This window comes from Yersinia artesiana (assembly GCF_902726545.1).
Taxonomy (GTDB): Bacteria; Pseudomonadota; Gammaproteobacteria; order Enterobacterales; family Enterobacteriaceae; genus Yersinia; species Yersinia artesiana.
In genome coordinates, this window is the sequence record NZ_CACVAD010000012.1 from 1 (window position 1) to 57,671 (window position 57,671).

A 57,671-nucleotide genomic window follows, 5' to 3' on the forward strand; every position below is an offset into this window, starting at 1 on the left:
GGTATATATAAGGTGGTGGTATTAATCTGCCCACACCTACTTATTAATAAAATAACTCAACCAGTTATAAAAACATTTACATACAAAAACCAGGCCTGATTTTTTATTAAACATCATATTTTGATGCCAACCAGGATTTTATTGAGAATACAATATGAATAAAGTCTTCAAGATTATTTGGAATGCTGCATTGAATCGTTTCGATGTCGTATCCGAGTTTGCTAAAGCTGGGAAGAAATGTAAAGCATCCAGCTCGTTAACGATAAATACAGTCACCGGATTTTCTCTTGTTTTAGGGTTTGGTTCATTGAATGCAGGTTCGGCTTTGGCCCAACCACTACCGGCCATTGTGATTAGCAGCACTGAGAGTGAAAGTGATGTGCAGCGAGATTCGGCTACCGGCCCGGCTGTGGTCGTGACCAATGGTGGTGAGTATACCGGTACCAAGGTCACGCTGACCTCGCAGGCCCCGGCATCAGGTGGAAATACCGCTGCTCTTTATGTCAATACTGGTGGCAAAGCCTATCTTGATGCTGACAGCAATATCACCATGAATACTTCCAGTTCGCAGGCCACCGTTTGCTGCACCTACGGCATCGTAGTAGATGGTAATGGCAGTGTGGTTGACAGTGCAGCGACCATCGTTGGCAGCACTGGCGGAGCGGGGGTCTATAATGGCGGCGTGCTCAATCTTCAGGGCGGTGCGCTGTCCGGCTTATTTGGTATTGTGTCGAGCGGTGCAGGCAGTTTGATCACCGGAAATGCAGATATATCGGGTTCTGGTGTGGGAACCGGTGTTCGGGCCGAGCTAGGTGGTGCAGTTGTTCTGAGTGGTGGCAAGGTATTATCGAATGGGATGGTCGCAACCGGTGCTGGCAGCTCAATTTCAACCTCAGACACTGAGATAGTTGGCACAGCCCACGCCACTAATGGTGCTTCTCTTAATCTTGTTGGCGGTTCGGTTAGCGCCAGTGGCTATGGGGTGAGTGCTGTTTATGCCGCTGGCCCGGTAGCCAGTCATGTAACGACATCCGCTGATATTAGTGTGAGTGGTAGCAACGCATCTGCGGTAACTGCCCGTAATGGTAGCACCATCAATATTACCGGCGGCACCCTCTCCGGCGCGAGTTCTGTTTTAGCGGCTATCGGTAAAAACTCAACAATCACATTTTCTCATGCAAATTTGATTCAAGGCGGTATGCAGGGATCAACCGCCGTCTATGCCGCTGAGGGGGCAATCGTTCAGCTCAACAGTGGCACTATATCTGCCCCTGGCTGGAACAACACCACCATCCGGGCTGATGGCGTTGATTCTGTTGTTTACAATCAGGGAGCTAATGTTACCGGTGTTGCAGGTAGCAGCATCGGTGCTCAAGCCATCAACGGCGGCAGCTATATTTTTGGCTCTGGCACGATGAGTGCAAGTAATACTGGCGTACAGGCCAGTGGAACGGGCAGTTCGGTGCTGAGTTCTGGCAATATCAGTGCGGTTCAGCGTGCAGTGCATGCCACTAATGGCGGCTCGGTCACGGTGGATGCAGGTTCTCTGGCAACCACGACGGCGATTGCCGGTATGGCGGGTATCGTTGCGGATAGCGGTGGGCAGGTTGAGTTGATTAAACCGGCACTGCTGGGCAGCAACGCTACCTTTGCTGGCAATGGTATTCAGGTCAGTAGTGGCGGTGTCGTCAATCTGGCCGGTGGCATATTGTATATAAATGGTAAGAATAGCTCGGGGCTGATAATTGATGGTGCAGGTTCCGCCATCAACAGTTCTGCCACTCTGAGTGTTTATGTTTACGCCGCCTCAGGTAAAGCGCTAGAGGTTGCCAATGGCGCTGCACAAGTATTTCAGAATCTGGTCGGCAGGGTAACGGGCAGTAATGGCAATGTGATCCAATCAAGCAGTGGTGCTAATCAGCTTACCTTTACCAGCAGTGTGCTCAGCAGTACCCAGGGGCCAGCTATCCTCGGTCAGAGTGGCTCACTTGACCTTGTGCTGTCTGATAGTGGTATCAGCGGGCCTGTACTGATGCAAGACAATGGCAGCATTATAAGTATTACAGCTAATGATGCTTCCACTATCACGGGGCGCACTGAAGCCGGTAACTCGTCAATAACGTTAAACACCCGATCTGCGTGGAATGTTGGCGCAGGTAGTTCATCTCTGGGTTCGCTTTCACTGAATAATGCCACCATGAGAAACAGTGGGGTTGGCAGTCTGCATATCGGTGGCGATGTCAGTTTAGGTAACCTTGGCGCTAAATTTGATACTCAGGATTATGACGCGTTGCTGGCGGCAAATGCGATCACCGGTACAGGAAATTTGACGAAGGATGGTACAGGTAAACTGACGCTGGAAAGTGCAATAACTTATACCGGTAACACCATAATTTCGTACGGCACATTGCAGATAGGCAATGGCGCGGCCTCTGGCAATGCCTATCTCCATCAGGTGGATAATAGCGGTATTTTGGCTCTTGCTAGCGCTGATCGGGTAACCATCGATAGGATTGAGGGAAAAGGGGCGCTGCAACAAAAGGGCAGCGGTACAACGATCCTGCTCAATGATAATACCTATACCGGCGGAACGACGATCACTGCGGGTACTTTGCAATTGGGTGATGGTGGCAGTACGGGAAGTGTTATCGGGAATGTTGATCTTCAAGCGAACGGCACGCTGGTTATCTGGCGCAATGCTGCGGTGCTATTGGGCAATAGACTCACAGGTTCAGGGCTAATCACCACCGACACCGCCGGTCAGGCCTTCGATCTTGCTGCGGGGGTCGGCAATGCATTTTCTGGCATGCTCGCGGTGGGTAATGGCACGTTCCGGTTAGATGGCGTTAATACTACCGAGTTGAGCAATGCAACGCTGCGAGCAGGGTCGGGTAGCACTGTTACCGTCGGCACAGGCGTGCAGACTTTTGGTGGTCTGGCTTTCGACGGCGGTACGCTGAAGTTTGATACCGGAACCCCCGGTGATACCGTCGCGAAAAGCACCATCCATACCACCAATGAGATGAACCTGCTGGGTAGCGGTACGGTTGAGGTGAATATCGGCAGTATCGATAACAGCCCGGCGCCAGCCAATCAGGTGCTGCCAATCATGGAGCAGGATGATATCAACACCTTGCTACAACTGGCAGCCAGTGATGTAGCGGTGCAAGGCAATGGCGGCAATCTGGTATTGAAAGATCAGCATGGCAATATCATTACCGATGAAACCTCCGCGGATATTACTCAAAACGGGATGACCGTGGCGAAAGGGACTTACGACTATCGCCTGACCAGTGGTGCCAATAACGACGGTTTGTATGTGGGCTACGGCCTGACGCAGGTTGAGTTGTTGGGCAGCGGCGCTGATGCGCTGTCACTCTATGCCACCAACAAAACCGGACCGGCGGCGGATTTGAGCGCCAACATCACGGGCAGTGGCGATTTGGCGATTGATACCGGTGCAGGAAACACCGTGACATTATCTAATCTGGACAACGATTACACCGGTTCTACCGACCTACGCAGCGGCACCTTGCAGATGCTCAATGATAATGTGCTGGGGCAGACCTCGCTGTTATCACTGGCGGCGGATACTTCCTTTGATATGAATGGTCACAATCAGACGATAGGCGAATTGAAGGGGCTTGCCGGGTCACTATTGCATCTCAATGGTGGCAATCTGACATTGAGACAGGGCGGTGTGGTGGAGGGTGAGCTGACCGGCAGCGGTGCACTGACGATTGCGGCTGATGTGTTGACCGTTAATGGTGCCAACAGTGGCCTGAGTGCGGTGACCACTATTGCCAACGGCGCACAAGTATTACTGAACAATGCTGCGGGTCTGGGGAATGGCGATATCGTCAACGCCGGGCTGCTGACACTGAAAGGTGCGGCGGGTCAGTTGGCGAATGCCATCAGTGATGCGGGTAGCGTGGTGTTACAGGATAACAGTGACATTATTGCCAGTGGTGATAACAGCATGTTCAGCGGCCAGTTTGATATCAACACCGGTAGTCAGTTAACGGTTTCTCAGGCAGAGCATCTGGGTAGCGCATCGGTGACCAACAACGGTGCGTTGGTGTTGAATGCTGCCAGCGACTGGGTGCTAGAAAATGGAATTACTGGCACGGGCAGTCTGAGCAAGAATGGTGCTGGCACTCTATCGTTAACACAATCTACGGCTTATAGCGGTCAAACAGATATCAATACTGGCGGACTTATTTTGGGCAGCAGTGCGGACCCAATAACATTGGCCAGCCAGCAAGTGAACATTGCCAACGGTGCTTTTATGGGCGGTTTTGGTGGCGTAGCAGGGGCGGTGGATAACAACGGCACGCTGTTTGTTGGCAATCCAGTTGCACCGGCGACATCACTACTGAGCAGGCTGGCGCCTGCCAGCAATCTCTTGACGATTGGGACAAATTTAACCAACAGCGGCACTGTTTTTATTGGTAACAAAACCAGTGATGGCAGCGGTATCAGCGGTAATCAATTAGTGGTTAATGGTAACTATATTGGTAACAACGGGTTGCTGCATTTCAACTCGGCGCTGGGGGATGACAGCTCGGCAACAGACAGCATGATAGTCAACGGCAACAGCAGCGGAACGACCCATGTGAGTGTGGATAATGCAGGTGGGCAGGGTGCGCAGACGTTAAATGGCATTGAGCTGATTCAGGTGAATGGTCAGTCAGACGGTGACTTTGTGCAAAGCGGGCGTATTGTCGCCGGTGCGTATGATTATTCTCTGGCGCGCGGCGTAGGGGCTAATACTCGTCACTGGTATCTGACCAGCACAACCGCCAGCGGTGATCTTGGTGGCACTCATCCAGCAGCTATGATTGAGCGTCCGGAAGCCAGTGGGTATGCCACAAACCTGGCAGCGGCCAACAATATGTTTGTCACAAGCCTGCATGACCGTTTAGGCGAAACGCAATATATTGACGCACTGACTGGTGAACGGAAAGTGACCAGTATGTGGTTGCGCAACGCTGGTGGGCATAACCGTTCTCGTGATACTTATGACCAATTAAATACGCAGGCTAACCGGTATGTCGTGCAATTGGGGGGCGATATCGCACAGTGGAGTCATGATGGACAAGAGCGCTTCCACCTCGGCGTGATGGCCGGTTATGCAAACAGTAAAAGTCGTACCGAGTCTCGTTTGTCCGGTTACAGCGCCCGTGCCTCGGTTGATGGTTACAGTACCGGGATATATGGCACCTGGTATGCTAACGCAGCAGATAAGTCGGGTTGGTATGTGGACAGTTGGGCGCAATATAGCTGGTTCAACAACCGTGTAGACGGCCAGGATTTGCGCACTGAAGAGTACAAATCCAACGGGATGACAGCATCTATAGAAAGCGGTTATACCTTTAAAATGGGTGAGAATGTAGCCAAGAATGCGACTTACTTTATCCAACCGAAAGCACAGGTAACCTGGATGGGGGTTAAAGCTGATGACCACAAAGAAGCTAATGGCACAGAAGTGTCCGGCGAAGGTGATGGCAATATCCAAACCCGCTTGGGTGTGAAAGCTTTCATGAACGGTTACAGCCGTCAGGATAAGGGAAAAGATCGCGTCTTCCAGCCGTATATTGAAGCGAATTGGATCCATAACAGCAAAGATTTCGCTACCAATATGGATGGTCATTTAGTGAAACAAAGTGGCGCAGCCAATATTGGTGAGCTGAAAGTGGGTGTAGAAGGGCAAATAAATAAACAAGTGAATCTGTGGGGTAATGTTGCTCAGCAAGTGGGCAACAAAGGCTACAGCGATACCGCTGTGATGCTAGGGGTTAAATACAACTTCTAATATTCTGGACAATAGGATTTCGGGATATCAGTGCATTATGATGATGCACTGATATTTTGTTTGATAAAACGCCTACGCGAAATGGCATTGTTTCTGATAGTTAACTATCCAACCAAAGTCACTAATAGGTAAGCGAAACACCGATCCAGCTTCTCTATGAAGCAGTCTTGCAGAATTCACCCGCTAACGTGTTATAGTGCAATTTTTACGGAAAATTATGCTGACCAACTCATCCATTCGTCTTAACAAATATATTAGCGAAAGCGGCATCTGTTCGCGTCGCGATGCTGACCGTTATGTAGAGCAAGGAAATGTTTTTATTAACGGCAAGCGGGCCGCAGTAGGCGATCAGGTATATGTTGGTGATGTGGTGAAAGTAAATGGTCAACTTATCGAACCACGCGATGAAAATGATCTGGTGCTAATTGCGCTAAATAAACCGATTGGCATTATCTGCACCACGGAAGAGGGTGAAGGCGATAATATCGTTGATTTTGTTAACCACAGCAAACGCGTTTTTCCCATTGGCCGCCTGGATAAAGATTCCCAAGGTCTTATTTTCCTGACCAATCACGGCGATTTAGTGAATAAGATCCTACGCGCGGGTAATGATCACGAAAAAGAATATGTGGTAACGGTTAATAAGCCGGTGACCGATGAGTTTATTGTCGGTTTGAGTGCCGGTGTACCTATGCTGGGTACTGTGACCAAAAAATGCAAAGTAAAGAAAGAAGCTCCGTTTGTATTTAGTATCACTTTGGTTCAGGGGCTTAATCGGCAAATTCGCCGCATGTGTAAGCACTTTGGTTATGAAGTGACTAAGCTTGAACGCACTCGTATCATGAACGTCAATCTGAAAGGTCTGCCCATTGGCGAGTGGCGGGATTTGCGCGATGATGAGCTAATAGAGTTATTTAAGCTGATTGAAAATTCATCGTCTGATGAGAAACCGGCAAAAAAACCAAAAGCTAAATCTGTTGTAGCTAAAAAACCGCCCATTAACCGATCAAAACCTGCTGAAAAGTCAGAGGGTAACTCTGCGGGTCGTAAGCGTTTTACTCAGCCTGGACGCAAGAAGAAAGGGCGGTAATGCCGCTGGCAGGGATAGATTCCAGATGGTTTTTTACGATTTATCACTATCAGAATTGCGATAAACTTCACCACAGATCAAAACTACATCAGGCCTTCTTTGGTGAATTCGGGCAGCGACAGCCATGCATTCATGGCGTGTTGCATAAACATCGTCAGTCACAGGCAGAGCCTCGCAGGCATCCATTCCGCAGGTGCTAACCAGTAAAACAAATCCTATGAGCATATATTCTCCTTTTTTATAGGATTTCTATGAGTATAGCCGGTTTACGGGAGAGATAGTGCACGGGTTTTTTATTGAAGCAATAGATGTTTCCTTGGGTGCTGAAAGATTAACCAAATTTGGTAATGGCAACGCCAGCCATAATAATGGCACTTGCGATAAGGCGTAATACTGAGGGCTTTTCTTTTAACATCCAGATAGAAATAACCATGGCGAAGAGTACGCTGGTCTCACGTAGTGCTGCTACCAAGGCGATTGGTGTACTCTTCATGGCCCAAATGACGATGCCATAAGCCAATAATTGCATAGCGCCACCAATGATACCGTGACGCCAGTGTTGCCTGATTTCACGAAAAATCCTATTCCTGTGCATTACCCAAAGCAGCGCAAACATAGCTATACCATTGGACATAAATAGCCAAAAAATATAACTGAGAGGTTCTATGCTGGCTCGACTGCCTGCGCCATCGGATAAGGTATAGCAGGCGGTAAATGTCGCCGTAATTAATGCATAGATGATGGCTTGGAGGTTGAGTTTATTTGGGCCATGACGGCCATCAAATGTCATCATAATAACCCCAGAAACCAGAATGATGGCCCCGAATAACGCTATTGTGCGTGGAATTTCCGACAAAATTAACCACGAAAGCAGGGCACTTAATAAGGGCGCTACGCCGCGAGCGATAGGATAAATTTGCCCGAACTCGGCTTGTTCGTAGGCTTTACTGAGAAAGAGACAATATCCCGTGTGAAACGCGACCGACAGGAGCAACCAAGGAAGCGCGTCGAGAGAGGGCAAACCCACAAAAAAAATGCCAAAGAATGAGATGACGCCGGAAAAAATTGCCATCAATGAAATAGCAACTAATCGGTCAGTGCCAAATTTCACTAAAGCATTCCAGCTAGCATGCAACAGTGCCGCGCCCAATACTGCAATGAATATTTCAGTGCTCATCCCTGCTCCTTATTTAGGCGCATTAGTTTACCTTGGATTAGCTTGTTTGGCATGAGAATTAAATAAGATTATTAACCATGAGAATGTCGGAAACTTTACATTAATCGGTTATATATACCGAATGGCCTCAATATAATGTTCAGAGGTGCTATCTAATAGCGTAACGGCTAAGGCTTTCTTAAATAGCGCTAATTTGGCATCATATGGCTATGCATATTTTTCCAGGATGAATGATGAAACAGTTTCCTTTTGATAAACGTTACGAGATTGAAGATGCCAGCGGTGTTGTTGAGTATTACATTGACGGTGATGAATATATTCGTGGTCAGGACGGTATTCCAGGGTATCGAATTGCGGGTTATGAAGTGTACGAACATAATGCAGAAGCCAAACTTGCTGGCTTTCTTGAGGGGAAACATATCACCACCCCAGATGCAGATATTCTGCTGACAATTTTAGATGATAAACCCACTGAAGATTGACCGTCATAAGTTTGATTTTTGGGCCAGGGTGGCCTGGCCCCAAAAATTAATCCCCCTTATCTTGCCGGGCGCTATAAGTAAAAGCGTCAACATCCTAGGTCCTCATACTTAATTGCGATAGAATTGGCAGAGTAACGAATGTGATGAGATATGTTTGAGGACATAAAGCATATGGTTGCTCAGTTTACTATGGATAATATTGTCGGGCTGGTTTTGGTCATCAGCTGTGTCATTGCCTTATTAATTGTCTCTATGTGGGGAATGCGGCGACACCATTCTCGTTACAGTTTCATATTGCAGTTTGTCAGTTTCCTCCTGTGGTCTGTCATGGTGATGGTAGTGGGGAACATCATCAATAATGCACTCGCTGATATAAAAATAAGCTTTATCACACCTAAGACGGTTAATTTCGTCTGCATGTCAGTCATCTTATTGATGCTAATACGTAAGATGTTTGTATTATTTGATGTGCTGGAAAAACGGCAGGTAGCAAAAGGTAGTGATATCACCAGCGCTAAAATCATCGCGCGGATGTTAAAAATTACGCTCGTAGTGGTCGTTATTCTGCTCTATGGCGAGCATTTGGGCATGAGTTTTTCCGGGCTGGTTACCTTTGGTGGTATTGGTGGCCTTGCTGTAGGTATGGCTGGAAAAGATATTCTGAGTAATTTTTTCTCTGGAGTGATGCTTTATTTTGATCGCCCTTTTAATATCGGAGACTGGATACGTTTGCCGGATCGTCATATTGAAGGTGTTGTTGTTGAAATAGGTTGGCGGCTGACAAAAATAATGACATTTGAAAATCGCCCACTGTACGTTCCTAATTCTGCATTCACAGATACTAGTGTTGAAAACCCAGGTCGCATGACTAACCGCAGAATAAAAACCACTCTGGCGCTGCGCTATGAGGATGCGGATAAAATTGGCGCAATTGTGGCTGAGATGCACAAATTTTTAGCCAATAATGATGATATCGATCACCAACAAACCTTATTGGTCTATTTCAATGGATTTGGCGACTCCTCTCTTAATATTATGGTTTATTGCTTTACCAAGACAAGGGTGTGGGCTGAGTGGCTAGCCGTCCAGCAGACCTGCTATTTGAAGTTTATCGATATCGTCCATACACACGGTGCAGACTTTGCTTTCCCCAGCCGTACGCTTTATGTCGAAGATAGCACTGAGCCACCGGCCACCTCGACGGAGCAGTAATTCTGTCTTTATATCTGACAACCGCCTACGGGGAGCATCTTTATTTGGATCGGAGATGCCCAATAGGAGAGTGGCGATTCAACGCAGCGTTATTCCGGATAATAACTTTTTACAGCAGACTCTTTTCACGCCACTTAAAACCGACTAACGTAATCATTTGGTGATAATTAGCCGGAGTCTCAATGAGTCAGCAAACTATTGTGTTATATACCGACGCGAATTTTTTCAGCCCTTATGTCATGTCGGTCTTTGTAGCACTGACAGAAAAAGCGCTTCCTTTTACATTGAGCGCGATTGATCTCTCTGCTGGCGAGAACCTACGTGGGGAGTTTGGCAAACTATCAGCGACTCGTCGTGTGCCCACACTGATTATCGATGATTTTCGATTATCTGAATCCTCAGCGATTTCTGAATACTTAGAAGAGCGATTTCCTTCACCGGAATACGCGCGAATTTACCCGCAAGATAGACAAGAACGCGCCAAAGCACGTGAAATTCAAGCCTGGTTGCGCAGTGATTTTATGCCAATTAGGGCTGAACGGCCTACCGAAGTCGTCTTTGCTGGAATGAACATGCCACCATTATCCGACCAGGGGCAGCAAGCGGCTCATAAGCTGATTTCAGGGTTGGAGCGCTTGCTTTCGGATGGACGAAAGAATTTATTCAGTGAATGGTGTATTGCTGATACTGACTTGGCGTTGATGCTTAACCGGTTAGCGCTCAATGGGGATGCGCTGCCGGGATATCTGCGCAAATATGCAAGTTATCAATGGCAGCGGCCTTCAGTACAGCAATGGCGTGTATTGTCGCAGAAGTAGAGCCAGTCATTCCTCATTGCACACAGGATGCAGGCGTGCGTAAAAAGAGTGGAGCAGAATGAAGAACTTGATTGAAGTTGAAACTGAACGGCTTCGGCTGCGGCAATGGATACCTTCTGACAAAGCCCCTTTTGCCGCATTTAATGCCGATAAGCGAGTCATGGCGTATTTCCCAGCCCCCTTGACTCGTGAGGAAAGTGATGCGATGGCTGATCGTTGTCAGCTATTGATTGAACAGCAGGGGTGGGGATTGTGGGCCGTTGAGTTTAAAGCCACTGGGCAATTTATCGGGGCTTTGGGGCTGCATATTCCCGCAGCCAAACTCCCTTTTTCACCTTGTGTCGAAATAGCCTGGCGTTTTGCTTATCCATTCTGGGGACAGGGGTTAGCGACAGAAGCCGCTTTGGCTGCTTTGCAGGTAGGTTTTGAGAGATTAAAGTTGACTAAGATCGTGTCATTTACTGCGTTAATTAATCTGCGCTCACAAGCATTGATGGAACGAATAGGAATGGTGCGAGCACCGGAGAGTTTTCCTCATCCTAATGTCAGCCCCGACAGCCCGTTGAGTCAGCATTGTTGGTATTACATCACATCTCATCAGTTGCAGAGTCGATGATAGTACGTTTTGAGGAGATATTGATATTAAGGCGCGGAATTTTCGATTCAGTTAAGTGGTGCGGCTACGGCTATAACGACATTAGATCCAATAGCGGCAGTGAGCCATCAACAACCGCAGCAGTGATGTAAATAATGAAAAGTGAATAGAGAAAAAAGTTGCTGATCATTTCACACCTCGGATTACCTGCACGGGTTAAACTTTTGGTCATGTCTGAGCAATTACAATATAGCACGCAGATTGAATAAAAAGCATACAGCAAATGAATAATTAATGAATATATTGTTGCTGATTTGTGACGTGGGTGGTTTTTTTAGACCATGTTGCGGTGATGAAGCGGTTTTTAAGTGTCAAAAAAAGAATAAACGCTGCAAAATGCAGAGAGATAAGATGGGGAATGGAGTTGATTGAATTCAGTATGTTATCAATCGGTTAGCTTCAATTGAAAACAATTTAAGCAGCATACGAGCAGAGAAGGTGCAATTGTGCTACACTATGCGACCGATAATCAAGGATAAAACATGAAAAAAGTCTCAATCATCGCTCAGTGCTTAATCAACGCCAAGAGTTTCAGTGAGATGTCCGAAGCTGAATCCTCGATAAAAAAGGTTTTCAACGACAGTTATGCCGATCATTCATTTGATGAATGGAATACTGATGTGTCTACGTTGAGTGCGAACCGTATTATCAGCCTGGTGGCGGGTGCTTCCAAGGTTCGGGTCAGAGGGTTGATCCAAGAATTATGGAATCACTGATCTCAGACCAAGGGGTTCCCACAACCTGCCTACCATTTCACTGCGCCAAGCATGCCAGCCATGCTGCGTGGTGAATGTTCCTCCCCGTACCTTTCCATTTTCTGCTTGTTTCTTTCCATTGTCTCCTGCAAATCCGGTTCTTTCCATTGAGTGAAAGCTGATCCGGTACAGATAATCTGAGTAACGCTGACTACGCCACGGTTTAGTGTCGTCGGTTAACGTAATCTAATAAGGTTGTACAACTGAGGGGCGAGCATATGTCATTTCTGGATAGTGTTAGAAGGCTGGTTAGCAGTGCCAAAGTGAAAATTAAATGTCCGGATTGTGGTGCAGCGTCAGAGCAAAGCACAGATAAAGTGCATAAAAATACGGCGCTAGTATGCCCTAAGTGCGGCTGCTTATTTTTACCTAAAGACAAACACTTGTGATCAACCAAAGATCATCGATGCCCACCGCAGCAGCATTAATGCGCCGCAGATACAAAGTAATACCACAAACATCTTCCAATGTTTTGTACGCAAGCGTTTGGTCACCATAGGCCTTTATTTTACCTCGCTAGATTTGTTTGACTTAGAAGTTGCTCTGCGGGATTTATTTGTTCACCGCAACTTAGATATAGTAGCGAAAATTTATGTTGATGCGAGAGTGAGTTCATAGCGTTAAGGTATAATATGCGCTGCATCAATAATATTACAATTAGGAATAATGAAACTATGGCTGCAATTCCACAAAAATATGAAAACGCCGAGCGTTGGGCTTTTGGTGATACTGAACAAGTTGCAGATGAGTTATTGGCGCTGGTTCTCAATGGCACTAAAACAGCAACCTGCTCGGCATTAGATGAAGAGGGGGTTCCGCAGGCGGGTGATGTATTTGTTGTGGTCAATGGTCGCAATGAACCGGTATGTGCAGTCGAGCTGACAGATGTTGAGCTGAAAACCTTTGATCAGGTTGATGAGGCGCATGCTTTCGCTGAAGGTGAGGGCGATCGTTCACTGGCCTATTGGCGTAAAGAACATCAGCGTTTTTTTGAAGAGTACGACCTATTTTCCCCGAATATGATGCTGATTTGTATGCAATTCAAACTGCTGGAAATATTCTAATCGCCGATTTACCCAGCAAGAAACGGATTCGTTTCTGGTCAGCGTTTTTTATCGAATATGCAAGAAGAAACCGCCACTCATAAATTTTAGCTATGGGTGACGGATCTTTGAACCATCAAGTCACCCTCATTACCCAGGCATCTTGATGTCGGTCATAGTGCTTTTTGTAGAGCAGTTTATCTTGGCCATCTAGCGTTGCGGGAATACTGGTACTTTCGTCCCACCCATCGAGCTGCATACACAATTCAGGATCTGATTTACAGGGGATACTGACCGTGTTTTCACCTTTATCTGCTGGTGTGGACAGTACTGCATCGTCAACTTCAAAATCTCTGATTTTTACTACAGTATTTCCCATAAAGACTCCTTCCTAACCTGGTGGTATGAGGTGTGACCAGATTGGTCGCCTTATTGAGAATAGCCGAGCTTAAAAAAAGTGCCAGAAGTTGTCGCGAAAAATGCAGCGTTTCTAGCAGGGAAGTTCGGCTAAATTAAACTGATTACGACCATTTTTTTTAGAATAATAAAGCGCCTGGTCAGCAGCCAGCATTAAATCGGACTGATCAGTAATGCTGCTGTGCTGATGGGATTGATAGACAGTGACACCCAGACTGATGGTGACTTTGCGAAACTTACTTTCACTATGTTTGATACCCATCGCGCGGATAGATTGTAAAATGTGCTCAGCAACCAGACTGGCCCCTTTTTGGTCTGTATCCGGCAAAATAGCTGCAAATTCCTCTCCGCCATAACGAGCCACAATATCGGTGCTGCGTTTCAATGACTTACGCAATGCTCTGGCGACCAGTCGCAGGCAGGCATCACCAGAGATATGGCCGTAACAATCATTGAAATTCTTAAAGTAATCGATATCAATCATTAAAACTGCCAATGGAGAAGCTGAACGCCTTGCCCGCATAAATTCATGGGCTAGCACTTTCTTGAACTCTCGACGATTGGGTAATTTAGTCAATGAGTCGGTTCTGGCTTGAATTTCGAGACGCCGGTTAGCCTTAATCAGTTTAAGTTCCAACAGCTTACGTTCGTGGATATCTTCTGCTGTGCCGTACCAACATTCCACATTGCCGTGATCATCTACACTGGGAACAGCGCGAATACGCATCCAGTTCCAGCCTTTTTCCACATGACAAAAACGTATTTCGACATCCAGAGGTTCGTGTGTTTGGAGAGAATGCTCCCAACTTATTAATGTGGGATGGCGGTCATCAACATGAATGGTTCGCAGCCATCTGTCTGCCAGTGCCTCTTCACGGGTTAACCCGGTGATTTTTTCAAAGCGAGAGCTGACATTGGTGATCATGCCGTCTGGGGAGGCCGTCCAGGGGATCTGTGGATTCAGTTCTACCATATTGCGGTAATGTTGCTTGCTGCTGCGCAACTTCTCTTCCATCTTTTTCAGCGCAGAAATATCAATCATGGCGACGGACAGGCCACTCACCTGACCAGTTGGGTACCGGGCAGCGTTGATTCGCATGAAAAATACCCGTTGCTTATCTGGCATCTGAAACTCAGCATCTGGGATGCTATCGTTACAATAGGCTTTTAGCAGGGCGCTTTGCAGTATAGGGATGATACCCGGCAAGAAATCCGCCACTTTATGACCATTCACTTCAACGGTTTTTTTACCTAGTAATTCTGCCAGATAGTCATTTACCGTCAGGTAGTGCAAGGCGGTATCAATAAAGCACAGGCCAGCAGGGGCACTGGAATAAATGGATTCCAACTCGAAGAGGCGTTGACTGGCGTTGTAAGGTAAGTTGCTAAGATTACGGTCTATTCCCCGATAACCTTTGAATTCGCCATGGTCGTCAAACAGCGGAATACCACTGCTTTCTATCAAGACTTCACTGCCATCTGCGCGGATATTACGGTTTTGTAATCCCGCAAAAGGAATGCGCTCAGCGGCAATTTCGGCGAATAATTTTCCTACCCGATGGGCTTCATCTTTGGGCATAAAATCAAATGGGGTTTTGCCGATCACCTCATGAGGAAGGCGGCCTAACAGTTCGATAGATTTTGCCGATGAAAAGGTATAACGGCCGGCAACATCAACTTCCCAGATCCAGTCTGAATTATTTTCGATGATATCCCGTAAGCTGTTCATTTCTTTTAACAGAGCAATGTCAGCTGATTTTTCCCGATTATCATAATCAGTCATGATGCCCACTCCTGTTTAATCGCGGCTTTCCTTAGGAAGAAGTCTGTCGGCTACTATTTAAGCCCGCAGATTGTATAACAGGGGCAGATTTAGTACAGCTCATTCGGAATTTTCTTATCCACAAATTATTTTATTATGATTATCTCGCTGAGAAATAAAGGAAAGTATCAATATTAAATGCAAGTATTGATAGGTTTCTTATCTTCCCCAAATTAACAATTAATAGACAAGTACCAGGCTAACATTATCCTGATAATCACCCGGTGTTCTTTGATTCTGATTAGGGTTAATCACAGCGTGAAAAGGAACGAGTTGCGCAGCGCCAGTACCGGAGCCGGGTTGCATTGAACTCGCATCCCACAGTGTGGTGCCGGAGGAACCCTGATACAGTTGATATTGCAGATAGTCAGTGGTGTTTGCGGCGTTCAGTTTCATTTGTCGCCAATTTGTTACGGGGTTATCCCCTGGCGTGACATAAGTATTAAAGGTGGAGCCTTTGGTGCAGGTGAGGGTAATATTTTGGCTGATGGGATTAAATTGCCCGACTAATGCAAAACTACCAAAATTGACATTTGGGGCGCTATTAATGGCGCAATCTTTGCTGACCACCAAAGTGACGGTTACTGAGGATATATCGGTACCCGTTCCATTACCAACCCAGGAGCCTATGCACCCTCCCAGCACGTTCAGAACTTTGCAAATGTTGTAATTCCAGGCCAGATTTATCACATCTGTATAGGTTCCAGCACTGATATTGGTGCTTATGACGCCATTATTTCCAGTACGAATGTAGATGGGTAAATTTGCGTTCAGAGAACCTAAGCTAATTGATAGCAAACTTGAACTTGCGTAATCCAATTTACCACCGATAGGCAACGCAGGGCTGAAGGTACCGGTACGATAAATCGAGTAAGGGATCAGGTCACCAGCTTCATTTTTGAGGTTCAGATTATTGGTTGTGCCGGATATTGTTGCGGACAAAGTAAATGACCCTAATAACGTAATTGAGATTAATGCCCCCGAGCAGGTCATTGCCGTTGCGCCCTGAGCATTAACGGCGGTGCTACCCGCGGTTACCGATGAGCTGGGCGGCAGGGTGACCGTGCCGGGTGAGAAAGTGCAGGAGTCAGCTTGAGCGGGGGGAGCAATAAGCCCTATTAGTAATATCAGCAAAACGATAATACCTGAGTGGCTAGCTATAAAGCTGATTCTAACGCTATTTTGGGTCATATCCTCTCCATTATTGCCGCCATTATTGGCTTATTTGCAGGTTACTGTGCCAATATCCTGAATGCCGGTGCTGGTCTTAAGAGCAAATTGCAAATAGCAACGAGCACCATTGTCAGCCCGGATTATTTTCAGCTTATTTTGTGGCTTAGCTTGTTCAATATAAGTAATACCGTCCCAGCCAACATAACTGACGGGTTTTGTCTCAGAGGTAAATACCGGACTGCCCTTAGGCAAATCTTTACCTGACTCATCGGTAATACGCAGTGTTGCGGAGGTGATTTGTTCTAATGGGAAGTCAATTAAATAACCACTGCGTTCGCTAATAGCCAAACGACGTTCAACTTCAGGCATGTTTACATCTGCCGGTAAACTCATTGGGTCAATCTGGAATTTTGCCTGATAATAAGAAGTGACATTCGGAATTAATAAATAGCCGTCATCGTTAGTTGTGCCGATCAGCTGATTTTCATAACTGACAGGAATCTGACCAAAACCATGGGTTGATACCAGCGCGAAAGCATCATTAATGGTGTTACTGGCGTAAACACCGTTATTCATTACCACCAGTGATCCGCTGACTTCGCCCCAGCTTTGATAATCACCCTGACTGCCATACACGCCAACCCGACTCTCCAGTGCGCGTGTGCGCCAGATAAGGTCAGCTTGCTGGTAGTTGCTATTTTCACCCGTACCATTGGCATAAGCCAGATTCCAGCCAAACCCGCCGTTAGTCGGGGTCGCTCGGCTATAGTTTACGCGTTGGCTCCAGTTATTATTGGTATCGCGCACACTGCTGATACTGCCCGCCCCCCAGTCGCCAAGAGGGATACTTAACACCATCTGTGCGTTATAGCCCTTGCTGCCCAATTCGCGGTTGAGTGAGAAGTAAACACTGGTATCGCGCCATAGGGTGGTGTTGTAGCTAATATTTACCAGGCGAGTTCGTTCCCCTAATGCATCACGGACGTCAAAGTAACCTGCGCCGATTGAGCCATAAGCACCTAGCCCCAGGCTGCCGGTAATTTGGTCAGTACGGCGACTGGGCCGGTACTCACTCTTATAATTTGCCAGGTCGCCATAGTGTGGGCTGCGGTTAATCCGTTGCGCGTTCAAGCTGAAAAAAGCATTGCTGTAGCTGTAGCCTAGCGAGTATTGATTGCCGTGCCCGCCATAGCGCAGAGATGATGAGGGTGGTGGGGTGCTGGTATCTGTGTCGGTGGGGGCGATACCACTGCCTAAAACGTCATCAGCGGCGTTACTGATAGTGTAAGAGCTATTCAGAACACCATAATTTCCAACCCGCAAACTAACCCCGCTGCCCACCACATTCAACTGTTTGGCAATATCGGCTCGCCCTTCCAGGGTTAGCCAAGGGGTGGTGCCATAACGGAGCACTCCGCTGGCAACCGGCTCACCATAGTCAGCGGATCGAATGCCATAGTTTTGGCGCAACATGCCACTTGAAACACTAAAATCCCATAAGCCGGGTTTGAGCAAATCACTGGCCACATAGAAGGGGATTGAGGTGCTGACCTGGCGGCCTAATGCATCGGTGGTGACCACAGTTGCTTGCCCTGCGCCATTGATTCTTGGCCCATTATCAATCACAAAAGGGCCGGGGTTAACGGATGCCGATTGGGTTCTAAAGTTATCAATATAGAGATCAACTGTGCTGGGAATGGCCGCCTGACCGGCAAACTGTGGCAGTGGGTAAGTCACTAAATCTGGGCGAATAGCAAAGTTGCGTGACACTTGAAGTCCACCCAAACGCACTGAGCTACTCCACGCTAGCGAGCCGGTTATCAGGTCGCCCGCACTGTAGCTCAGCAAATGATTTTCATCATTTAATCGCCACTGAGTATCGTAACGCACATACCCCTTTTCAACCGTAATATTATCGGTGTCTGTCAGGTTTGTGCGATAAATTCCGGTGTTACTGATTAATCCGAAGTGGTCAAACAGGCGTTGTTCTGTCCAGGCCGACGCATTGCTGGGTTGGCCGCTGCTATTTCCCTGGCTGGCATAGATATCGTAGTTAAACAGTAGGCCGAGACTGCTTTGCGCCAGATTGTAATCCTCAGTTGCCGCCGCATCCACTCGTTGCTGAGGCAGCCATTCGCTCGGAACATCAATGAGTAATCGCTGGCTGTCACCTTGATAGGTGACATGGGCTTTATCCATGGCATCAATGGCTACTTCTGATGTGTTTGGTGCTGGCGCGGGGAAACCAACCGCTTTTAACTGTTCGGATGTCAAATAATAGTGGCCATCGCGATAAATCACGGGCACGGCTTCGCCAAAGTTACGGCCGTTAACCACCAGTTCAAGATATAAGGTGGTGTCAGGCATCACCGCAGCAGATGGCGGAGGCGGCAAGTCATCCCCCCTCACCGTTAGTGGCATAAATACAGGGGATATCATTGAGGCATACATCAATGTCAAAAATGGCGACAGCCTGAATTTGATAATCATCCCAAACCCTAACGTATTAGCAGTTATTCCCGTTTATCAACGCCATAGCGGCGTATCAATCAATAGAAACTCTTCATATAAATCGTCTATTGATGGGGGATGACGATAGGTTTTGGACGACTATTGACCAAAGCGGTTAATTGCCCGGTGTTGGCAGACGCCGGAACTTGAAAGCGCATTTCATTGCCCGGCAGAACATAACCCATTAACCCACTATTGAGGCTGGTATTCTGTAAGTTGACGCGAGATATTCGGGCATGGGTTTGCCCTTGATTCCGAATAGCCAACCAAGTTTTACCGTTATCCTGCACCAGTTTGTAGCTGAGGCTCAGAGGGAAAAAGGTTGCCGGGTTATTGGCATCTTCAGATTTCAGGCCATCACCATAGATGAATAATGGGACGGAATAACGCATCTGAAACTTCAGCCCCATATTTAAAGAGGGAGTGGCGGCATCTTCGTTGGGATCTTTACGCGGGATCTCATCAATCAACACTCTGAATGCTTGTTCCTGACCCGCGGGCACTTGCGTATTTTTAATCAGCCGGATCAACTGACGTTTGCCCGGTAAGATAGTGGCAACTGGCGGGCTGGCGATGATCGCAGATTGATTGCTGTAATCTTCCTGTCCGGATTGTTGCTGCCACCCTAAAACCCGAATTTGCATATAAACGGGCTGGCTGTCTTTATTTTCCAGCCACAGTGCAGTGGCTTTCTCATGACTGTTTATCACCGGGTCGATGGGCCAAATAAGCACCGAGGAGGCGGCATAAAGTGGGCTGCTGGCAAATGCGGTTGCAAATAAAACCAACGATGTAAGCGATGTTAATTTAATCATGGTGAACTCCTTGTCGGTAAAATACCCACACTAAATAAAAAGTAATTTAATAAGTGACGGTCACGAGTAGCGTGTCGCTGTAATTTCCCGCAGTGGGAAATGTGCTACTGGCAAACAATTGCGCATATAAAACGATCTGTTGTAGCGTGCTATTTGCCGTAATGACCTGTACTGTGCCGCCGTTACTGCCATTGCCCCAAATAACACTGCGAGCGCTATCTTGAAATATTTGATAAAACAGATATTCGCCGGTCGCGCTGTTGAGTAATCGCCTGCCAGTGGCAATATTCCCAGCGGTATTTGCACCACTACTCAACGCCAGAGTGATGCTTGGCGTACCACTGCATTGAATAATGATTGAACCGGCATTTTGACTGGAGACGATATTGATGGCCGTTGACAGCGAAGAGACATTGCCAAAATTCAGCGCGCCAAAGCTGCTGCTATCGCTATTGCCACTACCTAAAATACAGCCAGGTAATATGGTTGCGTTAACGGTAAAGGCGCGATTTAGCGTTTCCCCATAACTGTTTGTCGTGGGCAAAGCCAACAGACTAAAGACCAGCAATGCAATGACGGTGGGATAGAAACTGTGATGCGCCATTTTGCTTCCCCTACCAATTAACCGTGACTTGAATCGTGTCGGTATAAATACCAGCCGCCGGTGTGCTTTGTATTGGGATCAAACCATAAACGGGGAGGATAACGGGCTGCCCACTGGCAACTTGAGAAATGCCGACGATATTGTCCCAAATATGGCTATGCGCGGAGTCGGTATACAGGTTGTAATTGACATGCTGATTTGTCGGCCCTCCGACTAAATAGCGGCTGCTGACACTTCCGCTTTGCCCGGCACTGAGCAACACGGTAAAGCTGGTGTTTTTGCTGCATTGCACGGAAATTGCCCCAGCGTTCGCCTGACCGGTCACTGCGATTGGGGTACTCAGCACAGTCGCGGTGCCAAAATTCAAGGTGCCAAAGCTGGTGGTACCACTGACAGTCGTACCCGCAATGCAGGTGGATAATAATGTGGCGTTGACCGTAATATTCGCGGTTTTAGATACGGCATAAACTGGATAAGTTTGCAGTAACAGCAGACCGACGATTACCCATAACAGTAGGGTTTTCTCGTCGTTTATCGGCGAATTATCCGCTTCTCTCTCCAATATCATGCCCACTACCAATTGACGGTCACGTTTACCGTGTCGGTATAGGTATTGACTCCTGGGGTTGCCTGTGCAGGAACTTCGCTATAAATCGTGAGAGGAATAGCAGTGCCGATCGCCGCTGCCGTGCCTGTAAGCAGATCCGATCCCGTTGTTCCCCACGCCTGACTATAGTTGCTGTCTTTAAACAAGTTATAGTTCACAAACTCAGACCCGCCGGATAAACGGCGCTGGGTCGTTGAAGCATGTGCGCCATTGTCTATTCCGATATTGTAGGCAGTGCCCGCACTACAGTATAAATTCAGTGCGCCATTGGCTGTGCTGCTGTACGCCTGTCTGATTCGGGTATTTAAGGTAGAGACGGTACCGAAGCTTATGGTGCCTAAATTGGTTATCCCACCGGGGGTAGTCCCGTCGTTGATATAACATCCCGTAATAATGGTTAATGTCGCGCCTAGTGTCCCGGTTACTGCACCTGCACTTTCTACTGGCGAAGCTGATTGTAATAAAACCATTGCACCTAGAATAAGTAAGGGTTTCTTCATTATTGCTTCCTTAATCATAAAATTTGCAGCCAGGTAATCTAGAGTTGAGTTGCGCCAATAACGTAGCGCAACTGATGTTTTTGACACTAATCATTAAATAATCTAGATAATTAATTAATAGCAGCAAGATGCAGAAAGTGTTCGATTTTGATCGAAAAATTACTCATCCATCTCATATTTATCATTTATTGTATTTTTTGGTTGAAAAATGGCAGGGATCGTTTAATCCCTACATTCAAGATAAATTTATGTTTTGTGGTTTTAATTCTTAATTTGAATCCTTTCAGCAACATCACAAACTCGCCATGCTCATCGAGTGGGAAATATTTATTAATTAGATTTATTTCTTAAATGGATTACAGAGATTCCCAACGCGATCGTGGCTAATAGAGCGGCGACGCCGTAAGTCAATTGCATTCCCTGGCTAATATCCATCGCTGCTGCCAGTTGAATATCTTGAGAGGCTGACGCGAAGGCAAAAATAGCCCCCATAACCGAGGCACCGGTGATCAGCCCAAGGTTACGTGACAGGTTGAGCATGCCGGAAACGACACCCCGTTGATCGGCGCGAACAGATTTAATCATTTGGGTATTGTTGGCGGTCTGAAAAATGGCATAACCTGCCGTAATCAGGCAAACCGGGACGACATAGCCAGCTACACCCCAAGCTGTGGGGATTATCGCCAATATCGTGGCTCCAAAAGTGACGCCGACCAATCCGCTGGTCACCATTATTTGAGCGCCTAATTTATCCACCCCATAGCCCGCCGGAATACCGCTCAGCGCCGCGACTATCGGGCCAGCAGACATTGCTAAGCCAACCCATTGCGCTGGCAGGCCCAGCACCCGTGAAAGATAAAACGGCCCGACAATCAATGTGGTCATCATGATGGTAGTGACCAACGTGCTCATGATTAAACTGCTGCGCAACACTGAATGGCGCATCATGGCAGTTTGAATTAAGGGGAATTTCGCCCTTTTTTCTACCTTGCTAAATAGCCCGACACCGATGGCTGCTGCTGCTAATAACGCTAAATTACGCGTATCAAATCTGCCATGACCCCATGTCATCGACAGCGCATACAGCGCCAGAGTCAGGCCCAACAGCAGCATCCCAATGGGGTCAAAACCAGATTGCAGCTGAGAGAATGTAGTCCGATTACAGGGCAAGTAACGCGATATCAGGAGCAGGGCCAGTAGCCCAAAAGGGATATTAATTAAGAACATGGCAGGCCAACCGAACCCGGCAATGAGTATGCCACCGAGAGAGGGGCCAAGTGCGGTACCGATGGCTGAGACAGTGCCGAGCATCCCCATGACTCGCCCGGTTTTTTCTGGGCTAACCGTTTCACCTACCAATGCCAATGTCAGTGTCATCATGGCGGCGGCACCTAATCCTTGCAGGATGCGTGCGGCTATTAATACCTCCATGTTGGGGGCGAGTGCGCAACCCACAGAGGCGACGCTGAATAATCCAACCCCAGCTTTTAGCAACAGGCGCTTGTCAATGATATCGCCCATGCGCCCAATACTGATGGCGGATGTGGTGATCGCCAGTAAATAGGCCAGCACCACCCATTGCGCTTGTTGGAATGAGGCATTTAAAGCCTGCGTCAATGTGGGTAATCCTACATTGGCAATGCTGGTGGCTAATGATGAAAGCAGCATCGGCAGGGAGAGGCTGAGTATTGTTTTTCTCAGATTGGTGTTTTCGACATTGAATGAGTTGATGTGGTGGGTATTGGCTTTCATGTGTGGGGCGCTCCAAATAAGACGTATTGAGGAGGCTATTCCATTACATGACAGGGCGGAAGACGCACGAAATGCAGTTTATTACTGCATTCAACGCCATGTCATCACCGGTTGTGCTAGAGTCACTGCATGACAAAACCTGATCTCAATTTACTCATCACGCTCAATGTTCTGCTGGCGGAAGGCAGTGTGGTGCGTGCCGCCCAGCGATTAGGGCTAAGTCCATCGGCAATGAGTCGTGCACTGGCAAGATTACGCCAAACCACCGGTGATCCTTTATTGGTTAGGGCCGGGCGCGCATTGGTTCCGACGCCAAGGGCGCTTGAACTGCGTGAGCAGGTCAGCCAGTTAGTCGAGGGTGCAACATCGGTGCTGCGCCCGGCGGAGAAACTAAATCTTGCGCAGTTGGCGCGTATTTTCACATTGCGTACCAGTGACGGTTTTGTCGAAAATTTTGGTGCGGCGCTGTTAGCGCGAGTTAACCAAGATGCTGCGGGGGTGCGGCTGCGTTTTATGCAAAAAATGAACAAAGACAGTACATTACTGCGTGATGGCATTGTCGATCTGGAAACCGGTGTGGTGGGGTCTGCGGCCAGCCCTGAATTGCGCACGCGCGGGTTATTTCGCGATCGCTTTATTGGTGTTGTCAGGGCGGGGCATTCATTGTGCCAAGGGGAGATATCACCCGAACGCTATGCCAGCCAGGGGCATATTATGATTTCACGGCGTCAGGGCCATAAAGGGCCAGTTGATGATGCTGTGCAATTAGTTGGTTTGGAGCGAAACGCAGTGACTTATGTTGATGGCATCTCGACCGCGTTGGCATTAGCGAAAGGATCGGACTTGGTTGCCACCGTTCCCGAACGTCATACCCAGAATCTACGCAGCGGGATGTTCAGCTTTTCTCTGCCGATAACCTCACCGGTTATCATGGTTTCGATGCTCTGGCACCCGCGCATGGAGGCTGATCCGGCGCATCGTTGGTTGCGCCAATGTGTGTTGGATGTGTGTGGTGATGACCATCAGGGCGGCATAACCTTACCGCCCTGATAGGCCGCCGCACTAGAAGTGCGGTATCGCCGTTCCCCAGTTGCGCCACTCTTTAGGCTCTTGCGGGTTAAGTAGGAAGTGTTGATTCACACTGGCTTTCGGTGCCAATGGTGTCGTTGGTGGTGTGGCGAAAGCAATGCCACCGCGAATAAACTGCTGGAAGGTGCCACTTTTCACCACTCCACCGGTCAGGCCAAATTCAAGGTTATAGCCTGATGCCAGCCAGAAGACGCTGTTTTGTCGTACTAATTGCTGATATTTCTGACTGATGCGCAGGGAAACCTGTACCCGATCAGACATCGCCCCCAGATTAAATCCGGTCACCGTGCCCACTTCCAGCCCACGGAACAGAACCGGTGTACCCACCTGTAATGACCCAGCCTCAGCGGTATCGAGGATAATGCTCAGGCCATCAAGATAGCGCGAATCCGTAATGGTGGCGGTTTGCAGCTCAAAAGTGCGCAAGGTACCACCTTTACCTGGCTCGACATTAATGTAGGGCTGGAACAGGGTATCCAGGTTATTCACCCCGGCGGCAGAGATTTCCGGTGAAACAATCGAGAAACGGGTGCCGGCGCGAGCAAAACTCTGCACATATTCGGGGTAAAGCACGGCTTTGGCGAGCACTTCATTGCGCTCTGGGGCGAGTTTCAGCGATTCAACCTGACCGATATTGATACCCAGATAACGAATGGGCATGCCGGCGGCAAGTTTACTGGCATCAAAGGTGCGCAAGATAATCTGGCTCCCCACCGCGCGCGCCGCAGTTTCGTTGGCATAGAGGGTGCGTTTTGCGCCTTTATCCAGCGTCACGCCCTCAAGATTATCAAAGCTGATTGCGCCTTTTAATGCGCGATTCAGCGGGGAGGCTTGCACAGTCAAACCGCTACCGTTCAATTGCACTTTCGCTCCGCCTTCGGCCCAGAAGATACTCTTATCAGTGAGCAGCTTACGGTATTCCGGTTGAATATAAACATCCACTTCGAATTCATTGGCTTTCGGCCTGATCTGAGTAATTTCACCCACCTGGAATTTGCGATACAACACCACTGAACCGGTCTGCACATCAGGCAGGCTGGTGGCGGTTAAGGTGAGGGTGGTTGCCGGGCTATTGCCTAAAATGCCGTCGGTTGCTTTATCTATGCTGCTGTACAGCGGATACTTACCGAGTGGTTCACCTTTGCTGCCCGGCAGAATCACAATACCGCCATCAATCCACTCCTGTGCACTGGCACCTTGTATATCAATGCCATCGATGCCAAGTTTCACATCAAGGCGGCTGTTGACCACGAATTTGCTGTCTTTATGCACTAAATGACGGTATTTCGCTTCAATTGCTGCGGTAAAACTGACGCCATTGGCTGACAGTTCGCGCGTTAATACCTGACCAATTTTAATGCCATGTAGGGAGATAGGCTGGCCCACATCAATGCCGTAGCTTTCCGGTGCGGTGAGTTGCAATTCAAGCACATTGGGTTGCTGTAACAAGCTCTTACTGCTGGGCAACACGGTAAAGCGCTGTTGCGGCTCACCCTCGCCGGGAATGAGTTCCAGTGTATTACCGGTTAGCAGCTCACTCAGTTTGGTATCACTCAGGCTGATACGTGGGCTGTTCATTTCAATGCGTGTACCGGTACGCATTAAATTGACTACGGACGGGTCAATGGTCAGCTCGCCGGTGACTTTACCCTCTGGCTGGAGTGTCATTTTTGTCAGCGTACCAACTTGTAACCCCTGATAGATCAGCGGGGTACGCCCTTCACTCAAGCTGCTGCCGCTGGGTAAATCCAGTGTAATGGCGACACCGCGCTGACTGTGTGCCAAATCAGAATAGAGCTGGAAAGGCTGATCAGGCTTGGCGGGCTGGCTATTGGGCGGGGAGTCAAAAGCAATGGCACCATTGACCAACGCGGCCAGACTCTCCATCTGCACGGACGCGCCATTGAGACTGAAATCGCCTTTAAAACCAGATACATTCCAGAAGCGAGTGTCATTTTTGACCAGTTTGGCAAAGCGCCGGTCAATCAGCACATCAATGACGACACCGTTATTATCAGGCGCAATATTGTAATCGTAAACTTTCCCCACCGGAATTTTACGGTAATACACCAGTGAGCCATTATTCAGCGAACCCAGATCTGGCGCATGGAGATGCACCATTAACTCACCGGTATTGAGGCGGAATTTAGGTTGGGTATCCAGCGCGGTGAAGTGACTTTGCGGTTTGCCTTCACCGGGCATCATGCCGATATAGTTACCACCGACCAAGGCATCCAGCCCCGAAACCCCGGCCAATGATGCTTTTGGCGTCACCAGCCAGAATTGAGTGCCTTCACGCAGCGAGTCTTCCATGTCACTTTTGATACTGGCAGTAACTTTAATATTACGCAGGTCATCATCCAGACTGATGGATTGCACCATTCCGACTTCGACACCTTGGTAGCGGATCGGGGTACGCCCCGCCACAATCCCGGCCGCAGACTGGAAATCGATAGTGACTTCGGTGCCACGTTCTTGCCAGTTGTTATAAACCAGCCACCCCGCAATCAGCAGGGCAATAAAAGGCAGTAACCAGAAAGGTGATATCCGGCGTTTATGTTTAATCTGTGCCTCAGTCGGTGTACTCGGCGTTTCCTGTTGCATGTGCATCCCAAATCAATCGGCTATCGAGCCACTCAACAGCAAGGATAGTCAAAATGACCGCAGACCCAAAATAGAAGGCTGCTGGCCCCATAGTAAAGGAAAGGAGCTGATCGCGATTAATCAGCGACATCATTAGTGCAATAACAAAGAGATCCAGCATTGACCAGCGGCCAATCCAGGTAATCAGGCGCAGCAACCGCATCCGGGTTTTCAAGCTGTGCTGTGTCTTTAGATGAATACTCATCAGTAATGTTATTAAGACAATGATTTTGGTAAAGGGCACCAGCACACTGGCGATAAACACCACGGCGGCTATCGGCAGATTACCAGATGAAGCGAGCGAAACCACACCGGAGAAAATAGTATCCTCCATGCGCGTGCCGTTGGCATAAACAATTGATATCGGTAATAAATTGGCGGGCAGCAGCAACACGATAGAAGCAATTAACGCCGCCCAGGTTTTTTGGATGCTGTGACGGCGGCGATGGCGTAATGGGATGTGACAACGCGGGCAGCGGCCAAGGGCATCTGGGTGCCCGGTATAATGACAGGATAAACAGACGCGCAGCGTTTCTCTGGGGCCGGGGGGCTGCTCTTGCGGGTAAAAACGCTCCCACAATTGTTCCAGATTCAGATGTACCAGCGCCAGAATACTCAGTAATGTTAAGGTTAGATAAGCTATTAATCCGGGGCCGGCCATGACATCGGCGTATTCTTTGACTTTAATACAGGCCACCGCCATGCCGATAAGATAGATATCCAGCATCACCCACTCTTTCAATCGCTCCAGCATCAATAAGATTGGCCGCAGGTTCATGCCAATTCGACTGCCAATTCGTAGATAGAGTATTGAAACGGTCAGGGTAATCGGCGCACCCAGAATGCAAAACGCCACCATACTGGCGGTGATAGGGTGGCCCTGACGACTCATTTGCCAGATCCCTTCCAGCAAACTGGCATCAATTCGGGTGCCGAGCAGGCGGATAGTAATCAGCGGTTCGGTAAACGCAAAGGGCATCAGCATCAGCATGGCGACAGCAATGGCGGTCAGACGAGTCAGTGACCAATCTCGCCCACTGGCAATTTTTGCGCTGCAACGCGGGCAATAGGCGGTTTGCCTGCCATTGAGTGGCGGCAAGGTAAACAGCGCATCACATTGACAGCACCGCTGAAATCGGGCCGTGGACAATGGGCGCTGAATGGCATGTATTTTCATCTATTAAGCACCCTGACACCGACATCGGTCTGTAAATAGTAAACAGTAAACAGTAAATAATAGTGCGGATGGTAGCAGAGCAATCACTCAAAACAAGGGGCAAAAAGGGTCAAACCTACGATGTCGGCAACTCTTTTGCAGGGTAAGCGCCGAATAACCTTGTCGCAACACGCAATTAATGATTATTTTATATAAGCTACGCGCAACAATAGCCTCTGGCTATCCTTAGGTTTCTAACGGTCATTACATGAAAAAAGCAGAATTCTACGCGGAATTAAAACGTGACTTGAGTGCCCTGATTGCCGGTGAAACCAATTTCATCGCCACATTAGCCAATGCCAGCGCTTTAATTTATGAGCGCCTTGATGGTTTGAATTGGGCGGGTTTTTATTTGCTCGATGGCAATCAATTGGTGTTAGGTCCTTTCCAGGGAAAAATCGCCTGTGTGCGCATTCCTGTCGGGAAGGGGGTGTGTGGAACTGCGGTGGCAGAAAATCGCGTTCAGCGGGTCGGTGATGTGCATGCATTCCCCGGTCATATCGCTTGTGATGCCGCCAGCAATGCAGAAATTGTGCTACCAATCACAATTCAGGGAAAAGTTATCGGCGTTTTGGATATCGACAGCATTGTTTATGATCGCTTCGATAAAGACGATGAATTAGGCTTAATCTCAGTTGTGGCGGGGCTTTGCGAGCATCTGGAGCTTTGTGACAGTGCAAAATATGTCACACAGGCTGCAAGTTGATATACGGATAACGTGGCAATTGCTGATGGCGTCATTATAATGACGCCTGTTCATGCCTGCGCTGGTTGGCAAACCCGTTGTAATCAGGAAATTTCATGGAAAATCAACCTAAGTTGAACAGTAGTAAAGAAGTCATAGCCTTTTTGGCTGAGCGGTTCCCGCTTTGTTTCACCGCCGAGGGCGAAGCACGTCCACTGAAGATCGGTATTTTTCAAGATCTGGTCGAACGTGTTCAGGGGGAAGAGAATTTAAGCAAAACGCAATTGCGTTCTGCGCTGCGTCTCTACACCTCAAGCTGGCGTTATCTTTATGGGGTCAAAGTCGGTGCTGAACGTGTTGATTTGGACGGCAACCCTTGTGGTGTGCTGGAAGAGCAACATGTCGAACATGCCCGCAAACAGCTGGAAGAGGCGAAAGCCCGTGTTCAAGCACAACGTGCTGAACAACAAGCTAAAAAGCGCGAAGCTGCCATTGCTGCGGGTGAAACCCCAGAGCCACGTCGCCCACGTCCGGCAGGTAAAAAACCTGCGCCGCGTCGTGAAGCGGGTGCTCCGGTGGAAAACCGCAAGCCTCGTCAGTCACCTCGCCCGCAACAGGCTAATCAAAAACAAGCTCGGCCACCTCGTCCACAGGCCGAGGAAAACCAGCCACGCCCTGTGCCGGTCACAGATATCTCTAAACTGCAAATTGGTCAAGAAATCAAAGTCAGAGCAGGCAAGAGCGCGATGGACGCAACCGTATTAGAAATCGCTAAAGATGGCGTACGGGTGCAGCTATCTTCCGGTCTGGCGATGATTGTGCGCGCAGAACACTTGCAGTTCTGATACGGAGGCCAACCTAGGCATGAACAAATTTGTCAGACTAACAGCAATCGCAGGCTTGTTACTGGCGGGGGCAAGTTACGCTGCTGATACCACAACGTATCGCATCGACCAACTTCCTCAATTACACCAGGAACCAGAGCATGCAACCGTGAGTGAGCGCGTAACATCGCGCTTCACTCGCTCTCACTATCGCCAATTTGCATTGGACGATCAGTTTTCCGCCAAAATATTTGATCGCTACCTCAACATGTTGGATTACAACCACAATGTGTTGTTGGCATCAGATGTGGCCAAGTTCGCGGATAAAAAACATTCGCTGGACGATGAGTTAAAGTCAGGTCAATTAGATACGCCGTATGCGTTATTCAATTTGGCGCAAAAACGCCGTTTTGAGCGCTATCAATATGCACTGTCCGTGTTGAACCGTCCCATGGATTTTACCGGTAATGACACCATTGATATTGATCGCAGCAAAGCGCCTTGGCCGACTAGCGAAGCCGAGCTGAACAAGCTTTGGGACGCAAAAGTTAAATACGATCAGCTCAATTTGAAACTAACCGGTAAAACGGACAAAGAGATCAAAGAGACGCTGACGAAGCGCTATCAGGCAGCCATCAAACGTTTGACGCAAAGTAATAGCGAAGACGTCTTCCAACTGATTATGAATGCGTTTGCCCACGAAATTGACCCTCATACCAATTACCTGTCCCCACGTAATACCGAACAGTTCAATACCGAAATGAGCTTGTCTCTGGAAGGTATCGGTGCCGTTCTGCAAATGGATGATGATTACACATTAATCAACTCCATGGTTCCAGGTGGCCCGGCCGCGAAAAGTAAAACTATCGCGGTGGGTGATCGGGTGATCGGTGTTGGTCAAACGGGCAAACCGATGGTGGATGTTATCGGCTGGCGTCTTGACGATGTGGTCGCGCTGATTAAAGGGCCAAAGGGCAGTAAAGTGCGCTTGGAAATTTTACCAGCCGGTAAAGGGACGAAACCTCGCACCGTGACCTTGACGCGGGAGCGTATTCGTCTGGAAGACCGCGCGGTGAAAATGTCGGTGAAAACCATCGGCAAAGAACGTGTTGGCGTACTGGATATTCCGGGGTTCTATGTTGGCCTGACCGAAGATGTTAAGGCGCAATTACAGAAACTGGAAAAACAGAATGTTAGCAGCATTATCATTGATTTACGTAGCAATGGTGGTGGGGCGCTGACCGAAGCCGTCTCCTTGTCTGGTTTGTTTATCCCAAGTGGCCCAGTGGTTCAGGTGCGAGATAACAACGGTAAAGTGCGCGAAGACAGTGATACTGACGGTGTGGTGTATTACAAAGGCCCGCTGGTGGTCTTAGTTGACCGCTACAGCGCCTCTGCATCCGAGATTTTCGCTGCGGCAATGCAAGATTATGGCCGGGCTTTAATTGTCGGTGAGCCAACCTTCGGTAAAGGTACGGTGCAGCAGTACCGTTCACTGAATCGTATCTACGATCAGATGTTGCGTCCTGAATGGCCGGCATTGGGTTCATTGCAATACACTATCCAGAAATTCTATCGGGTAGATGGTGGCAGTACTCAGCGTAAAGGGGTTACCCCAGATATTGTGATGCCGACCGGTGTTGATCCGGCAGAAACCGGTGAAAGTTTCGAAGATAATGCCTTACCTTGGGACAGTATCAATGCTGCCAGTTATACCAAAGTGGGCGATTTGAAACCGCTGGAGCCTGAGTTACTCAAAACACATGCCGCCCGTATCGCCGCTGATCCGGAATTCCAGCATATTCAGCAAGATATTGAGCGTTATAAAGCTCTGAAAGATAAGAAGAACATTGTCTCTCTTAATTACGCTCAGCGTGAAAAAGAGAACCATGATGATGATGCCACACGTCTGAATCGCTTAAATGAGCGCTTTAAACGTGAAGGTAAGAAGCTACTGAAGTCATTGGAAGATTTGCCAAAAGACTATCAGGAGCCGGACCCATATCTGGATGAAACCGTGCATATTGCATTGGATTTAGCTCATAAAGAAAAAGCGCAACCACAGGTTGACTCTCAACCGGCAGCGTCTGCTGCGCCAGCAACAGCCGCAAAATAATCTGCGGATATAGACCTAATCCGGGTTCTTAGAGCCCGGATTTTTTTTACTTTTTTTTCATGCCACTACTGTTCGATTGGCGAAAAAACAGCTTAATATGTAATAAAAAGTATCCAAATTTGTAAAGTTATGTTGATTTCCTCTCTTAGAACTTAACAAGCCTTGAAAATTTATCAGATGCCCATACGATCAGCATATCTCAGTAGTTATTTGGCTAAGTCATCATGTCAATTTTGGCTTAATACGATGTCGATTTAATACTGTCGTCAATTAACAGAATAAGGAAATAAATTTTTATGATGCGTATCGCTCTATTCCTACTCACCAACCTGGCGGTCATGTTGGTGTTCGGGTTGGTGCTTAGCCTGACAGGTATTCAGTCCAGCAGTGTGCAGGGGCTGATGATTATGGCCGGTCTGTTTGGTTTCGGCGGCGCATTCGTTTCGTTGCTGATGTCCAAATGGATGGCTCTTCGTTCCGTGGGTGGTGAAGTTATTGAGCAGCCGCGCAACGAAACTGAGCGCTGGTTATTGGAAACAGTACGTCGTCAGTCTCAGCAGGCAGGCATTGCTATGCCGCAAGTGGCTATCTATCAGGCTCCAGATATAAATGCTTTCGCGACCGGTGCTCGTCGTGATGCTTCATTGGTCGCTGTCAGTACCGGTTTGTTGCAGAACATGAGCCGTGATGAAGCAGAGGCAGTTATTGCCCATGAAATTAGCCATGTGGCGAATGGTGATATGGTCACCATGACTTTGATTCAAGGTATCGTGAATACCTTCGTTATCTTCATTTCACGTTTGATTGCTCAGGTTGCCGCCGGCTTCTTGTCGGGTGATCGTGATAATGAAGGGAGCAGTTCAGGTAACCCAATGGTTTACTTTGCGGTTTCAATGGTATTGGAGCTGGTGTTCGGTATTCTTGCGAGCATTATTACCATGTGGTTCTCGCGTCATCGTGAATTCCATGCCGATGCCGGTTCAGCAAGATTGGTTGGGCGTGAGAAGATGATTGCTGCATTGCAGCGGCTGAAAACCAGCTATGAACCACAGGAAGCCGGTAGCATGATGGCTTTCTGCATTAACGGTAAATCTAAATCATTCAGCGAGCTGTTTATGTCCCACCCGCCGCTGGACAAACGTATTGAAGCTTTGCGTTCTGGTGAATACCTGAAATAACCGCTATTGATATTAAATAAAAACCCCGCTATCTGGCGGGGTTTTGCTTTGTGCTAAACCTTCGTTAAATAGCCAACAAATTGGTTTTCACGCAGCAACGCCACCTTACCAGATGTATAGAAGATAACGGTCAATAAACCTTGTGAATAGACCTTGGCCTTGGGTTCATCTTCAATCAAAGCCGCAGGTTTCCCAGCGACAGTGACAATACCTAAAGAATCGCGCTTAACATCGACGCCATAACCGCTGTAATGTTGGTTCGCCTTTTTGGCTGCTTGAGCGAACTGTACAGCATGCGCCGCATTCTGTAATGCCTGGGTTTCAGCCGCGGCATTGATGGTGTTGGTGCGGTTTTGTTCGCTAATATAGCAAGCATCCCGAGACACACCTTGCGCTTCACAGGCGGCAATTCTCTCGGCCTGTGAGCTGCAACCTGCCAACAGGATAGCGATAACACCAGCGAGTAGGGTTTTATACATCATTTTTGGGCTTCCCAATTGTGACTTAATACGGCGACGGATGAGCCGACGACTTTCATAACGTCAGAAAATTGATTTATCGAGGCAGCGACAAATATTGCTGCTGCCAGCAAACACGCTTGCAGGAAAATAATAATATTCAGTTTCATTTCATTACCAGCCATAAGAGGTACCTGCACCCCAGCCAAAGTTATGCTGTGTGTCATTACTTACCGTGAGTTTGACTATAGTATTTTGAGTGGCGTGGAAAGATGCGCCTACCGCTAGTGCATTTTCTGAGCCATAACCTCCAATCCCTGCGCCCAGCGCGAATTGCTGAGATTCCTGTACTTGTGGGATATTCGCCATCGCTGCTACCCCAGCAATACCTGCATCTGAGCGTGATTGATTGTTATCGACTTCGGATTTCAGATTGGCAAATTCCTGGTTGCCCTGACTTGCCAAAGTGCTAATACGCGCATCTTGAGTGCTTAGGCGTTGAGTATTCTGAGATACTGCGGTGGTATTCTTTTGTACGGCAACGTCATTGTGATGGTCAGTGCCATTTAAACCCGCAGCCCCTGTAGCGCCTACAGCCCCGTCTTTACCGTTGGCTCCATTCTGTCCATCTTTGCCATCAGCGCCGTCTTTACCATTTGTGCCATCTTTCCCATCTATTGGCTTGGGTTCATCTTCCAGCAGTTGAATACGTCCTGCATTATCATTGGCCAGAGTATTGGTTTTGTCTGCCAGCTCCAGAACCTCTTTAATGTTACCAACGACACTTACCCCCCATTCATGATTATAGCCAGGTACATCTTCGGGGGGCGGGTAGTGTGGCATCAACAGTAGTGCTGAATATTGAACCAAGAGCAATAATCACCGCTAATTTAGAACGCTTCATATCGTTAAGTTTTTCTCTAAAATTAAGAATCTATTTTTGATTCTATTGGACACAAAAAATGTTGCCTTTAATAAAAAATACGTACTAAAAAGTAGATTTGCAATAAAAATATGTGACTTATTTCACGATTAACAATATGTTCACGGCGAAAATTGGTTTCTATCAGAATCATTAAAATTAATATATAGAACTCACAAATGCGATCTATAGTTATTTAAGTCGTTTCCATTTGAATTGTATGAGGATATTTCGGTTTCCATCAGCAACAGTTTGCGCTGTTCCCGTTCCGGAAGGTACAATAAGGACCATTCTTTGTTGCGGAATTGTGTTTCTATGAGTGACGGATTAAGAGATAAACTGAAAAAACTCAGGTTAGGTAAGACTGAAAATAATGGGGTAAAACCGTTTGTTCAAGCTTACCAGTCTCTTGGTTTGCAAAAAGAAACTGAGCTGGCTGATTTGATGGCCGCTAATCGCTCAACCATCAATAAGTATCTTAACGATAAAGTCTCTGTGCCCGCCTCAGCGGTGACTCTCGCCGCTTTGCTAAGATATCTGCAGATAAGAGATAAGCGCCTTTATCAAGAGTGGGAAGTTATTACCAGTTACATGAAAGGCCGGGCTAAAAGAGGTGGGGATGAGACAACCCTGATCGATTTTATTAGTGACTCGGCATTACTGGAATCCATTCTGCGCATTGCCAAAGATGAAGGGCGAATTGATGACCCTAAATGATAATAGGGCCATCAATTATTCAAGTTAACTGCGCTTTTGACTGACGCGCAGTAAGCTGACCAGCGCCGCGATGCTGGCGAAACAGCCCGCAAGTATCAGCGATGCATGCGTTCCATTGGTGGCAAACAGATTAAACATTAGGGAAACCAATGCTGCGCCTGAGGTTTGCCCCAATAGCCGCGCAGTGCCCAGCATACCGCTGGCACCGCCGCTGCGTTGCGCTGGAGCGGCAGAAATAATCGTATGGTTATTCGGCGCTTGAAATAGGCCGAAACCCGCACCACACAGCACCATGCGCCAGATAATATCTAAATCAGTGGGGTTGGCAGGTAATGTGGCTAACAGGAATAGCCCACTGGCAAACACCGCTAAACCTATCCCTCCCAGTAATCCGGCATGGTAGCGCTCAACCAATCGGCCAGCGATAGGTGCTACCACCATGGTGGCGAGTGGCCATGGGGTTAAAAGCAACCCGGTAGCTACCTCATCACGGCCCAAAACTGTCTGTAGGAAGAAGGGCAGTGAAACCATTGCCAGCATTTGGGCGGCAAAGGAACAGATTGATGTTCCGATCGACAAGGCAAAAATAGGAATACGCAGTAAATCGACTGGCAGTAGTGGGAAAGGCTGGCTAAGTTGGCGACGCACAAAGAAAAAGCCGATGACCAGCAATGCTATCACTTCAGCGGCAATCAGTGTTGGGCTTTGCTCTTGAGCAAAACCACTGATGGCGGTTATCAGTAAACCAAATGTCAGTGCATTCATAATGCAACTGGTGATATCGAAACGGTTACCGTTGCTCTTCATATTGTTGGCTGGCAAGAACTTCATGCCCAGCCCCCAGGCAACCAGGCCTATCGGCACGTTAATGGCAAAGAGCCACTGCCAGGATGCCACTGACAATACTGCTGCTGCTATGGTTGGCCCGGCGGCGGCAGAGACGGCCACAATCAATGCATTAATCCCGATACCGCGACCTAACTGTGCTTTGGGGTAAATAATTCGAATCAGGGCGGTATTGACACTCATCAAGGCGGCGGCACCTAACCCTTGCAGCACGCGCGCAAAAGTCAGTGTCCATAAGGAATCGGACAGGGCGCAAAACAGCGATGTCACACTAAAGACCAGCAAACCGGCCTGATAAACCCGTCGATAGCCAATGATGTCACCCAGTGACGCCATCGAAAGCAAAGACACGGTAATGGCCAACTGATAAGCATTGACTACCCAAATGGAAGTGGCTGGGCTGGCATTCAGGTCACGGGCAATGGTCGGTAATGCGACGTTGGCGATAGTGCCATCCAGCACCGCTATCATAATACCTAAAGCAATAACGACAACTGCGGCATAGCGCTGTGGAACCGGCATTCCATCGGTGGCGGCTGGGGTCATAGGTTTTATCTGTAGAAATAATAAGGTAGGTGAATCTTTCTATGCTAACGACTATTGTGCTTGAATGCATCATCGGCAACAGGGTTATTTGTAAAAGGCCACTTTTACCGCAATGCAATGGTTAAAATCGAGAGGGGATTAAAAATTAGTCAGAAATTTCCTTTGCAAGGCAGATTAACAGCCTGATAAAGCCAGTAATTTGTGAGAATCAGTAAAAACAGAACCGCGATCACGGAAAAATGAAACATCGTTTCTATAATGTGAGATAGTATTAGCCGAACAGGTTCTCCTGCGGGCAAATTTTAATTCTCTGATGATTTTAAGGACTTTCCGGATGGCTAAAGGTAAACAAATCCCCCTGACATTTGATACTTATCAGGATGCCTCTACCGGTGCACAAGTGACACGGCTAACGCCTCCTGATGTGACTTGCCACCGTAACTATTTCTATCAAAAGTGTTTCACCCGTGATGGTAGTAAGTTGTTGTTCGGCGGTGCTTTTGATGGCCCGTGGAACTACTACTTGCTGGATCTTAACACTCAGGTGGCAACCCAACTGACAGAAGGGCGCGGCGACAATACCTTTGGTGGTTTCTTATCACCGGATGACGATGCGTTGTTCTATGTTAAAGATGGCCGCAATTTGATGCGCGTTGACCTTGCTACATTGGAAGAAAATGTGGTTTATCAGGTGCCAGAAGAGTGGGTCGGTTACGGCACTTGGGTGGCTAATTCAGATTGCACTAAGCTGGTCGGTATCGAGATTAAACGTGAAGATTGGCAGCCACTGACCGATTGGAAGAAATTCCATGAGTTCTATTTCACCAAACCCTGCTGCCGCTTGATGCGTGTTGATCTTAAAACCGGCGAATCGACGGTCATTCTGCAAGAAAATCAATGGCTCGGTCACCCAATTTACCGTCCTTACGATGACAGCACTGTCGCGTTCTGCCATGAAGGGCCACACGATCTGGTTGATGCTCGCATGTGGCTAATCAATGAAGATGGCACGAATATGCGTAAGGTGAAAACCCATGCTGAAGGCGAAAGCTGTACCCATGAGTTCTGGGTGCCAGATGGTTCGGCTCTGGTGTATGTTTCCTACTTAAAAGGTAGCCCAGACCGCTTTATCTACAGTGCTGATCCAGAGACATTGGAAAATCGTCAACTGACCTCAATGCCAGCATGTTCGCATCTGATGAGCAACTATGATGGTTCGTTGATGGTGGGTGATGGTTCTGATGCGCCGGTAGATGTACAAGACGATAGCGGTTATAAGATTGAAAATGATCCTTTCCTGTATGTTTTCAATATGAAGAATGGCACTCAGCATCGCGTTGCACGCCACGACACTTCATGGAAGGTGTTTGAAGGTGACCGCCAGGTAACACATCCACATCCATCCTTTACACCCGATGATAAGCAAATCCTCTTTACCTCTGATGTTCACGGTAAACCCGCACTATATTTAGCCACATTGCCTGAATCAGTTTGGAAATAGTTGAATTTTGCACTAGCCTCTTTCTTGGAAAGAGGCTAATTTGCTGTCTGCAAGGCTTTTATCCGATTATTCACATTGGTTTATTGCACAGTCTCGCGACTTCCCTTTATAATAAAACCACTGTTCTATTTTTTTTAAAACAAATTGTTTTATAAAACACAGAAAACTGAGTAGGGTAACCAAAAAATGGCTATTGCAGATTTAGATAAACAGCCCGACTCTGTTTCGTCGGTTCTGAAAGTTTTTGGCATCTTACAAGCATTGGGTGAAGAACGGGAAATAGGTATTACCGAACTTTCTCAACGTGTAATGATGCCTAAGAGTACAGTGTACCGCTTCCTACAGACCATGAAATCCTTGGGCTATGTTGCACAGGAAGGCGAATCAGAGAAATACTCCCTCACTCTGAAGTTATTTGAGTTAGGGGCGAAAGCATTACAAAACGTCGATTTGATCCGTAGCGCTGATATACAAATGCGTGAGTTATCCAATGAAACTCGTGAAACTATTCACTTGGGTGCGTTGGATGAAGATAGCATTGTTTATATCCATAAAATCGATTCTATGTATAACCTACGGATGCATTCCCGTATTGGCCGTCGTAATCCTCTGCACAGCACCGCCATTGGTAAAGTGCTGTTGGCATGGCGTGACCGTGGTGAAGTAGAAGAGATCTTGTCTCATATCGAATTTACCCGTAGCACTAAGCATACGCTGGATAGCGCGGCAGCACTGTTGCCGGTGTTGGACCAGGTGCGTGAGCAAGGCTTCGGCGAAGATGTTGAAGAACAAGAAGAAGGTTTACGCTGTATCGCTGTGCCTGTTTTCGATCGTTTTGGTGTCGTCATTGCCGGTTTAAGTATTTCATATCCGACATTGCGTTTCTCTGAAGATAGCAAAAGCGATATTGTGAAGTCTTTACATCGTGCAGCGCGCAATATTTCAGAGCAGATGGGTTATCGCGATTATCCTTTCTGAGGGATCTTTCCACTAGAGTAAATACTGTATAATTATTGGATATTTTTAATCAGCTGTTAATTATAACTATTTATTCCTTCCCATCCCAAACGGCTCCTCTTACCAGGAGCCGTTTTTTTATTGATAGATAAGTTACTCAACATTCATATGAATAGATCGAGGCGTTTGAGTATTATCCGATGATATTAGTTATTATTTAAATATACTGTTGATGGCTCATTTAATTCTGTAGGTTCACTATAACCGTGCTTAAGCATAATTATAGGGAGAAAAGGAATGAGGAAGTTATTAAGCACAGGATTATTGCTGTTGTTGGCGGGTTGTAGTAGCCCCCATCGTGATAATCCGCATCAATTGATTGACCGCGGTGAATATAAAGTCGATACCAGTATTCCCTCCGTAGCTAAAAATGAGCGGGTGAGATTTTTGGTGCTTCACTACACGGCAACAGATGATGCTGAATCACTGAGACTGCTGACTCAAGGGGATGTTAGCGCTCATTATCTGGTAAAAACGCACCCTGAAAGTCTTGATGGCAAACCTATTGTTTTACAACTGGTTCCCGAATCACAGCGCGCATGGCATGCGGGTGTCAGTTATTGGCAGGGGCGGAATAGTCTCAATGATACCTCTATAGGTATTGAAATCGTCAATAGGGGCTTCACTGAGAGGATGTTACGTAGAGAGTGGTATCCTTACAATGAATCGCAGATTGAATTGATTGAGCGGCTAACCAAGGACATTGTTGAGCGTTATAATATTGAACCAGCGAATGTTGTTGCTCATAGCGATATAGCACCATTGAGAAAATCTGATCCCGGCCCGTTATTTCCCTGGAAACGCCTGGCAGATCAGGGCATAGGGGCTTGGCCAGATGACGCGACGGTCACAAAGTATATTGCTGGGCGCAATAAGCACGACATGGCATCTGTCAGTATTATTCAGCAAGCGCTGGCGCGCTATGGTTATCAGATCCCGCAAAGCGGCGAGTTGGATGATGAAACCCGACAAGTTATCAAAGCATTTCAGATGCACTTTAGGGCGCAAGATTTCAGCGGTATACCGGATGTAGAAACGGAAGCTATTGCATTGGCATTGGTCGAAAAATATCGTCCCTTTCATCCTTAAAGTCATTGGGTGTTAGCTGTATCTCAGTGATACATTTGTTAAAAACAAAAAGCCAGTCATAAATGACTGGCTTTTCACATTGTCACGCTAAAGAGTGGTATTTACTGATGGGCTAAATCGCCATCATCATCACTGTTCAGAATGTCTTTATCTGTTTGTTTCATCAATTGACTGGTAATGGTACCGGCGGTCATTGAACCGCTGACGTTCAATGCTGTACGGCCCATATCAATCAATGGTTCAACAGAGATAAGTAGAGCCACCAGAGTGACCGGCAAGCCCAGAGCCGGTAATACGATAAGTGCTGCGAAGGTCGCACCACCGCCAACGCCTGCAACACCGGCTGAGCTGATGGTGACAATGCCGACCAGTGTCGCAATCCATACTGGATCTAATGGATTAATCCCAACAGTGGGGGCCACCATCACGGCGAGCATTGCAGGATAAAGCCCCGCACAACCATTTTGGCCGATAGTCGCCCCGAAGGAGGCTGAGAAGCTGGCGATAGATTCAGGAACCCCTAAACGGCGCGTTTGCGCTTCAACATTCAGTGGGATGCTGGCAGCACTGGAACGGCTGGTAAAGGCAAAGGTCAGCACCGGCCATACTTTGCGGAAGAATTTCAGCGGATTGATACCAGTGAAAGACAACAGCACCGCATGCACCACAAACATAATTGCCAGGCCCAGATAAGAAGCAACAACAAAGCTGCCCAGCTTGATGATGTCTTGGATATTAGAACCCGCAACCACTTTAGTCATCAATGCCAATACGCCGTAAGGAGTCAGTTTCATCACCAGACGAACGAGTTTCATCACCCAGGCTTGCAGCGTGTCGATAACCACCAGCACACGTTGACCTTTCTCCACATCATCTTTCAGTAATTGCAGGGAAGCTATTCCCAGGAATGTGGCAAAGATAACCACACTGATGATTGAGGTTGGGCTAGCGCCGGTCAAATCGGCAAACGGGTTTTTCGGGATAAAGGACAGCACTAGCTGAGGAACGGTCAGGTCAGTGACTTTTCCAAGGTAATTGCTTTCGATAGCAGTCAAACGCGCTGATTCTTGTGTTCCTTGCACAAGGCCATCGGCAGTTAAGCCAAACAGGTTGGTAACCAATACGCCTACCAGTGCTGCGATTAACGTGGTGAAGAGCAATGTGCCAATGGTTAATACACTGATTTTACCCAGAGATGCGGCATTATGCAGTTTGGCGACAGCGCTCAAGATAGAGGCAAATACCAGTGGCATAACAATCATTTGCAGTAATTGCACATAGCCATTACCGACGATATTAAACCAAGTGATAGACTCTTTCAGCACTGGATTGTCTGCACCATAGACCCATTGCAGGCCCAGACCAAAGAGTACGCCCAACCCCAGACCTACCAAGACTTTCTTGGACAGACTCCATTGCTTATGCCGGGTTTGTGCCAATAGTAATAGCAGTGCTACGAATAACAGCACATTAATCACAAGCGGTAGGTTCATCCCCAAATCTCCAAATTATTATTTTAAATACTGACTGCATATTCAGTTGCTATTTATGTCCAGAATAGAGCCAGGCACAGTCAACTGTGCAATTAGCCGCGTATGGTAGCAGTTCCTAAGAAGGCCTACTTATATCCAAAAGGAATGGTATATAAACTTTTGCAATGATTTGTATGAATCCCATACAAATTGGTGATTATTTACCCATTAAAATGTGATCATAATCGAAAATTTTTCAATTGCTCCATATAGGATAGCAGGGGGATCGTGGTATCAGTTTGCCAATAGACGGAAAAACAAACTAATAGAACACATAATACGCGTTCTAATTGATTCCCTTTTTGCGGACGTAATAGTGGAATAGTAAAACGCCAACGGCATGGCCATAAAAGTGGAACTCCCGCAGGTGTAATCATATCGGCTAACAGATGACTGAAATAGCCAACAATCATCGCGTGGAATGCATCCGCGGGAATGATCCCATCGCGGGAGATATCCATTTGAAATAGTGCGATACCGCCAATGACGGCCAACAGACTATGAGTGAATCCGCGATGACCAAATGCCCGAGCAATAGGGGTTGATATCCACTTTAGCCGCTGCCCGAGGATTGATTTGGGGTGATCGATATCTGGCAGCAAGGAAGTTAACAGGGCGCCGGGTATAATATGCCACCAATCGCCATTTGCCAGTTCGGGTGTAAGACCGACTTTTTTGGCAAAAATAACGCAGGCGACAGAAAAAATAAGGTGTCCTTCCCCTGTCATACTTGAATTCCGAATCTGTAGCTGTTGATTTATCCAGTATATGAGATTTTTAATGTCATGAATAGCCGTTACGCTGTAACTAAATGTCTCATTTTAGGTGAGTTAAGAAAGGGTAATTTAACCTAAAGCTTTGTAATGTATGTGGAGAGATAAAAAAAGGGGAAAAGTGACCGGGAGTCAGCTTTTCCCCAAAGTAATACGGGTATGGGCATAATTAACAAATAATGATGAGGGTACTAATAACTACAGGTTACGAACGACAACACATCAATTACAAGGTCAGAATTTAGAAGCTGTACTGCACACCGACACGGTAACGAGTTTGGCGCTCATCAGTGGTTTTGCTGCCAGCAACGTTGCCGATGGCAACATATGGCTTCCAGTTTTTATCCCATTTGTAAGCGACTTTCAGGTCATGACTCCACTCTTCTTTCTCTTTATTAGCGAGAATTTCGTCTTCGGATTTCTTGTAGTTCAATTCATATTCTGCTGAATAGTTTTTCAAGAAGTTGTAGGCAAACAGCATAGTGAACTCATGGCCTTTCTCGGTTGCTTTAGTCTGAGCAGGCTGGTTACGCTTGTAATATGGGCGATAACGCAGTGATGTTGAGAAGTCATCAGTAAAGGACACTTTACCGCGCAGGTAAGGGCGGTAGTTATTAGAATCAGAAGAAGATTCTAATGAGAAACCAGGCTCCAATTGGAATGTTTTATTGAATTGGTAAACATAACTGGCAACCACTTCGGTGCCATTACTCACTTGCTCATTAAATGGTTTATTCGGTGTGGTATCGGAGCTGTGCTGGCCCCATTTCCCTTCCAAAGACAGACCAAAGCCATTAGCAAAACGGTTGGAAATCAGTAAACGATCTTTATGATCAGATTTACTTGTATCTTTCATTTCATGCCGGTAGTCAATTGTTGTTGCAACAGAACTAAAGCTGATTACGGATGCCACTGCCAGAGTCAGTAATTTAAATTTCATTTTTATATAATCCCAGGGTTATGGTTATTTAAATAAAAAGTCATTAACAAATTTATAAAAAATCAACATACGGTTGGAAAACAATTTCACGAACAAAGAAACAATGTTTCATTTATTGTGAATGCACATTCTATTTATATTATTAAATATTTATGTGATCCAGATCTGTGTTGATGATTATTTTTTTAAACAGATATTAAATTGTGATGTCGGTCTAATTGGCTATTATTTTATGGTTATAAAACAAAAGAACCCCGCCAAATTAATGGCAGGGTTTAATAGATACTTAAGTTAAATTAAATAACTTTATTAACGCATAGCACGTTTCAGAATACGATCACCTTGTTTGTTAAAGTATTCTGCAGTTTCTTGTACGGTCTTCTGGCCATAATCGATATATTGAATTGCATCACCGAACAGTGAAACAATTTGCGGGTCATCAAAGTATGGTGAAGTGGTCATTTTATGTGGCAATTCCAACGCCATATTTAAACCGGCAACAGAAGGATCTTCATCTTTAATGACACCACTGGCACGCAATTGCGTTACCGCCGTAGCACTCAATGGCACGCCACGCTCCAGACCTAATGCTTCAACCCCTTCTTTACTGTTAAGTAAGAAGTTGATTAACATCGCACTTTCTTGTGGATGCTTGGTTGATTTACCAATTGACAGCATCTGTGCTGGTTTAAAGAATAAACCGGCATCTTTTGCTCCTGGCAACATTGGATATGGACCAAGCACCAATTTAGCCGGTTTGGTCAGGTTATCGGAATACTTGGTTATGGTGGAGTTCCACATATAAGTACCCGCCCACTCTCCATTAATCCATGGCTTCATTTCATACATATTGCTCTTGCCGAATGAAGCATAGTATTTGGTGGATGGCATAACATGGCTATCTACCATGGTTTTATACATGGTAAAGAATTCAACCCACTGCTCAGGCGAATAAGCAAATTTCTTATTAGCTTCATCAATAGTAGGAATGTTGTATTTCTGTGTCATATAAGAGCGGATTAACGCTAAAGTATCCTGATGCTCTAATACCACTGGATAATATTGATCACCCAGTTTTTCTTTAAATACTTTACCGGCAGCCAGTAATTCATCCCATGTTTTTGGATATTCTAAGCCAGCTTTAGACCAGGTCGCATCGTTGAAATAGAAGATACGGGCTGTTACTGAAATTGGAATACCATTCAACTTGCCATTAACGGTGGTTTGTTGCAGTTCTTTCGGGTCGAATTGTGCTAAATCTAATTGCTCTTTTACATTAAACAAATTATAGAAGCCAGTGCCGTCTTTAGAGAAAATAGGCAACCAGTTCCAGTTAGTTTGCATAACATCGGGTTCAGTACCACCGGCAATCTGAGTTGTCAGGCGAGATAAGTGACCATCCCAACCGGTGTATTCTGCTTTAACATTAATATTCGGATGCTGTTTATGGAATTCTTCTAATGCTTTCAACGTTACCTGGTGACGACCATTCCCGCCCCACCATGACATACGTAAATTAACTTCATCCTGTGCTGCAAAGGCTTGATGTGATAATAGTGCCAGAGTGGATGCTATCAGCGTGTGTAGGATCGCTTTTTTCATTGGGTACTGCTCCTGTTAAAGAGAGATATTTTTTTCTGTTTTTGCATCAAAGATATGGCATTTATCCATATCAAACTGGAAGTACACGGTGCGATGCAGACCATTTTCGATAATAGGTCGTGCTTCGTCAGACGGCAGACGACAGGTCAGCTCAAAGTCATCAACTTTGATATACATAAAGAATTCGTGACCCATGTTTTCCACACGGACTAATTCACCTTGTGAGTGATTATCACTAAATGGATTCATAGACATGCTGACGAACTCAGGACGTACACCAAAGAACACTTTTTCCCCGGCGTGGGCAGCGACTTTGGCTTGCTGTCTTTCATTCAATACCAGGGTGTATTGACCGACTGTCAGGCCAACTTTCCCATCTTTTTCTACCAGCGTGCTCGGTTTGATATTCATTTCCGGCGCGCCGATAAAACCGGCAACAAACATATTGGTAGGGTAGTGATAGAGATTATCTGGGGTATCGACTTGCATAATATGACCCAGTTTCATCACACAGATTCGGTCACCCATGGTCATTGCTTCAGTCTGGTCGTGGGTAACGTAAACTGTGGTTGCTGCTTTACCGCTTTTCTTCAACTGCTTATGTAAATCGGAGATACGGATACGCATGGAGGCGCGCAGTTTGGCATCCAGGTTTGATAACGGCTCGTCGAACAAAAACACATCGGGCTTTTTAACAATGGCGCGACCAACAGCCACACGCTGTGCCTGACCACCAGACAACTGACGCGGCAAGCGGTCAAGCAGGTCTTCAAGTTCCAAAATTTTAGCTGCTTCAGCAACTTGTGTTTCAATTTGGTCTTTTGGCAATTTGCTCAACTTCAAGCCAAAAGCCAGGTTTTCTTTTACGGTCATGTGCGGATACAGCGCATAGTTCTGGAACACCATGGCAATACCACGGGATTTTGGTGCCAGATTATTGACCACCCGATCACCAATTCGTACTTCACCATCACTGATGGTTTCCAGCCCAGCCAACATACGCAGGGTAGTGGATTTAGCACAGCCAGATGGGCCAACAATCACCATAAATTCGCCATCATGGATCTTCAGATCAATGCCATGAACTGCGCGGAAACCGTTGGAGTAAACTTTGCCTAATTTGTTGAAAATGACTTCAGCCATGATAAATCCTCTATTAACCTTTAATTCCGCTGCTGGTTACGCCTTGCACGAAGTAGCGTTGAGCCAGGAAGAAAACAATGATGGACGGCAGAATGGAGATGCTCGCCATTGCCAGAATTTCGTTCCAAGGTGCGCCTTCGGTCACGTCAATTGACATCTTAAGAGCCAGCGCTATCGGGTACTTATCTACGCTGTAGACGTAAATCAGTGGGCCGATAAAGTCGTTCATTGACCACATGAACTGGAACAATGCCACGGAGATAATGGCTGGCTTCAAGATTGGCACTACCACGTACCACAACACCTGGAAGGAGTTACATCCGTCGATTTGTGCTGCTTCTTCCATATCGCGAGGAACACCGCGCAGGAACTGAATAAGCATGAAGACGAAGAATCCTTGTGTCGCAAACGCCAATGGCAGATACAGCGGCATGTAGCTATTCAGCATGCCCATTTCACGGAACATAATGTATTGAGGAATCAATAACACGGTACTTGGCAGCAACATGGTGGTGATCAATGTTGCGAACCAGAATTTCTTCCATGGAATTTCAAAGCGCGCAAAACCATACGCCACGATGGTGGAAGAGATAATGGTCAGGATGACTTTCGGGATAACAAACTTAAAGGTGTTAAGCATGTAGTGACCGAAATTATATTCCGTACCGGTTTTCCAACCGTTAACGAAACCATCCCGCGTTGGGTGTTCTGGCCATAATCCTAATGTGGTGAAAATTTCATTATTAGGCTTAAAGGCTGCTGAGAACATCCACAACAGTGGGTAGAGCATCATCAGTCCGACAATAATCAAAATAACGTAGCGGAAAATGGCACTGACTTTTGCTTTACGTAATGTGCGGCTAACTTCCGCATCAGCAATATCCTGCGCCAGATCTAATTTCTTCTGGTGGGAGTTTTGTACGTCAGTCATTTTTTCCTCCTTTATCGGCGGAGTAGAAGACCCAATATTTAGATGATTTAAATGCAATTGAGGCAAAGAGAGCGACTACCAGGAATAATATCCAGGCCAGTGCTGCACCATATCCCATATCAAAGTATTTAAACGCCGTGTCATATATATAGAGCGAGAATAAGTAGGTGTAATGGGTTGGCCCACCACCGGTTATGACATAAGGCGCGGTAAATTCCTGGAATGCCTGTGTGGTTTGCATAATAAAGTTGAAGAAAATAACCGGCGTAATTAACGGCACGGTAACTTTCATAAACATTTGCCATTTAGAGGCACCATCTATCATGGCAGCTTCATATTGTGACTGCGGTACGTTCTGCAATGCGGCCAGGAAGATAACCATGGCAGAACCAAACTGCCAAACACGCAGTAATGTCACTGATGTCAGCGCCAGCGCTGGCTCTCCCAGCCAGTTGATCGGGTCAAACCCGAGCACACCGATAAAGCCATTAAGTAGACCATCAATGGCAAATAGTGCGCGCCATAACACTGCAATAGCTACGCTGCTGCCGAGAATTGATGGAATATAGAATGCGGTACGGAAGAAGCCAATACCACGTAATTTAAAGTTCAGTACAAAAGCGATCCCCAGAGCAAATGCTAATTTTAATGGAATAGTCAGAAACACATAAGCGAAAGTGACGCCCATGGATTTCCAGAATAAATCATCTTCAAGGAACATATGACGATAATTCTCGATCCCGTTATAAACGGGAGGGTTCATTAAGTCATACTCAGTAAAACTGAGAAAGAAAGATGATACAAAGGGGAAAGCCGTGAATATTATCAACCCTATTATATAAGGTGATATATAGGCTAACCCCAGCATTCTGTTTTCATTCATAATGCTTACCTATTTTTAATAACATGAAAGATAAATAAAACTACTGATTCAAAAGCGTCGGATAAATAAAATCGATGTCATACAGAGTGCGGCTTTCGCCGTTCACCCGATAATCTCCATGGATGTAACCACCATTGGTAATAAATTGAGGTATTGCTGCCAACTTATTCTGTTTCGCGGCAATCAAGGTTAATAAAGCTAATGCAATCGGATTGTCGATACGGAAATAACGGTGTTCCGCCGATTCGACAAACAGGCCGCGATGGTAATGTTGTTGAAATAAGTCATTCCCTATTTGCCAGGCCAATGCGAATAATTGGCTGCATTGGCAATGCTCAGCCAGTTCAACTAAGGCCAGTAGCAGATAAGGGGAGGCGGCTGGTTTTTTGTCGTCCATCAGTGCCGCACGACGTTGTTGTTTGTTTAATTCAGCTAACTGCCAGCGGTGCAGTAAGACCGCAATCAAATCCAGCAGCTCGTCATCTTCACTGGCTCGCCAGGCTCTAACCAGTGGCAGCAGGTAATCTACTTCTAATGGGAATGGCGAGATAACCTTACCTTTAGCGCCATAATAGCCATCGCGCTGTAAGACATAGCCGCTCATATCCTGCCCATCGTTCCATAACGGGCGCAATGTATTACTCTCGACGTCATAGGCGAAACGATAGTAATTTTTTAACCCGTCAATCACCCATTGCAGAACTTCTGCATCCGGCTGTTGGCGCAAGATATCCAGCATTGCCAATGGGTTATCAATCAATAATGGCCGCATGTCACGGAATAAGACATTGGCTTCACGGGCAATCTCACCAAACTCAGGGCCGAACTGGCGCTTGGCACGGTCGCCATACCAGGATTGGGTTTGGTTATCATCTTCCGGTATCGGCCGGCGCTGTTGTGGCGAACTGAATTGATAAACCGGCAGTCCTGTTTCAGGATTGCGGGCCAAGACGTATTGACGGTATAAATGTTTGCCCCAGGCAGCCGCTGCGATGTCGCCGGTATACTCAGCATATTTATATGCAGCGTAAATGAGATCAGTACCTGCGTTAACAAAGGTCAGGCCTTTAGTTTCGGGTAGCTGTGGCCAGACTTGCGGATTCACCACGTCATGACGTGCATGGGTGAAAACATGTGGGTCACGTTGCTTGTCATAACTACCATGGCGGCCCAGATCCAGCGTTTGCCAGTCTTCGACGTGGGCATGCCAGAAACCCTGTAGGAAATTAAGTGTTTTTTCCCGATCGACATTGAGCAGCAAGTCGTAATAGGGTAGGTGGTGTTTAAGTTCATGCACTTGCGCTTTCGACTCTGGGCCTTCAGTTTTTAATGTGTCCAGATTCAAGAAGCGGTGACCGCCCCAATAAAACAGCCCGCTTTGCTCATGAACACCGTGTTGCATGAAATAGCTGCTTTGTACCCGCGCTTGTTGATGATATTGCGGGTCTTGCGTCACCAGACTGAGTGCATCCAATGTACGCAACCAGTTCTGTTGACTGGCAAAGTTAGATATCGGAACATGACGACCATCTGGAAATTGCCAGACCACAGGTTGGTGAGTCAGGACATCAAAACCATCGGCCATCAACGGGGTAGGGTTCTGATTGCTATGGCTAACAGACTGGACTAAATCAACATAGCTTCGGATAGCACTGAGCCAGTTAATCATCACTGCGTCGCTGCCTTTAATGTTGCCGACAAAATCCATTACCGTAACCCCATCATAGAAATGTTAGGTCGGAACCGGTTTATGGTTCCTTATAAATAGAAACATCGTTTCAATCTATTATATTTGTATTTACTGGCGAGTCATTGGGCGAATGACAAAAGTGTGATCGGAGTCGGAACGTTGTTTTGAATTTTTTATTTTTGCAGTAATGGCAAGGTTTTTGGCAGCGCTGTGTTTGTTAACCATTTGATAAATAAGTAATAAAAAAGGCACAACTGCTGTTGTGCCTCAATAGAGTTTTGAGCTGGAATATGGCGAATAACCGTAGGAAATAATCCTTAACTCAAATTAGTAATATTTATTGGTTTAGCGAGCCAACCAGCCGCCATCAACAGCGATAGTGTAACCACTGATATAGTCAGATGCTTTGGAAGCCAGGAAGACCACTGGGCCTTTCAGGTCATCAGGCAAGCCCCAACGGCCAGCCGGGATGCGATCAAGGATCTCTTTGCTGCGCTCTTCATCTTTACGCAACTGCTGAGTGTTGTTGGTTGCCATGTAACCCGGTGCTACAGCGTTCACATTGATACCGTGTTTAGCCCATTCGTTGGCTAACAGGCGAGTCACGCCCATTACCGCACTTTTCGAGGCTGTATAAGAAGGAACACGGATACCGCCCTGGTAAGACAGCATCGAAGCCACGTTGATGATTTTGCCGCCAGTGCCTTGCTTGATAAATTGCTTGGCAACCGCCTGAGACATAAAGAACACCGTTTTGATGTTCACGTTCATCACATCATCCCAGTCCTTTTCGCTGAAGTTGATCGCATCTTCGCGGCGGATAATACCGGCGTTATTGACCAGGATATCGATTTGGCCAAATTCAGCAATGGCGCGTTCCAACAGGGCAGGGATGCCATCGATTTTGCTCAGATCAGCCGTCAGGCTTAAGAAGCGGCGACCTAAAGCCGTCACTTTCTCGATAGTCTCTTTTGGCTCAACAATATTCACACCAACGATATCGCAACCTGCTTCGGCTAAACCAATCGCCATGCCTTGGCCCAAACCTGTGTCACAGCCGGTAACCAGAGCAATTTTACCCTTTAACTCAAAGGAATCTAAGATCATAGCTAACATCTCTCTCAAGGCGGCCAAAGAGTACCGCGATTATAATATTAGGGAGAAAACCGCCCAAAGGACGGCTTTGGTAGGGTGATGCTTAACGCCGTTGGCAAACATTTAGCGCAGTTCGCTAACGGCAATATGGTCCATATCACCGAAGACCTGGTTTTCACCGACCATGCCCCAGATGAAGGTGTAACGTTTAGTACCCACACCTGAATGGATAGACCAACTTGGTGAAATAACTGCCTGCTCGTTATGAACCAGCAAATGGCGAGTTTCCTGCGCCTGGCCCATCATGTGGAAGACGGCTGTTTCTTCGTCCATATCAAAGTAGAAATACACTTCCATGCGCCGGTCGTGGGTATGACAGGGCATTGTGTTCCAGAGATTGCCGGGTGCCAGCTTGGTCAACCCCATGGTCAGTTGGCAGGTTGGCAACACATCGGGCACGATGTATTTATTGATAGTGCGGCGATTACTGGTCGCGTCATCACCCAATGTTTGCGGTGCGGCCTCTGCCAGTGTGATTTTCTTATTGGGATAAGTGGTATGTGCTGGTGCGCTGTTGTAATAGAACTTGGCAGGCCTGGTAGCATCGAGGCTACTAAACGCAACATCTATAGCGCCTTTGCCTACATACAGCGCTTCTTCATTACCAATTTCGTAAACCTGCCCATCAACCGAGATAAGGCCCGGCCCGCCAATATTGATAACACCCAATTCGCGGCGCTCTAGAAAATAACTCACACCTAATTGCTTGCCCACTTCATCACCAATGCTGACCGTTTTCTCGACTGGCAAAATACCGCCCACAATGATTCGGTCGATGTGGCTATAGGTCATGGTGTATTCATCTGCGACGAAAATATTTTCAATCAGAAATTCACGACGCAGACCTGCGGTATCGAGTTGCTTTGCGTGGTCACTATGAATGCTTTGACGAATTTGCATGTCGGTGCCTCTCTTTCGGTTCGGACCGGTGTTTCTTTTGATGTGGTGATGATAGTATTTGCGGGAAGTTAATTCAATAAAAATGAAATGATGTTTTATTATTTTTTGAGGGACGTCATGATTTTTGGATTAATTATGCTTGAACTGCAGATTTTGGCCGTAGAATGGGCCGAATTCAGCGTAAAACTGTGACTAGGCTACAGCAGAAACCATTTTGCATAATAATGAGGAGAAACAATGAAGATGTTCTTTATTAATGATGAAACGCCTTGGGAAGAGTTAGGCAATGGCATTAAACGCAAAGTTATGACCTGGAGCGACGATCTGATGATGGTCTGCGTTCACTTTGATAAGGGCGCTATTGGTGTGGCGCACAAGCATGATATTCATGACCAGATTGCTTATGTAGCGGCCGGTAGTTTTGAAGTGGAAATCGAAGGGCAAAAACGTATTTTGAAAGCGGGTGATGCCTATCGTGCGGTTAAAAACGAGATGCATGGTGCAGTATCACTGGAAGACAACAGTATTTTGATCGATACCTTTAATCCTAAGCGGGATGATTTCCTGTAAAACGTATTCAGGCGGCTGGGTATTCACTTCAGCCGCCTTGATTAACGCCACAGCATTAGCCGCTGATAAAGTTATCGTCACCTAAATCAGTCGTGGCAAAACCGTTTATCACGAAATATCTTCTTTACGTAACTGTTCCAGCGACTCCAACTGTATATCTGCTAAGACCCAACGAGGGTCGGCCCGGTATTCAACTGTAGGGATGACAATAGAGCGCATACGTGCGGCTTTAGTGGCAATCATCCCATTGACTGAATCCTCCAGCGTGACACATTCCAGAGGGTCGACACCCAGATCAGATGCCGCATTCAAATACACTTCTGGGTGCGGTTTACTGTAGGGCAGGTATTCTGCTGACACCAGGCGGTCGAAGTATTTTTCAATATTTAACATTGCCAGAACGCGCTTTTGCATATGCAGCGGCGAAGCCGATGCCAGACCAATTTTCAACCCTTGTGCGCGGCACAGCTCCAGCGCATATTCCACTCCGGGCAGCACCGGTTTGGTCTCTTCCACTAAATCTATTGCGCGGGCAATAATACGTTTGCACACTTCTGCCTGACTTGGCCCTTGCCATGGCATGGACTGGAACCAAAGTTTCACCACTAAATCGATGCGCAATCCAAGGGTATCGGGTAGGGAGTCTCTCGACGAGGTATCCAGCCCCAGCTCGGTGAAAATATCAAGTTCAGCCTGTAGCCATAACGGCTCCGAATCAATTAGCAAGCCGTCCATATCGAAAATTGCGGCCTTAATTGCGTGAGGGGTCGCCATTTATTATTTCTCCTGTTTGGTTTCTAGCTACTGATTGAACACTCTATCATTGGTTCATGGTGATTGAACCGGCAGAACACAATTCTCTGTCTTTCTTACAGTATAATTTATTAACTTAATGATATTGCGCTGGATGAGCTAGGCTTGAATTTACGTTAATCGTAAGAAGTTGCGCAAATTTCTGCACAAGACCGGGATGCAGCAGGTAAACTAAGGCCACATAAGTGGTGGTATTTACAAGGAGAAGTCATGACCTATCAACAGGCTGGGCGTGTCGCTATTATCAAACGGATAGCCGGGTGGCTCGTATTTATTCCAGCGCTGCTGTCAACATTGATTTCAATTATCAATTTTGCCTATCAATATAGTCAAAAAAGCACCGGAATTAATGCGGTTATGCTGGATTTTATCCACGTTATGACCGATATGATCCGCTTTAACACGACTTTTCTGGATATCTTCTGGTACAACTCGCCCGTGCCTGATTTCGAACAAGGATTTTCAGCATCGAATATCATGTTCTTCATTATTTATATGCTGATTTTCGTGGGCTTGTCATTACAGGCATCGGGTGCGCGCATGTCACGACAAGTACGGCATATTCGCGAAGGCATTGAAGACCAGATGATTTTGGAGCAGGCGAAGGGCAGTGAAGGGCGCACCCGTGAGCAATTAGAAGAGAAAATAGTCTTACCGCATCACACTATCTTTTTGCAGTTCTTTACCTTATATATCCTGCCATTAGTCATCGGTGTGGTGTTCTATTTTGTTATTAAACTATTAGGATTGATGGCTCAGGGGTAATAATATTACCCAATAGCACTGGCGTATCATGATGAAAAGGCCCATCACTCAGGGCCTTTTTGCTGTCTATTTATCTGAAATTGAAACAAATTAATCTATTGAAAGAATTTTCTGGTCAGTGACCTCTCATACTCGTCTTGCCCTCACACTATTGAGTCAGTGATTCCCTTATGCTGTAGCACTATTTCCTCTGTTACATCAGTCAAGTCATGAACGTTTTTATTTCAAAGAAAATGCGTAATTTTATTATTTTGGCCCAAACCAACAGCATGGCCAAAGCGGCAGAAAAATTACATATGACCGCTTCACCTTTTGGTAAGAGTATTGCGGCCCTGGAAGAATTGGTGGGATATGCGTTGTTTACCCGTAATGAAAAGAGCATCAGTTTAAATAAAGCGGGTCAGGAACTTTATCAGGAATTATTCCCTATTTATCAACGGCTATCGGCCATTGATAACACCATTATCTCAATGTCTCAGCGGCAAAAAAATATCGTTATTGGCATTGATAACACCTATCCCACCATCATTTTTGATCAGTTATTCAGCCTCAGTGATAAATATGATGGGGTAACAGCTCAGCCTTTTGAGTTCAGTGAAAACAGTGTGATAGATGATTTACTCGACCGGCGGGTGGATTTTATTATTTCCCCGCAACAAGCTTCTCCCCGGGTAACCCATATTGATAGTTTGCAAACCACGGAGCTGCCATTACTGCGACTTGGCTTTTTGGTTTCGCGTCGTTTTGAAAATTGCCAATCATTGGAACTATTGAATACGCTGCCGTGGCTGCAAATGCGCTTTCAGAATCGGGCTAATTTTGAATCCTTATTAGATGCACATTTCCGTTCCATTGGGATTAACCCGACCATTATTTATCGCCCGTACAGTTTTATGGCAAAAATCAGTGCAGTCGAGCAGGGGCAATTTCTGACCGTCGTGCCACAGTTTGCTTATCGGCTAGTGAATCCGGCCAAACTTAAATATTTCGATGCGCCGAATCAGCCCATGTATATGCGCGAGTATCTCTATTCACTCAAGAATAATCACCATATAGAACAAGTCATGGGCTATATCCATTCGGATCGTAATGGTGATTAAGGTGCCAGCATGGAACCATATTCAAATAAGTTTTGATGTAGCCGAAATGCCTGGGCCAGGTCGTGATGTAAATGCCCCCCTTTAGCCTGTGCCAGGTATTGATGCAGGTAGTCGCGATACAGCGGATGGGCGCAGTTATTGATAATCGCCACGGCGCGTTGTGTCGGCGACAAACCGCGTAAATCCGCAACACCTTGTTCTGTAACAATAACTTTGACACTGTGTTCACTGTGATCAACATGAGTACACATTGGCACAATGGTGGAGACTTTGCCGCCTTTGACAATAGAGGGGGCCATAAAGATGGAGAGATAAGCATTGCGCTCAAAATCGGCGCTGCCGCCAATGCCATTGACCAATTCGGTACCCGCCACATGGGTGGAATTGGCGTGACCATAAATATCAAACTCCAATCCCACATTGAGGGCAATCACCCCTAACCGGCGAATGATTTCCGGATGATTAGAAATCTCTTGTGGGCGCAAAACAATCCGGCTGGCAAAGAAGTCCATATTGTCATAGATTTTTTTCAGTGTGGCAGGTGAAATTGTTAAGCTCGAGGCACTGACACCCAGTACTTTTTCCGTCTCTAACAACTGCGCCACCGATTCCTGTAACACCTCTGAATACATCATAAACGGCGGAATGTCGGGATTTTCCCCAAGGCGTTTCATCACTGCATTATTGATGTTACCGACCCCGCTTTGCAGTGGCAGAAACTCGGGCGGAATACGGCCTAATTTCAGTTCATTCAGCAAGAAACTCACCACATTGTCGGCAATTTTCTCACATAATGGATTTTCGCGATCAAGGCTATTACTGGCATCCGGCAGCTCAGTTTCGACAATGCCGACAATCCTGGCTGGATCAACCTGTACATAAGGTTGGCCCACCTTATCCAGAGTATGGAATATCGGCAGAGTATTGCGCCGGGGCGGAGCACCCAGCATAACAATATCGGCCAATTCGGCGACCCGAGGGCTGTGATAATGATTTAATTCGATGATGATTTTCTTGGCTTTATGCAAAAACACCGGTGAGTTGCCAATGCCGCTGGTGAGATAAACCTTCCCATCGGCGGTGATAGCTGAGGCCTCAATCACTGCCACGTCAATATCACCAAAGAAACCATAGTTAACCATTTGCGCCACTTCACTCAGGTGCAAATCAACAAAGCTAACCGCACCTTGATTGATCTTCTCACGTAATAGTGAGGCGGTTTGATAAGGCGCACGCCAGACAATAGCCTCGGCAGCGGCTAATTCATCATCCGCCTGAGCACTGATTGATGCGCCGGTCAGTAAGCGGATTTGAAACTCTTTTTGCTGCTGATGCTGCGCCATAGCGCGTTTGGCAATGGCCGCAGGCAGCACTTTGGGCGCGCCCGCCGGGGTAAAACCACTGAACACCACCATATTTCCATGCTCAATGCACTCGGCGGCCTCATCAGCCGTCAATCTGCAATATGGCCGTTTCATAGAGAAATCCTTTAGCTGTATAGGGTTAACGCCCAAGAAAGTTAGGTTTACGTTTCTCCATAAAGGCGCTCATGCCCTCCTGGTAGTCTTCGCTGTCGTAGACCGCGCGCCGCATGCCTTGAATGCGCTCAAACTCATCGGAATTCATGGTATGGGCTTCCCCTAAAACACGCAGTTCCTCTTTGATCACGGCAATTGCCAGTGGGGCTTTTTCCGAAATAACGTGTGCCAGTTTCAGGGTGAAATCTTCCAGTTCGCTGGGTTCAACCACATGATTGAGAATACCCACGGACAAGGCGCGTTCGGCAGTGATAGGTGCGGCGGTAAAAATCAGCTCTTTGACAATGTGAAAACCGGCATCACGGATAAGGTTATGAATACCCACCAGATTATAGGGAACCCCCAGGTTGACGGGCGTCATGGAAAAGGTCGAATTATTACAGGCAACAATGATATCTGAACTCATGATCATCTCGAATGCGCCGCCCCAGACACTGCCTTCAACCATTGAGATGATCGGTTTAGGATATTTTTGAATGGCGCGGGTGATTTGGCGTAGCGGGTCGTCATAGGACAGCGGGTCACGTCGGCCGGTGGGGAGTTCGTGGATATCATGGCCGGCAGAGAACACTTTTGAGCCTTCGGCGGCGCGCAAAATAATGCAGCGAATATCGGTATTATTCAGGTCATGCAGCGCTAGCATCAAATCATCCATAAACACTTTACTTAATGCGTTCAACTTGCGGGCGTGGTTGAATTCAATAATGCCAACCCGATTGGCAATCAACACTTTGACATACTGATAAGACATAATGGTTATCCCTTTAATTGAAAATTGTTTGCGTAATAAAATGCGTGACAGCGCTAATGCCGGCCCGAGGCGAAATTTGATTGTGTTGCAGCAGGGCTTCCATTTGCTGATAGTGCTGGTGGATATCGGGGCGGGAAAACAGCGCGGCCAGCGCATTTACTTCGATTTGGTGGCGAACCCAATCGACATTCTGTTGCTGACGTAAGGTTGCCAACTGCCCGCTTTGGGTCATCACCGGCCAAAAGGTCTGAATTGCTTGCCAAACCTCGCGAATTCCCCGTTTTTCCAGCGCGCTACAGCTCAGCACGCGGGGTTGCCATGCCGGGTATTTTCGGCGGATGATATTCAGTGCGCGCTGATACATATGGCGGGCAATATCGACATTGATATGATTCTCGCCATCATCTTTATTGATGACGATAAAATCAGCCATTTCCATAATGCCTTTCTTGATACCTTGCAGGTCATCACCGGCTCCGGCAATTTGCAG

The 57,671-nt window shown here is 46.9% G+C and carries 53 protein-coding genes (1 of these 53 running past the window's edge); 21 read left to right on the top strand and 32 right to left on the bottom strand.

Annotation, left to right across the window (positions count from 1 at the left end):
* Window positions 1–154 precede the first annotated feature (154 nt).
* Both HU019_RS05435 and rluF read left to right on the top strand, forming a co-directional pair.
* On the top strand, window positions 155–5,815 hold the full coding sequence (locus HU019_RS05435) for an autotransporter outer membrane beta-barrel domain-containing protein (protein WP_174847537.1): 5,661 nt from the start codon (window positions 155–157) through the stop codon (window positions 5,813–5,815).
* 217 nt (window positions 5,816–6,032) lie between these two features.
* Window positions 6,033–6,905 carry a 23S rRNA pseudouridine(2604) synthase RluF gene (gene rluF, locus HU019_RS05440; RefSeq protein ID WP_174847538.1) on the top strand — a complete coding sequence of 291 codons (873 nt, stop codon included), beginning with the start codon at window positions 6,033–6,035 and terminating at the stop codon, window positions 6,903–6,905.
* Window positions 6,906–6,938: 33 nt separating this feature from the next.
* On the opposite strand, the gene HU019_RS05445 is transcribed toward rluF, so the two are convergent.
* The gene (locus HU019_RS05445) at window positions 6,939–7,130 is read right to left on the bottom strand and encodes a hypothetical protein (RefSeq protein ID WP_174847539.1); all 192 of its coding nucleotides are present in this window, start codon (window positions 7,128–7,130) and stop codon (window positions 6,939–6,941) included.
* A gap of 106 nt (window positions 7,131–7,236) precedes the next feature.
* Entirely contained in the window at window positions 7,237–8,082 is an 846-nt protein-coding gene (locus tag HU019_RS05450) for a DMT family transporter (RefSeq protein WP_174847540.1), read from the bottom strand.
* Window positions 8,083–8,315: 233 nt separating this feature from the next.
* Here HU019_RS05450 and HU019_RS05455 point away from each other — a divergent pair, with 233 nt between their 5' ends.
* The 6 genes from HU019_RS05455 to HU019_RS20160 all read left to right on the top strand — a co-directional run bounded on the left by HU019_RS05455 (window position 8,316) and on the right by HU019_RS20160 (window position 12,393).
* Window positions 8,316–8,564, top strand: a complete 249-nt coding sequence (locus tag HU019_RS05455; protein ID WP_174847541.1) for a hypothetical protein — start codon at window positions 8,316–8,318, stop codon at window positions 8,562–8,564.
* 171 nt (window positions 8,565–8,735) lie between these two features.
* Window positions 8,736–9,776, top strand: a complete 1,041-nt coding sequence (locus tag HU019_RS05460; RefSeq protein ID WP_174847542.1) for a mechanosensitive ion channel family protein — start codon at window positions 8,736–8,738, stop codon at window positions 9,774–9,776.
* Window positions 9,777–9,958: 182 nt separating this feature from the next.
* On the top strand, window positions 9,959–10,594 hold the full coding sequence (gene yfcF, locus HU019_RS05465) for a glutathione transferase (protein WP_174847543.1): 636 nt from the start codon (window positions 9,959–9,961) through the stop codon (window positions 10,592–10,594).
* Window positions 10,595–10,652: 58 nt separating this feature from the next.
* The gene (locus HU019_RS05470; protein ID WP_174847544.1) at window positions 10,653–11,210 is read left to right on the top strand and encodes a GNAT family N-acetyltransferase; all 558 of its coding nucleotides are present in this window, start codon (window positions 10,653–10,655) and stop codon (window positions 11,208–11,210) included.
* Window positions 11,211–11,731: 521 nt separating this feature from the next.
* Window positions 11,732–11,965, top strand: a complete 234-nt coding sequence (locus tag HU019_RS05475) for a hypothetical protein (protein WP_005272441.1) — start codon at window positions 11,732–11,734, stop codon at window positions 11,963–11,965.
* 257 nt (window positions 11,966–12,222) lie between these two features.
* Window positions 12,223–12,393: a YnfU family zinc-binding protein gene (locus tag HU019_RS20160; RefSeq protein ID WP_217450909.1), complete on the top strand. Its 171-nt coding sequence runs from the start codon at window positions 12,223–12,225 to the stop codon at window positions 12,391–12,393.
* On the opposite strand, the gene yniD is transcribed toward HU019_RS20160, so the two are convergent.
* Window positions 12,394–12,501, bottom strand: a complete 108-nt coding sequence (yniD, locus tag HU019_RS20240; protein WP_227739304.1) for a small membrane protein YniD — start codon at window positions 12,499–12,501, stop codon at window positions 12,394–12,396. It abuts the gene before it with no gap.
* A gap of 177 nt (window positions 12,502–12,678) precedes the next feature.
* Between yniD and HU019_RS05480 the strand changes: the two genes are divergently transcribed.
* Window positions 12,679–13,068, top strand: coding sequence for an ASCH domain-containing protein (locus tag HU019_RS05480; RefSeq protein WP_174847545.1), 390 nt, complete (start codon window positions 12,679–12,681; stop codon window positions 13,066–13,068).
* A 115-nt stretch (window positions 13,069–13,183) separates the two neighbouring features.
* Here the strand turns inward: HU019_RS05480 and HU019_RS05485 are convergent, their stop codons facing one another.
* From HU019_RS05485 to HU019_RS05525, 9 genes are all read right to left on the bottom strand, one after another.
* Window positions 13,184–13,426 carry a DUF1480 family protein gene (locus HU019_RS05485; RefSeq protein ID WP_050077533.1) on the bottom strand — a complete coding sequence of 81 codons (243 nt, stop codon included), beginning with the start codon at window positions 13,424–13,426 and terminating at the stop codon, window positions 13,184–13,186.
* A gap of 111 nt (window positions 13,427–13,537) precedes the next feature.
* Entirely contained in the window at window positions 13,538–15,247 is a 1,710-nt protein-coding gene (locus HU019_RS05490) for a sensor domain-containing diguanylate cyclase (RefSeq protein WP_174847546.1), read from the bottom strand.
* 219 nt (window positions 15,248–15,466) lie between these two features.
* Window positions 15,467–16,477 carry a Csu type fimbrial protein gene (locus tag HU019_RS05495; RefSeq protein ID WP_174847547.1) on the bottom strand — a complete coding sequence of 337 codons (1,011 nt, stop codon included), beginning with the start codon at window positions 16,475–16,477 and terminating at the stop codon, window positions 15,467–15,469.
* Window positions 16,478–16,507: 30 nt separating this feature from the next.
* Window positions 16,508–18,949, bottom strand: coding sequence for a fimbria/pilus outer membrane usher protein (locus HU019_RS05500; RefSeq protein ID WP_174847548.1), 2,442 nt, complete (start codon window positions 18,947–18,949; stop codon window positions 16,508–16,510).
* Between the two features lie 86 nt (window positions 18,950–19,035).
* Window positions 19,036–19,785, bottom strand: coding sequence for a fimbrial biogenesis chaperone (locus tag HU019_RS05505; protein WP_174847549.1), 750 nt, complete (start codon window positions 19,783–19,785; stop codon window positions 19,036–19,038).
* A gap of 46 nt (window positions 19,786–19,831) precedes the next feature.
* Complete coding sequence (locus tag HU019_RS05510; protein WP_174847550.1) at window positions 19,832–20,389, bottom strand: Csu type fimbrial protein; 558 nt, start codon at window positions 20,387–20,389, stop codon at window positions 19,832–19,834.
* 10 nt (window positions 20,390–20,399) lie between these two features.
* The gene (locus tag HU019_RS05515) at window positions 20,400–20,957 is read right to left on the bottom strand and encodes a Csu type fimbrial protein (RefSeq protein WP_174847551.1); all 558 of its coding nucleotides are present in this window, start codon (window positions 20,955–20,957) and stop codon (window positions 20,400–20,402) included.
* A gap of 5 nt (window positions 20,958–20,962) precedes the next feature.
* Window positions 20,963–21,514 carry a Csu type fimbrial protein gene (locus HU019_RS05520; RefSeq protein WP_455570230.1) on the bottom strand — a complete coding sequence of 184 codons (552 nt, stop codon included), beginning with the start codon at window positions 21,512–21,514 and terminating at the stop codon, window positions 20,963–20,965.
* Window positions 21,515–21,826: 312 nt separating this feature from the next.
* The gene (locus HU019_RS05525) at window positions 21,827–23,248 is read right to left on the bottom strand and encodes an MFS transporter (protein ID WP_174847553.1); all 1,422 of its coding nucleotides are present in this window, start codon (window positions 23,246–23,248) and stop codon (window positions 21,827–21,829) included.
* A gap of 129 nt (window positions 23,249–23,377) precedes the next feature.
* Between HU019_RS05525 and HU019_RS05530 the strand changes: the two genes are divergently transcribed.
* Window positions 23,378–24,298 carry a LysR family transcriptional regulator gene (locus HU019_RS05530; RefSeq protein WP_174847554.1) on the top strand — a complete coding sequence of 307 codons (921 nt, stop codon included), beginning with the start codon at window positions 23,378–23,380 and terminating at the stop codon, window positions 24,296–24,298.
* Between the two features lie 12 nt (window positions 24,299–24,310).
* Here HU019_RS05530 and HU019_RS05535 read toward each other — a convergent pair whose 3' ends face one another.
* Window positions 24,311–26,941 carry a PqiB family protein gene (locus HU019_RS05535; RefSeq protein WP_174847555.1) on the bottom strand — a complete coding sequence of 877 codons (2,631 nt, stop codon included), beginning with the start codon at window positions 26,939–26,941 and terminating at the stop codon, window positions 24,311–24,313.
* Complete coding sequence (gene yebS / locus HU019_RS05540) at window positions 26,910–28,157, bottom strand: membrane integrity lipid transport subunit YebS (protein WP_174847556.1); 1,248 nt, start codon at window positions 28,155–28,157, stop codon at window positions 26,910–26,912. Before yebS ends, HU019_RS05535 begins: the two co-directional genes overlap by 32 nt.
* A gap of 247 nt (window positions 28,158–28,404) precedes the next feature.
* Here yebS and HU019_RS05545 point away from each other — a divergent pair, with 247 nt between their 5' ends.
* The 4 genes from HU019_RS05545 (at window position 28,405) to htpX (ending at window position 32,999) form a co-directional block, all read left to right on the top strand.
* Window positions 28,405–28,902, top strand: a complete 498-nt coding sequence (locus HU019_RS05545) for a GAF domain-containing protein (protein ID WP_174847557.1) — start codon at window positions 28,405–28,407, stop codon at window positions 28,900–28,902.
* 95 nt (window positions 28,903–28,997) lie between these two features.
* Window positions 28,998–29,726 (top strand): RNA chaperone ProQ, encoded by a 729-nt coding sequence (gene proQ, locus HU019_RS05550; RefSeq protein WP_050077545.1) that lies wholly within the window; start codon window positions 28,998–29,000, stop codon window positions 29,724–29,726.
* A gap of 19 nt (window positions 29,727–29,745) precedes the next feature.
* Entirely contained in the window at window positions 29,746–31,821 is a 2,076-nt protein-coding gene (gene prc / locus HU019_RS05555) for a carboxy terminal-processing peptidase (RefSeq protein WP_174847558.1), read from the top strand.
* Between the two features lie 296 nt (window positions 31,822–32,117).
* Window positions 32,118–32,999 (top strand): protease HtpX, encoded by an 882-nt coding sequence (htpX, locus tag HU019_RS05560; protein WP_174847559.1) that lies wholly within the window; start codon window positions 32,118–32,120, stop codon window positions 32,997–32,999.
* A 53-nt stretch (window positions 33,000–33,052) separates the two neighbouring features.
* Here the strand turns inward: htpX and HU019_RS05565 are convergent, their stop codons facing one another.
* The 3 genes from HU019_RS05565 to HU019_RS05575 are packed head-to-tail and all read right to left on the bottom strand — an operon-like array spanning window position 33,053 to window position 34,300.
* Window positions 33,053–33,481: a hypothetical protein gene (locus HU019_RS05565; protein ID WP_174847560.1), complete on the bottom strand. Its 429-nt coding sequence runs from the start codon at window positions 33,479–33,481 to the stop codon at window positions 33,053–33,055.
* A complete protein-coding gene (locus HU019_RS05570) occupies window positions 33,478–33,642 on the bottom strand; it encodes a hypothetical protein (protein WP_019083017.1) in 165 nt (54 codons plus the stop codon). Before HU019_RS05570 ends, HU019_RS05565 begins: the two co-directional genes overlap by 4 nt.
* A complete protein-coding gene (locus HU019_RS05575) occupies window positions 33,632–34,300 on the bottom strand; it encodes a YadA C-terminal domain-containing protein (RefSeq protein WP_227739302.1) in 669 nt (222 codons plus the stop codon). The genes HU019_RS05570 and HU019_RS05575 overlap by 11 nt, the downstream gene beginning before the upstream one ends.
* 394 nt (window positions 34,301–34,694) lie before the next feature.
* On the opposite strand from HU019_RS05575, the gene HU019_RS05580 reads away from it, so the two are divergent.
* A complete protein-coding gene (locus tag HU019_RS05580) occupies window positions 34,695–35,096 on the top strand; it encodes a hypothetical protein (RefSeq protein WP_019079270.1) in 402 nt (133 codons plus the stop codon).
* Between the two features lie 24 nt (window positions 35,097–35,120).
* Here HU019_RS05580 and HU019_RS05585 read toward each other — a convergent pair whose 3' ends face one another.
* Window positions 35,121–36,488 (bottom strand): MFS transporter, encoded by a 1,368-nt coding sequence (locus tag HU019_RS05585; RefSeq protein WP_174847561.1) that lies wholly within the window; start codon window positions 36,486–36,488, stop codon window positions 35,121–35,123.
* A 334-nt stretch (window positions 36,489–36,822) separates the two neighbouring features.
* Between HU019_RS05585 and ogl the strand changes: the two genes are divergently transcribed.
* From ogl to HU019_RS05600, 3 genes are all read left to right on the top strand, one after another.
* On the top strand, window positions 36,823–37,989 hold the full coding sequence (gene ogl / locus HU019_RS05590; protein WP_174847562.1) for an oligogalacturonate lyase: 1,167 nt from the start codon (window positions 36,823–36,825) through the stop codon (window positions 37,987–37,989).
* Window positions 37,990–38,175: 186 nt separating this feature from the next.
* Window positions 38,176–38,967: a DNA-binding transcriptional regulator KdgR gene (kdgR, locus tag HU019_RS05595; RefSeq protein WP_005164952.1), complete on the top strand. Its 792-nt coding sequence runs from the start codon at window positions 38,176–38,178 to the stop codon at window positions 38,965–38,967.
* A 276-nt stretch (window positions 38,968–39,243) separates the two neighbouring features.
* Complete coding sequence (locus HU019_RS05600) at window positions 39,244–40,095, top strand: N-acetylmuramoyl-L-alanine amidase (RefSeq protein ID WP_174847563.1); 852 nt, start codon at window positions 39,244–39,246, stop codon at window positions 40,093–40,095.
* A gap of 101 nt (window positions 40,096–40,196) precedes the next feature.
* Here HU019_RS05600 and HU019_RS05605 read toward each other — a convergent pair whose 3' ends face one another.
* From HU019_RS05605 to kduI, 10 genes are all read right to left on the bottom strand, one after another.
* The gene (locus tag HU019_RS05605) at window positions 40,197–41,588 is read right to left on the bottom strand and encodes an L-cystine transporter (RefSeq protein ID WP_174847564.1); all 1,392 of its coding nucleotides are present in this window, start codon (window positions 41,586–41,588) and stop codon (window positions 40,197–40,199) included.
* Between the two features lie 218 nt (window positions 41,589–41,806).
* Window positions 41,807–42,355 (bottom strand): metal-dependent hydrolase, encoded by a 549-nt coding sequence (locus tag HU019_RS05610; protein WP_174847565.1) that lies wholly within the window; start codon window positions 42,353–42,355, stop codon window positions 41,807–41,809.
* Window positions 42,356–42,641: 286 nt separating this feature from the next.
* Entirely contained in the window at window positions 42,642–43,340 is a 699-nt protein-coding gene (locus tag HU019_RS05615) for an oligogalacturonate-specific porin KdgM family protein (RefSeq protein WP_005161701.1), read from the bottom strand.
* Window positions 43,341–43,649: 309 nt separating this feature from the next.
* Window positions 43,650–44,942 (bottom strand): ABC transporter substrate-binding protein, encoded by a 1,293-nt coding sequence (locus HU019_RS05620; RefSeq protein WP_050077557.1) that lies wholly within the window; start codon window positions 44,940–44,942, stop codon window positions 43,650–43,652.
* Between the two features lie 15 nt (window positions 44,943–44,957).
* Window positions 44,958–46,085, bottom strand: a complete 1,128-nt coding sequence (locus HU019_RS05625; protein ID WP_174847566.1) for an ABC transporter ATP-binding protein — start codon at window positions 46,083–46,085, stop codon at window positions 44,958–44,960.
* Window positions 46,086–46,098: 13 nt separating this feature from the next.
* Entirely contained in the window at window positions 46,099–47,016 is a 918-nt protein-coding gene (locus HU019_RS05630) for a carbohydrate ABC transporter permease (protein ID WP_174847567.1), read from the bottom strand.
* Complete coding sequence (locus HU019_RS05635) at window positions 47,009–47,899, bottom strand: carbohydrate ABC transporter permease (protein WP_174847568.1); 891 nt, start codon at window positions 47,897–47,899, stop codon at window positions 47,009–47,011. Before HU019_RS05635 ends, HU019_RS05630 begins: the two co-directional genes overlap by 8 nt.
* Window positions 47,900–47,939: 40 nt before the next feature.
* The gene (locus HU019_RS05640) at window positions 47,940–49,607 is read right to left on the bottom strand and encodes a pectate lyase (protein WP_174847569.1); all 1,668 of its coding nucleotides are present in this window, start codon (window positions 49,605–49,607) and stop codon (window positions 47,940–47,942) included.
* Between the two features lie 327 nt (window positions 49,608–49,934).
* Window positions 49,935–50,696 carry a 2-dehydro-3-deoxy-D-gluconate 5-dehydrogenase KduD gene (kduD, locus tag HU019_RS05645; protein WP_005161658.1) on the bottom strand — a complete coding sequence of 254 codons (762 nt, stop codon included), beginning with the start codon at window positions 50,694–50,696 and terminating at the stop codon, window positions 49,935–49,937.
* Window positions 50,697–50,807: 111 nt separating this feature from the next.
* The gene (gene kduI, locus HU019_RS05650) at window positions 50,808–51,644 is read right to left on the bottom strand and encodes a 5-dehydro-4-deoxy-D-glucuronate isomerase (protein WP_174847570.1); all 837 of its coding nucleotides are present in this window, start codon (window positions 51,642–51,644) and stop codon (window positions 50,808–50,810) included.
* A 237-nt stretch (window positions 51,645–51,881) separates the two neighbouring features.
* On the opposite strand from kduI, the gene HU019_RS05655 reads away from it, so the two are divergent.
* Window positions 51,882–52,214, top strand: coding sequence for a cupin domain-containing protein (locus tag HU019_RS05655; protein ID WP_005170147.1), 333 nt, complete (start codon window positions 51,882–51,884; stop codon window positions 52,212–52,214).
* 108 nt (window positions 52,215–52,322) lie between these two features.
* Here HU019_RS05655 and hxpB read toward each other — a convergent pair whose 3' ends face one another.
* Complete coding sequence (hxpB, locus tag HU019_RS05660; protein WP_174847571.1) at window positions 52,323–52,988, bottom strand: hexitol phosphatase HxpB; 666 nt, start codon at window positions 52,986–52,988, stop codon at window positions 52,323–52,325.
* Between the two features lie 249 nt (window positions 52,989–53,237).
* On the opposite strand from hxpB, the gene HU019_RS05665 reads away from it, so the two are divergent.
* Window positions 53,238–53,792 (top strand): YniB family protein, encoded by a 555-nt coding sequence (locus HU019_RS05665; RefSeq protein ID WP_174847572.1) that lies wholly within the window; start codon window positions 53,238–53,240, stop codon window positions 53,790–53,792.
* A 209-nt stretch (window positions 53,793–54,001) separates the two neighbouring features.
* Complete coding sequence (gene srsR / locus HU019_RS05670; protein ID WP_174847573.1) at window positions 54,002–54,892, top strand: LysR family transcriptional regulator SrsR; 891 nt, start codon at window positions 54,002–54,004, stop codon at window positions 54,890–54,892.
* On the opposite strand, the gene HU019_RS05675 is transcribed toward srsR, so the two are convergent.
* The 3 genes in view from HU019_RS05675 to meaB are tightly spaced (at most 25 nt apart) and all read right to left on the bottom strand, a layout consistent with a single transcriptional unit that may run on beyond the window.
* Window positions 54,889–56,370 carry a succinate CoA transferase gene (locus HU019_RS05675; protein WP_174847574.1) on the bottom strand — a complete coding sequence of 494 codons (1,482 nt, stop codon included), beginning with the start codon at window positions 56,368–56,370 and terminating at the stop codon, window positions 54,889–54,891. The genes srsR and HU019_RS05675 overlap by 4 nt on opposite strands.
* A 25-nt stretch (window positions 56,371–56,395) precedes the next feature.
* Complete coding sequence (gene scpB, locus HU019_RS05680) at window positions 56,396–57,181, bottom strand: methylmalonyl-CoA decarboxylase (protein WP_174847575.1); 786 nt, start codon at window positions 57,179–57,181, stop codon at window positions 56,396–56,398.
* A 13-nt stretch (window positions 57,182–57,194) separates the two neighbouring features.
* Window positions 57,195–57,671, bottom strand: the end of a protein-coding gene (gene meaB, locus HU019_RS05685; protein WP_174847576.1) for a methylmalonyl Co-A mutase-associated GTPase MeaB. The gene runs 519 nt beyond the window's last position; 477 of the gene's 996 nt are visible here — the last part of the coding sequence; its start codon lies beyond the right edge, outside the window; its stop codon occupies window positions 57,195–57,197.

Bases quoted from the DNA above. Each gene is read 5' to 3' on its own strand.
- HU019_RS05435 (WP_174847537.1), top strand. From the start codon at position 155: ATGAATAAAGTCTTCAAGATTATTTGGAATGCTGCATTGAATCGTTTC.
- rluF (WP_174847538.1), top strand. From the start codon at position 6,033: ATGCTGACCAACTCATCCATTCGTCTTAACAAATATATTAGCGAAAGC.
- HU019_RS05445 (WP_174847539.1), bottom strand. From the start codon at position 7,130: ATGCTCATAGGATTTGTTTTACTGGTTAGCACCTGCGGAATGGATGCC.
- HU019_RS05450 (WP_174847540.1), bottom strand. From the start codon at position 8,082: ATGAGCACTGAAATATTCATTGCAGTATTGGGCGCGGCACTGTTGCAT.
- HU019_RS05455 (WP_174847541.1), top strand. From the start codon at position 8,316: ATGAAACAGTTTCCTTTTGATAAACGTTACGAGATTGAAGATGCCAGC.
- HU019_RS05460 (WP_174847542.1), top strand. From the start codon at position 8,736: ATGGTTGCTCAGTTTACTATGGATAATATTGTCGGGCTGGTTTTGGTC.
- yfcF (WP_174847543.1), top strand. From the start codon at position 9,959: ATGAGTCAGCAAACTATTGTGTTATATACCGACGCGAATTTTTTCAGC.
- HU019_RS05470 (WP_174847544.1), top strand. From the start codon at position 10,653: ATGAAGAACTTGATTGAAGTTGAAACTGAACGGCTTCGGCTGCGGCAA.
- HU019_RS05475 (WP_005272441.1), top strand. From the start codon at position 11,732: ATGAAAAAAGTCTCAATCATCGCTCAGTGCTTAATCAACGCCAAGAGT.
- HU019_RS20160 (WP_217450909.1), top strand. From the start codon at position 12,223: ATGTCATTTCTGGATAGTGTTAGAAGGCTGGTTAGCAGTGCCAAAGTG.
- yniD (WP_227739304.1), bottom strand. From the start codon at position 12,501: ATGGTGACCAAACGCTTGCGTACAAAACATTGGAAGATGTTTGTGGTA.
- HU019_RS05480 (WP_174847545.1), top strand. From the start codon at position 12,679: ATGGCTGCAATTCCACAAAAATATGAAAACGCCGAGCGTTGGGCTTTT.
- HU019_RS05485 (WP_050077533.1), bottom strand. From the start codon at position 13,426: ATGGGAAATACTGTAGTAAAAATCAGAGATTTTGAAGTTGACGATGCA.
- HU019_RS05490 (WP_174847546.1), bottom strand. From the start codon at position 15,247: ATGACTGATTATGATAATCGGGAAAAATCAGCTGACATTGCTCTGTTA.
- HU019_RS05495 (WP_174847547.1), bottom strand. From the start codon at position 16,477: ATGACCCAAAATAGCGTTAGAATCAGCTTTATAGCTAGCCACTCAGGT.
- HU019_RS05500 (WP_174847548.1), bottom strand. From the start codon at position 18,949: ATGATTATCAAATTCAGGCTGTCGCCATTTTTGACATTGATGTATGCC.
- HU019_RS05505 (WP_174847549.1), bottom strand. From the start codon at position 19,785: ATGATTAAATTAACATCGCTTACATCGTTGGTTTTATTTGCAACCGCA.
- HU019_RS05510 (WP_174847550.1), bottom strand. From the start codon at position 20,389: ATGGCGCATCACAGTTTCTATCCCACCGTCATTGCATTGCTGGTCTTT.
- HU019_RS05515 (WP_174847551.1), bottom strand. From the start codon at position 20,957: ATGATATTGGAGAGAGAAGCGGATAATTCGCCGATAAACGACGAGAAA.
- HU019_RS05520 (WP_455570230.1), bottom strand. From the start codon at position 21,514: ATGATTAAGGAAGCAATAATGAAGAAACCCTTACTTATTCTAGGTGCA.
- HU019_RS05525 (WP_174847553.1), bottom strand. From the start codon at position 23,248: ATGAAAGCCAATACCCACCACATCAACTCATTCAATGTCGAAAACACC.
- HU019_RS05530 (WP_174847554.1), top strand. From the start codon at position 23,378: ATGACAAAACCTGATCTCAATTTACTCATCACGCTCAATGTTCTGCTG.
- HU019_RS05535 (WP_174847555.1), bottom strand. From the start codon at position 26,941: ATGCAACAGGAAACGCCGAGTACACCGACTGAGGCACAGATTAAACAT.
- yebS (WP_174847556.1), bottom strand. From the start codon at position 28,157: ATGAAAATACATGCCATTCAGCGCCCATTGTCCACGGCCCGATTTCAG.
- HU019_RS05545 (WP_174847557.1), top strand. From the start codon at position 28,405: ATGAAAAAAGCAGAATTCTACGCGGAATTAAAACGTGACTTGAGTGCC.
- proQ (WP_050077545.1), top strand. From the start codon at position 28,998: ATGGAAAATCAACCTAAGTTGAACAGTAGTAAAGAAGTCATAGCCTTT.
- prc (WP_174847558.1), top strand. From the start codon at position 29,746: ATGAACAAATTTGTCAGACTAACAGCAATCGCAGGCTTGTTACTGGCG.
- htpX (WP_174847559.1), top strand. From the start codon at position 32,118: ATGATGCGTATCGCTCTATTCCTACTCACCAACCTGGCGGTCATGTTG.
- HU019_RS05565 (WP_174847560.1), bottom strand. From the start codon at position 33,481: ATGATGTATAAAACCCTACTCGCTGGTGTTATCGCTATCCTGTTGGCA.
- HU019_RS05570 (WP_019083017.1), bottom strand. From the start codon at position 33,642: ATGGCTGGTAATGAAATGAAACTGAATATTATTATTTTCCTGCAAGCG.
- HU019_RS05575 (WP_227739302.1), bottom strand. From the start codon at position 34,300: ATGCCACACTACCCGCCCCCCGAAGATGTACCTGGCTATAATCATGAA.
- HU019_RS05580 (WP_019079270.1), top strand. From the start codon at position 34,695: ATGAGTGACGGATTAAGAGATAAACTGAAAAAACTCAGGTTAGGTAAG.
- HU019_RS05585 (WP_174847561.1), bottom strand. From the start codon at position 36,488: ATGACCCCAGCCGCCACCGATGGAATGCCGGTTCCACAGCGCTATGCC.
- ogl (WP_174847562.1), top strand. From the start codon at position 36,823: ATGGCTAAAGGTAAACAAATCCCCCTGACATTTGATACTTATCAGGAT.
- kdgR (WP_005164952.1), top strand. From the start codon at position 38,176: ATGGCTATTGCAGATTTAGATAAACAGCCCGACTCTGTTTCGTCGGTT.
- HU019_RS05600 (WP_174847563.1), top strand. From the start codon at position 39,244: ATGAGGAAGTTATTAAGCACAGGATTATTGCTGTTGTTGGCGGGTTGT.
- HU019_RS05605 (WP_174847564.1), bottom strand. From the start codon at position 41,588: ATGAACCTACCGCTTGTGATTAATGTGCTGTTATTCGTAGCACTGCTA.
- HU019_RS05610 (WP_174847565.1), bottom strand. From the start codon at position 42,355: ATGACAGGGGAAGGACACCTTATTTTTTCTGTCGCCTGCGTTATTTTT.
- HU019_RS05615 (WP_005161701.1), bottom strand. From the start codon at position 43,340: ATGAAATTTAAATTACTGACTCTGGCAGTGGCATCCGTAATCAGCTTT.
- HU019_RS05620 (WP_050077557.1), bottom strand. From the start codon at position 44,942: ATGAAAAAAGCGATCCTACACACGCTGATAGCATCCACTCTGGCACTA.
- HU019_RS05625 (WP_174847566.1), bottom strand. From the start codon at position 46,085: ATGGCTGAAGTCATTTTCAACAAATTAGGCAAAGTTTACTCCAACGGT.
- HU019_RS05630 (WP_174847567.1), bottom strand. From the start codon at position 47,016: ATGACTGACGTACAAAACTCCCACCAGAAGAAATTAGATCTGGCGCAG.
- HU019_RS05635 (WP_174847568.1), bottom strand. From the start codon at position 47,899: ATGAATGAAAACAGAATGCTGGGGTTAGCCTATATATCACCTTATATA.
- HU019_RS05640 (WP_174847569.1), bottom strand. From the start codon at position 49,607: ATGGATTTTGTCGGCAACATTAAAGGCAGCGACGCAGTGATGATTAAC.
- kduD (WP_005161658.1), bottom strand. From the start codon at position 50,696: ATGATCTTAGATTCCTTTGAGTTAAAGGGTAAAATTGCTCTGGTTACC.
- kduI (WP_174847570.1), bottom strand. From the start codon at position 51,644: ATGCAAATTCGTCAAAGCATTCATAGTGACCACGCAAAGCAACTCGAT.
- HU019_RS05655 (WP_005170147.1), top strand. From the start codon at position 51,882: ATGAAGATGTTCTTTATTAATGATGAAACGCCTTGGGAAGAGTTAGGC.
- hxpB (WP_174847571.1), bottom strand. From the start codon at position 52,988: ATGGCGACCCCTCACGCAATTAAGGCCGCAATTTTCGATATGGACGGC.
- HU019_RS05665 (WP_174847572.1), top strand. From the start codon at position 53,238: ATGACCTATCAACAGGCTGGGCGTGTCGCTATTATCAAACGGATAGCC.
- srsR (WP_174847573.1), top strand. From the start codon at position 54,002: ATGAACGTTTTTATTTCAAAGAAAATGCGTAATTTTATTATTTTGGCC.
- HU019_RS05675 (WP_174847574.1), bottom strand. From the start codon at position 56,370: ATGAAACGGCCATATTGCAGATTGACGGCTGATGAGGCCGCCGAGTGC.
- scpB (WP_174847575.1), bottom strand. From the start codon at position 57,181: ATGTCTTATCAGTATGTCAAAGTGTTGATTGCCAATCGGGTTGGCATT.